This window comes from Streptomyces sp. NPDC001401, from assembly GCF_042895385.1.
GTDB lineage: Bacteria > Actinomycetota > Actinomycetes > Streptomycetales > Streptomycetaceae > Streptomyces.
In genome coordinates, this window is sequence record NZ_JBIAWI010000007.1 from 341618 (window position 1) to 397844 (window position 56227).

The 56227-nt window shown below is 69.7% G+C and carries 52 protein-coding genes and 2 pseudogenes (2 of these 54 cut by a window edge); 26 read left to right on the top strand and 28 right to left on the bottom strand.

Going from position 1 to position 56227, the window contains the following annotated elements; translation table 11 throughout:
* Positions 1–483 carry the 5' portion of an NADPH:quinone reductase gene (locus ACFY10_RS24975; RefSeq protein WP_390667409.1) on the bottom strand. 498 nt of this gene lie to the left of the window's left edge, so 483 of the gene's 981 nt are visible here — the first part of the coding sequence; the start codon lies at positions 481–483; its stop codon lies off the left edge, out of view.
* A gap of 19 nt (positions 484–502) precedes the next feature.
* Entirely contained in the window at positions 503–1045 is a 543-nt protein-coding gene (locus ACFY10_RS24980) for a PadR family transcriptional regulator (RefSeq protein ID WP_390667410.1), read from the bottom strand.
* Between the two features lie 920 nt (positions 1046–1965).
* Between ACFY10_RS24980 and ACFY10_RS24985 the strand changes: the two genes are divergently transcribed.
* The 6 genes from ACFY10_RS24985 to ACFY10_RS25010 all read left to right on the top strand — a co-directional run bounded on the left by ACFY10_RS24985 (position 1966) and on the right by ACFY10_RS25010 (position 7193).
* Positions 1966–3486 carry a carboxylesterase/lipase family protein gene (locus tag ACFY10_RS24985; RefSeq protein ID WP_390667411.1) on the top strand — a complete coding sequence of 507 codons (1521 nt, stop codon included), beginning with the start codon at positions 1966–1968 and terminating at the stop codon, positions 3484–3486.
* Positions 3487–3591: 105 nt separating this feature from the next.
* A complete protein-coding gene (locus ACFY10_RS24990) occupies positions 3592–3939 on the top strand; it encodes a hypothetical protein (RefSeq protein ID WP_390667412.1) in 348 nt (115 codons plus the stop codon).
* Positions 3940–4093: 154 nt separating this feature from the next.
* Positions 4094–4696, top strand: a complete 603-nt coding sequence (locus ACFY10_RS24995; RefSeq protein ID WP_390667413.1) for an exonuclease domain-containing protein — start codon at positions 4094–4096, stop codon at positions 4694–4696.
* A gap of 225 nt (positions 4697–4921) precedes the next feature.
* Complete coding sequence (locus tag ACFY10_RS25000; protein ID WP_390667414.1) at positions 4922–5797, top strand: heavy metal-binding domain-containing protein; 876 nt, start codon at positions 4922–4924, stop codon at positions 5795–5797.
* A 46-nt stretch (positions 5798–5843) separates the two neighbouring features.
* Entirely contained in the window at positions 5844–6704 is an 861-nt protein-coding gene (locus ACFY10_RS25005) for a heavy metal-binding domain-containing protein (RefSeq protein WP_390667415.1), read from the top strand.
* A 51-nt stretch (positions 6705–6755) separates the two neighbouring features.
* A complete protein-coding gene (locus ACFY10_RS25010; protein ID WP_390667416.1) occupies positions 6756–7193 on the top strand; it encodes a hypothetical protein in 438 nt (145 codons plus the stop codon).
* Between the two features lie 206 nt (positions 7194–7399).
* Here the strand turns inward: ACFY10_RS25010 and ACFY10_RS25015 are convergent, their stop codons facing one another.
* Both ACFY10_RS25015 and ACFY10_RS25020 read right to left on the bottom strand, forming a co-directional pair.
* The gene (locus tag ACFY10_RS25015; protein WP_390667417.1) at positions 7400–8026 is read right to left on the bottom strand and encodes a nucleotidyltransferase family protein; all 627 of its coding nucleotides are present in this window, start codon (positions 8024–8026) and stop codon (positions 7400–7402) included.
* 68 nt (positions 8027–8094) lie between these two features.
* A complete protein-coding gene (locus ACFY10_RS25020; protein ID WP_390667418.1) occupies positions 8095–9909 on the bottom strand; it encodes a M14 family zinc carboxypeptidase in 1815 nt (604 codons plus the stop codon).
* A 234-nt stretch (positions 9910–10143) separates the two neighbouring features.
* Between ACFY10_RS25020 and ACFY10_RS25025 the strand changes: the two are divergent.
* A pseudogene (locus tag ACFY10_RS25025) lies at positions 10144–10373 on the top strand (hypothetical protein); the annotation flags it as partial.
* 219 nt (positions 10374–10592) lie between these two features.
* Here the strand turns inward: ACFY10_RS25025 and ACFY10_RS25030 are convergent.
* Positions 10593–12086 (bottom strand): MFS transporter, encoded by a 1494-nt coding sequence (locus ACFY10_RS25030; RefSeq protein WP_390667419.1) that lies wholly within the window; start codon positions 12084–12086, stop codon positions 10593–10595.
* Positions 12083–12382, bottom strand: a complete 300-nt coding sequence (locus ACFY10_RS25035) for a hypothetical protein (RefSeq protein ID WP_390667420.1) — start codon at positions 12380–12382, stop codon at positions 12083–12085. The genes ACFY10_RS25030 and ACFY10_RS25035 overlap by 4 nt, the downstream gene beginning before the upstream one ends.
* Before the next feature lie 185 nt (positions 12383–12567).
* Between ACFY10_RS25035 and ACFY10_RS25040 the strand changes: the two genes are divergently transcribed.
* Positions 12568–13620, top strand: a complete 1053-nt coding sequence (locus ACFY10_RS25040) for an RNA polymerase subunit sigma-70 (RefSeq protein WP_390667421.1) — start codon at positions 12568–12570, stop codon at positions 13618–13620.
* Positions 13617–13766 (top strand): annotated as a pseudogene (locus ACFY10_RS25045) (IS5/IS1182 family transposase); the annotation flags it as partial. The gene ACFY10_RS25040 and the pseudogene ACFY10_RS25045, both read left to right, overlap by 4 nt.
* 261 nt (positions 13767–14027) lie before the next feature.
* Here ACFY10_RS25045 and ACFY10_RS25050 read toward each other — a convergent pair.
* On the bottom strand, positions 14028–14924 hold the full coding sequence (locus tag ACFY10_RS25050; protein WP_390667422.1) for an aminoglycoside phosphotransferase family protein: 897 nt from the start codon (positions 14922–14924) through the stop codon (positions 14028–14030).
* A 100-nt stretch (positions 14925–15024) separates the two neighbouring features.
* Between ACFY10_RS25050 and ACFY10_RS25055 the strand changes: the two genes are divergently transcribed.
* Positions 15025–15519: a hypothetical protein gene (locus tag ACFY10_RS25055; protein WP_390667423.1), complete on the top strand. Its 495-nt coding sequence runs from the start codon at positions 15025–15027 to the stop codon at positions 15517–15519.
* Positions 15520–15944: 425 nt separating this feature from the next.
* Here ACFY10_RS25055 and ACFY10_RS25060 read toward each other — a convergent pair whose 3' ends face one another.
* Complete coding sequence (locus ACFY10_RS25060; protein WP_390667424.1) at positions 15945–17546, bottom strand: glycoside hydrolase family 32 protein; 1602 nt, start codon at positions 17544–17546, stop codon at positions 15945–15947.
* Between the two features lie 151 nt (positions 17547–17697).
* On the opposite strand from ACFY10_RS25060, the gene ACFY10_RS25065 reads away from it, so the two are divergent.
* Genes ACFY10_RS25065 through ACFY10_RS25080 form a run of 4 tightly spaced genes read left to right on the top strand, consistent with a single transcriptional unit; the run spans position 17698 to position 22325 of the window.
* Complete coding sequence (locus ACFY10_RS25065) at positions 17698–19107, top strand: extracellular solute-binding protein (RefSeq protein WP_390667425.1); 1410 nt, start codon at positions 17698–17700, stop codon at positions 19105–19107.
* A complete protein-coding gene (locus ACFY10_RS25070) occupies positions 19104–20069 on the top strand; it encodes a carbohydrate ABC transporter permease (RefSeq protein WP_390667426.1) in 966 nt (321 codons plus the stop codon). Before ACFY10_RS25065 ends, ACFY10_RS25070 begins: the two co-directional genes overlap by 4 nt.
* A gap of 13 nt (positions 20070–20082) precedes the next feature.
* Positions 20083–20937 carry a carbohydrate ABC transporter permease gene (locus ACFY10_RS25075; protein WP_390667427.1) on the top strand — a complete coding sequence of 285 codons (855 nt, stop codon included), beginning with the start codon at positions 20083–20085 and terminating at the stop codon, positions 20935–20937.
* Positions 20934–22325, top strand: a complete 1392-nt coding sequence (locus tag ACFY10_RS25080; protein WP_390667428.1) for a glycoside hydrolase family 32 protein — start codon at positions 20934–20936, stop codon at positions 22323–22325. Before ACFY10_RS25075 ends, ACFY10_RS25080 begins: the two co-directional genes overlap by 4 nt.
* Here ACFY10_RS25080 and ACFY10_RS25085 read toward each other — a convergent pair.
* On the bottom strand, positions 22288–23352 hold the full coding sequence (locus ACFY10_RS25085; RefSeq protein WP_390667429.1) for a LacI family DNA-binding transcriptional regulator: 1065 nt from the start codon (positions 23350–23352) through the stop codon (positions 22288–22290). The genes ACFY10_RS25080 and ACFY10_RS25085 overlap by 38 nt on opposite strands.
* Positions 23353–23852: 500 nt before the next feature.
* Between ACFY10_RS25085 and ACFY10_RS25090 the strand changes: the two genes are divergently transcribed.
* The gene (locus ACFY10_RS25090; RefSeq protein ID WP_390667430.1) at positions 23853–24020 is read left to right on the top strand and encodes a hypothetical protein; all 168 of its coding nucleotides are present in this window, start codon (positions 23853–23855) and stop codon (positions 24018–24020) included.
* 561 nt (positions 24021–24581) lie between these two features.
* Here ACFY10_RS25090 and ACFY10_RS25095 read toward each other — a convergent pair.
* Positions 24582–24989, bottom strand: a complete 408-nt coding sequence (locus ACFY10_RS25095) for a hypothetical protein (protein WP_390667431.1) — start codon at positions 24987–24989, stop codon at positions 24582–24584.
* Between the two features lie 211 nt (positions 24990–25200).
* On the opposite strand from ACFY10_RS25095, the gene ACFY10_RS25100 reads away from it, so the two are divergent.
* The 3 genes from ACFY10_RS25100 (at position 25201) to ACFY10_RS25110 (ending at position 28206) form a co-directional block, all read left to right on the top strand.
* Complete coding sequence (locus ACFY10_RS25100) at positions 25201–25860, top strand: alcohol dehydrogenase catalytic domain-containing protein (protein WP_390667432.1); 660 nt, start codon at positions 25201–25203, stop codon at positions 25858–25860.
* A 7-nt stretch (positions 25861–25867) separates the two neighbouring features.
* Complete coding sequence (locus ACFY10_RS25105) at positions 25868–26239, top strand: hypothetical protein (protein ID WP_390667433.1); 372 nt, start codon at positions 25868–25870, stop codon at positions 26237–26239.
* 311 nt (positions 26240–26550) lie between these two features.
* Complete coding sequence (locus ACFY10_RS25110) at positions 26551–28206, top strand: sigma-70 family RNA polymerase sigma factor (protein ID WP_390667434.1); 1656 nt, start codon at positions 26551–26553, stop codon at positions 28204–28206.
* A gap of 29 nt (positions 28207–28235) precedes the next feature.
* Here ACFY10_RS25110 and ACFY10_RS25115 read toward each other — a convergent pair whose 3' ends face one another.
* Positions 28236–29021, bottom strand: a complete 786-nt coding sequence (locus ACFY10_RS25115) for a polysaccharide deacetylase family protein (RefSeq protein ID WP_390667435.1) — start codon at positions 29019–29021, stop codon at positions 28236–28238.
* 160 nt (positions 29022–29181) lie between these two features.
* On the opposite strand from ACFY10_RS25115, the gene ACFY10_RS25120 reads away from it, so the two are divergent.
* Positions 29182–29385, top strand: coding sequence for a hypothetical protein (locus ACFY10_RS25120; protein ID WP_390667436.1), 204 nt, complete (start codon positions 29182–29184; stop codon positions 29383–29385).
* Between the two features lie 29 nt (positions 29386–29414).
* Here the strand turns inward: ACFY10_RS25120 and ACFY10_RS25125 are convergent, their stop codons facing one another.
* From ACFY10_RS25125 to ACFY10_RS25180, 12 genes are all read right to left on the bottom strand, one after another.
* Positions 29415–30413, bottom strand: a complete 999-nt coding sequence (locus ACFY10_RS25125) for a sugar phosphate isomerase/epimerase family protein (protein ID WP_390667437.1) — start codon at positions 30411–30413, stop codon at positions 29415–29417.
* Between the two features lie 56 nt (positions 30414–30469).
* Positions 30470–31666: a Gfo/Idh/MocA family protein gene (locus ACFY10_RS25130; RefSeq protein WP_390667438.1), complete on the bottom strand. Its 1197-nt coding sequence runs from the start codon at positions 31664–31666 to the stop codon at positions 30470–30472.
* Between the two features lie 26 nt (positions 31667–31692).
* Positions 31693–33135, bottom strand: a complete 1443-nt coding sequence (locus tag ACFY10_RS25135; protein ID WP_390667439.1) for a sugar porter family MFS transporter — start codon at positions 33133–33135, stop codon at positions 31693–31695.
* A 37-nt stretch (positions 33136–33172) separates the two neighbouring features.
* Positions 33173–34675 carry a CoA-acylating methylmalonate-semialdehyde dehydrogenase gene (locus tag ACFY10_RS25140; RefSeq protein WP_390667440.1) on the bottom strand — a complete coding sequence of 501 codons (1503 nt, stop codon included), beginning with the start codon at positions 34673–34675 and terminating at the stop codon, positions 33173–33175.
* Positions 34676–34688: 13 nt separating this feature from the next.
* Positions 34689–36572, bottom strand: coding sequence for a 3D-(3,5/4)-trihydroxycyclohexane-1,2-dione acylhydrolase (decyclizing) (gene iolD / locus ACFY10_RS25145; protein WP_390667441.1), 1884 nt, complete (start codon positions 36570–36572; stop codon positions 34689–34691).
* Entirely contained in the window at positions 36569–37447 is an 879-nt protein-coding gene (iolB, locus tag ACFY10_RS25150) for a 5-deoxy-glucuronate isomerase (RefSeq protein WP_390667442.1), read from the bottom strand. Before iolB ends, iolD begins: the two co-directional genes overlap by 4 nt.
* On the bottom strand, positions 37444–38316 hold the full coding sequence (locus ACFY10_RS25155; protein ID WP_390667443.1) for an aldolase: 873 nt from the start codon (positions 38314–38316) through the stop codon (positions 37444–37446). Before ACFY10_RS25155 ends, iolB begins: the two co-directional genes overlap by 4 nt.
* Before the next feature lie 4 nt (positions 38317–38320).
* Positions 38321–39292, bottom strand: a complete 972-nt coding sequence (iolC, locus tag ACFY10_RS25160; protein ID WP_390667444.1) for a 5-dehydro-2-deoxygluconokinase — start codon at positions 39290–39292, stop codon at positions 38321–38323.
* A gap of 229 nt (positions 39293–39521) precedes the next feature.
* Positions 39522–40379 carry a sugar phosphate isomerase/epimerase family protein gene (locus tag ACFY10_RS25165; RefSeq protein ID WP_390667446.1) on the bottom strand — a complete coding sequence of 286 codons (858 nt, stop codon included), beginning with the start codon at positions 40377–40379 and terminating at the stop codon, positions 39522–39524.
* Positions 40380–40439: 60 nt separating this feature from the next.
* On the bottom strand, positions 40440–41354 hold the full coding sequence (locus ACFY10_RS25170; protein WP_390667447.1) for an ATP-binding cassette domain-containing protein: 915 nt from the start codon (positions 41352–41354) through the stop codon (positions 40440–40442).
* Between the two features lie 8 nt (positions 41355–41362).
* Entirely contained in the window at positions 41363–42439 is a 1077-nt protein-coding gene (locus tag ACFY10_RS25175) for an ABC transporter permease (protein WP_390667448.1), read from the bottom strand.
* Positions 42439–43458 (bottom strand): sugar ABC transporter substrate-binding protein, encoded by a 1020-nt coding sequence (locus ACFY10_RS25180; protein WP_390667449.1) that lies wholly within the window; start codon positions 43456–43458, stop codon positions 42439–42441. The genes ACFY10_RS25175 and ACFY10_RS25180 overlap by 1 nt, the downstream gene beginning before the upstream one ends.
* Positions 43459–43834: 376 nt before the next feature.
* Between ACFY10_RS25180 and ACFY10_RS25185 the strand changes: the two genes are divergently transcribed.
* Positions 43835–44866 carry a LacI family DNA-binding transcriptional regulator gene (locus tag ACFY10_RS25185; RefSeq protein WP_390667450.1) on the top strand — a complete coding sequence of 344 codons (1032 nt, stop codon included), beginning with the start codon at positions 43835–43837 and terminating at the stop codon, positions 44864–44866.
* A gap of 48 nt (positions 44867–44914) precedes the next feature.
* On the opposite strand, the gene ACFY10_RS25190 is transcribed toward ACFY10_RS25185, so the two are convergent.
* The 3 genes from ACFY10_RS25190 to ACFY10_RS25200 all read right to left on the bottom strand — a co-directional run bounded on the left by ACFY10_RS25190 (position 44915) and on the right by ACFY10_RS25200 (position 48769).
* Complete coding sequence (locus ACFY10_RS25190) at positions 44915–45622, bottom strand: LuxR C-terminal-related transcriptional regulator (RefSeq protein ID WP_390667451.1); 708 nt, start codon at positions 45620–45622, stop codon at positions 44915–44917.
* A gap of 147 nt (positions 45623–45769) precedes the next feature.
* Positions 45770–47221, bottom strand: coding sequence for a purine-cytosine permease family protein (locus tag ACFY10_RS25195; RefSeq protein ID WP_390667452.1), 1452 nt, complete (start codon positions 47219–47221; stop codon positions 45770–45772).
* A gap of 102 nt (positions 47222–47323) precedes the next feature.
* A complete protein-coding gene (locus tag ACFY10_RS25200; RefSeq protein WP_390667453.1) occupies positions 47324–48769 on the bottom strand; it encodes a glyceraldehyde-3-phosphate dehydrogenase in 1446 nt (481 codons plus the stop codon).
* Positions 48770–48952: 183 nt separating this feature from the next.
* On the opposite strand from ACFY10_RS25200, the gene gndA reads away from it, so the two are divergent.
* Positions 48953–50392 carry an NADP-dependent phosphogluconate dehydrogenase gene (gndA, locus tag ACFY10_RS25205; protein WP_390667454.1) on the top strand — a complete coding sequence of 480 codons (1440 nt, stop codon included), beginning with the start codon at positions 48953–48955 and terminating at the stop codon, positions 50390–50392.
* A gap of 17 nt (positions 50393–50409) precedes the next feature.
* On the opposite strand, the gene ACFY10_RS25210 is transcribed toward gndA, so the two are convergent.
* A complete protein-coding gene (locus tag ACFY10_RS25210; protein WP_390667455.1) occupies positions 50410–50604 on the bottom strand; it encodes a hypothetical protein in 195 nt (64 codons plus the stop codon).
* A 211-nt stretch (positions 50605–50815) separates the two neighbouring features.
* Here ACFY10_RS25210 and ACFY10_RS25215 point away from each other — a divergent pair, with 211 nt between their 5' ends.
* Together ACFY10_RS25215 and ACFY10_RS25220 are read left to right on the top strand one after the other, a co-directional pair.
* Positions 50816–52321 carry a purine-cytosine permease family protein gene (locus tag ACFY10_RS25215; protein ID WP_390667456.1) on the top strand — a complete coding sequence of 502 codons (1506 nt, stop codon included), beginning with the start codon at positions 50816–50818 and terminating at the stop codon, positions 52319–52321.
* Positions 52318–52881, top strand: coding sequence for a cysteine hydrolase family protein (locus ACFY10_RS25220; RefSeq protein ID WP_390667457.1), 564 nt, complete (start codon positions 52318–52320; stop codon positions 52879–52881). The genes ACFY10_RS25215 and ACFY10_RS25220 overlap by 4 nt, the downstream gene beginning before the upstream one ends.
* On the opposite strand, the gene ACFY10_RS25225 is transcribed toward ACFY10_RS25220, so the two are convergent.
* Entirely contained in the window at positions 52878–53600 is a 723-nt protein-coding gene (locus ACFY10_RS25225; RefSeq protein ID WP_390667458.1) for a TetR/AcrR family transcriptional regulator, read from the bottom strand. The genes ACFY10_RS25220 and ACFY10_RS25225 overlap by 4 nt on opposite strands.
* A gap of 50 nt (positions 53601–53650) precedes the next feature.
* On the opposite strand from ACFY10_RS25225, the gene ACFY10_RS25230 reads away from it, so the two are divergent.
* The 3 genes from ACFY10_RS25230 to ACFY10_RS25240 form a co-directional block, all read left to right on the top strand.
* Positions 53651–55243 (top strand): FAD-dependent oxidoreductase, encoded by a 1593-nt coding sequence (locus tag ACFY10_RS25230; protein WP_390667459.1) that lies wholly within the window; start codon positions 53651–53653, stop codon positions 55241–55243.
* A 95-nt stretch (positions 55244–55338) separates the two neighbouring features.
* On the top strand, positions 55339–56058 hold the full coding sequence (locus ACFY10_RS25235) for a Type 1 glutamine amidotransferase-like domain-containing protein (RefSeq protein WP_390667460.1): 720 nt from the start codon (positions 55339–55341) through the stop codon (positions 56056–56058).
* Positions 56059–56166: 108 nt separating this feature from the next.
* Positions 56167–56227, top strand: the 5' portion of a protein-coding gene (locus ACFY10_RS25240; RefSeq protein WP_390667461.1) for an acyl-CoA dehydrogenase family protein. It continues 1181 nt past the right edge of the window; only the first 61 of its 1242 coding nucleotides appear in the window; the start codon lies at positions 56167–56169; the stop codon falls past the right edge of the window.

A 56227-nucleotide genomic window follows, 5' to 3' on the forward strand; every position in this document is an offset into this window, starting at 1 on the left:
CAGGGAGCCGACACCGCCGAGCACGCCGTGCACCAGCACGAGCCTGCCGTCGACCGGCCCATCGGCGAACACGGCGCGGTGCGCGGTGATACCGGGGATGCCCAGACTCGCGCCCAGTTCGTCACTGAGGTGATCGGGAAGCGGGACGGCTTGGCGGTCGGGTACGAGGGTGTACTGGGCTGCTGTGCCGAAGGCTCGGTAGGACTGCGCACCGTACACCCACACCCGCTGCCCGATCCGGGATGCGTCGCCCCCGTCCCCGACGGCATCGACGACTCCCGCGGCGTCACTGTGCGGGATCACCCGGGGGTACGGCATCGACGAGCCGAGCCAGCCGCGCCGCTTCTTGGTGTCGCCGGGGTTGACGCCGGAGACGGTCACACGGACGCGGACCTCGCCGGGGCCGGGCCGGGGATCGGGCAGCTCACCGACGTGCAACACGTCGGCGGCCGGGCCCTGTCGGTCGTACCAGGACGCGAGCATGGACGTACCTCCGGTGTCTTCAGGGCTTCTGGGGTGCTTGCTCGGGAGGTCCCTCGCCCAGGACCTCGCGGAGCCAGGCGCGTTCGGCGCGGCTGGTGGCGCGGGCGGTGAGGAGCAGGCCGCGCCGGTAGGGGTCGGTGACCTCCTCGGCGCGCAGCGGCCGGTCACCGTCGTAGTAGAAGCTCGCCGGTGTCTCCAGGAACGTGAGACGCCGCCGTAGCACCGCCTGCTGTTCGGCGACCTCGGGGAGAAGGGAGAGGAACGACAGGACCGTGGCGAACCGCGTCTGGTCGGTGATCTCATGGTCGGCGGGCCTGCGCAGGCGCTCCAGCAGCTCGGCGCGTCCGGCCTCGGTGAGGCTGAGCACGTAGCGGGACGCGCCCGCGCTCGGATCGGCCTGCCGTTCCAGGAGGCCCGACTTGGAGAGGCGGTTGATGGCGGGGTAGAGGCTGCCGTCGCTGACCGGTCGGGTGTAGCCGGTCAGCTGGGAGACACGCCGACGCAGCTCGTGGCCCGGCAGGGGGCCTTCGGCGAGGAAGCCGAGGATTGCTATCTCCAGCATGCTCCCCATCGTCACATATCCGCATCGATTCGAGGTGCACATCGATTCGATGTCAGGGCGTCGCGACGGCCGCAGGCGCAGTACGCGTTGGAGTGGTGTTGCCTGGCTGGGCCGAGCTGCTTGGAATCGGGGGAGCGGGCGTCGGAGTGGCAGCCCGCCAGCCCGAATGCGTCGTTGAACGCCTGCAGTTGTCCGGCATGTGCGCGTCCATCTGCAGGAAGTCGGTCGGCGGGTAGAACGGCACGGCCGCCTGGACGGGCCGCGCACGCCGACGTCGCCCTCCAGCGCCGGGATGTTCCCTGCCGGCGGATGGCGCTCTTGATGTCGTACAACTGGGCCGGGAACTTCGCCTGGACGCTGCAACGGATGGCCACCCCGCGACCGCGAAGCCGTGGGGGTTGAGCTGGGCGGCCGCCTTGTCGGCGTCTGTGCGTCCGCTGTCCGCGAGCCGGCCGACACCGCCGGCGAAGATCACCAGCAGTGCCGGGTGCTGGGGCCGGGGGAGGCGGCTACGGCAGTCGTGATCAGAGCCACCGACGCGGCAGCCGGGCGCCAGTGGACCGGGAACACCGTACGGAACATGTGCGGGGGACGGGCTGCGGCAGCGGTAGACAGCAGCGGTCCGCTCGTCCAGTCTATTCGTGGAGTCTGTTCGTGTGGTGAAATGTGCTTCACTGGATGAGCTGATCGCGAGTCTTGGGTCGCGCCCGGCGGGTGTCACTGGCGCGCGGAGCGGGGTAATCCCCGGGTTCCTCGATCTCGCGGCAGCTAATTGATACTTCAAGGACATCGTTGCAGGATGGCCTCGCTGACGTGGTCCGCTTCGCTCGCCGAGCGGCCGTCCTGGCCGCTGCACGACAGGGACCTGTTCCCGCGTACGGACCGGAGGCCGTCGATGCGCGGTCGCCTGAGGAGCCAACATGAGCAGTGCCGAGTTTCCAGAGGTCACGACGGCGGCGGGCGCGGTGCGCGGCCGTCGTGAGGAGGGCCTGGCGGTCTTCCGCGGAATCCCGTACGCGCAGCCGCCGGTCGGCGAGGCGCGCTTCGCGGCGCCGCGGCCGGCGGAGCGCTGGGACGGTGTGCGGGAGGCGTTCGCGTTCGGTCCGCCGCCCCCGCAGGAGCCGCTCGGATCCGATGCCGTGCCCGTCGACGGCGTTCCGGCCGGTGACGACTGGCTGACGGTCAACGTCTGGACGCCGGATGCGGATCCGGTGGCGCGACGGCCGGTGATGGTGTGGATCTACGGCGGCGCCTACAAGTTCGGCTCCGCCGACGACCCCGCCTACGACGCCGGCCGCCTCGCCCGTGACGGCGAGCTGGTGGTGGTGACCCTCAACTACCGCGTCGGCATCGAGGGGTTCGCCCGGATCGAGGGCGCCCCCGCCAACCGCGGTCTGCTCGACCAGGTCGCGGCCCTGGAGTGGGTGCGGGAGAACATCACCGCGTTCGGTGGCGATCCCGACCAGGTCACCGTGTTCGGTGAATCGGCCGGTGCCGGATCCATCGCCTCGCTGATGGCCATGCCGAGCGCCCGGGGCCTGTTCCGGCGGGCCATCGCGCAGAGCGTGCCGGGCACGTTCTTCTCCGACGCACTGGCCGCGGACTTCGCCCAGGCCATCGCGGGCGAACTGGGACTGCGCCCGACCGTGGCCGACCTGTCCGGCGTGGACCCGCGCAAACTGACCGAGGCGGGGGCCGCGTTGAGCGCCCGGATGCGCCAGTACGTGCACCGCTGGGGCCCGGTCGCCCTCACCCCGACCCCGTACTCTCCGGTCGTCGACGGCGAGGTCCTGCCCACCACGCCGTGGGAGGCGCTGGCGGGCGGCGCCGCACGGGACATCGAGCTGATCGCCGGACACAACCGGGACGAGTACCGGCTCTTCCTGCTGCTCGGCGGGCTGCTCGGCCAAGTGGACGACGGCCTCGCGTCGACGGGGCTGGGGCTGTTCGGCCCGACGCCGGACGCCGAAAAGGCCTACCGGGCCGCGTTCCCGCAGGTCTCCGCGGAGTCCCTGTTCGAACTCGTCCAGTCCGACTGGCTGTTCCGCATGCCCTCGCTGCACCTCGCTCAGGCACACGTGGCGGGCGGCGGCCGGGCGCACGTGTACGAGCTCACCTGGTCCGCCCCGGCGAACGGCGGCGTCCTGGGCGCCTGCCACGGCCTGGACGTGCCTCTGACCTTCGGTGTGTACGGCGGCCTGGGCGCCATGCTGATCGGACCCACGCCCTCACCCGAGACCGAGGCACTCTCCGCCCGTTTCCGCTCGGCCTGGACCACCTTCGCCAAGACCGGCGACCCGGGCTGGCCCGCCTACGACACCGAACAGCGCCTCGTCCAACTCCTCGACGCCGAACCCACGGTGGCCGCCTACCCCGAGGAAGCCTCCCGCCGACTCTGGGAGCGGCACACGTTCGCTCCGCTGGGCCTCGCGACCCCATGAGGACATGGCCCGGGCCGTCCACGCTGAACTGCGCGGGCGGCCCGGACTAGCCGGGTGGTCCGTGCAGGGGCATGTGTGTGGTCGACCGTAGCGCCGATAAGCATCATGGCCGGCAAGGCAGCTGTGGCAGCCGCCGGTGTTGGCGATGCCCGAAGCGGCGCCGACCCGGCGGCGGGCTGCCGGCGTCGACTCGGAACGTGCTTCGGGCGATTCGCGGAAGTATCCGCAGAGCTGATCTCCCGCTGCTTCGCCGCCGATGTCTTTGTGCCGGCCGCGGGTGAACCCCCGATGGGCGCCGCTGCGACGGGTGAAGGTGATGGCCCGCGTGCCCAGTGCGGCCCGGGTGACTTCGACGATCTGAGCATGGGCGCAGAACCGGGCGAGACCGGCGACGAAGCCCGCGGCGGCCGTCTGATCGAGGGCCGACGGCAGTCTGGCTGTGCAGGCCAATGAGGTTTGCACGGCTCGTTAATAAATGGCGGGGGTTTGTAGTGACGGCACGGGGAAGTTGCTCTGTCGAAAAATCGCTTCTGACGGTGTTCTGATGGCGTAGGGGGTGCGGCTGGGGGGTAATCTGGCGGCGACTCGCACCAAAGGGAGACCTGCTGTGCCCACATTCATTGTGTTCGACCTTGAATTCACGACATGGCCGGGGGCGCTTGAGCAGGATTGGGGTGCACCGGGACAGCTTCGCGAAATCGTGCAGATTGGCGCACTGCGTCTGCGTGAGGACTGTTCCGTCGTAGAGGAGTACGAAGCACTGGTGCGCCCGGTGACCAATCCGCAGCTGTCCCCGTACTTCACCGAGCTGACCGGAATCGACCAGGAGGCGGTGGACAGGGAAGGGGTACCCGCGGCAGAAGCACTTGGCGACTTCCTGGGGTTCTGCCGGGGGCAGTCGGTGCTCTCCTACGGCAACGACATGGTTGTTCTCGGGGAGAACGTGGGCTGGGCGCGAGCCCGCGGAGAAGAAGTCAAGAACGGCTACCTTGGTGCCCATTTCCTGAATATCCGTCCTTGGTTGAACACCCTCGCGCCGGAAACGGCGACCGCCAACGTGGGTCGCCTGTGGCAGGTGCTCGGTCTCCCCAAACCCGCGGCCGGAAGAGAGCATTCGGCGCTTTTCGACTGCTATTCCTTTGCCGCGGCCATCAAGCACTTGCGCGGTACTGGGGCGGCCTTGCCCGAGGGGTGCATGCGGCGTCGTTGAAGGGCCTCGCGTGTCGACTGGCCCAACTCGCCTGGGACAACGGCCTGCTCGACGCCCTGAACACCCAGATCGCCATACAGGGAAGGCAGGGCACTGCCGAGTGTGCCCCGGGCGGCCGGGCATAGACTCGAACCGCTGTGCCCTCGGTCAGGGCGCGATGGGGGAGTGGGTGTCCATGGGCGGGGATGCATGAGCGGGGATTGGACGGGGTCCGGGCTGCCCCCGATGGCAGCCGCACGCATCGCTGAGGGGCGGAGCAGCGGGACGTGGTCCTCGGCGCTGTCCACCGGCGAATTCGCAGCACTGCGCGCCGTGGGATTCGAGCCGGTGGGCCAGGTCATGGGCTCGGCCGTCTACCACGTGGGCCGCAGCGGCCGGTATTGGGGCTATCACGACTGTCTTTACGACGGTTTCGCCCGCTACGCCTTCGGCAGTGCCTACGCGCCCATCGCCCTCTCCGGAGCCGGCGCCCCGTCCGCCGCGCTCGTCCAGGTGCTCGACCAGGCGCGTCGTTCGGCCCTCGACCGGATGACCGCGGAGTGCTCGGCCCTCGGCGGCGACGGCGTCGTCGCAGCGCAGTTGACGGTGGCGCCCTTCGCGGCGCAGCCCAACTGCCTGGAGTTCAAGGTGATCGGGACCGCGGTGCGTGCGGCCGGGACGGTACGGGCGCCGCAGCCGTTCACCTGCCACCTCGACGGCCAGGGGTTCGCGAAGCTGGTGACCGCGGGATGGGTCCCGGTCGAGCTGCTGTACGGGATGTCCATCGGCGTACGCCATGACGATTACGGCACCCGCGCCCAGACACGCTCGTGGAACAACACCGAGGTCAGCGGTTGGAGCGAGCTTGTTCACGCAGTGCGCTCCGACGCCCGCGCCCACCTGAGGGCGCAGAGCGGGCGGCGGGGCGGCGACGGCGTGATCCTCTCTGGGGGTGGCCTGCGCATCTGGGGCGAGTCCTGCATACGCAGCGGCAACAACGAGCAGGAGGACCATGTGGCCGAGGCGACGCTGCTGGGCACCACCGTCGCCCAGTTCACGGCACGCCAGGCGCCGTCCCGCACACTCACCGTGATGCCGCTCGACCCGCAACGACGCCGATGAACCATGCACCGAAGCACCACCGATATGCGATGAGGGGAACCCGTTCATGACCGTCTTCAACCCCGCCGACGGCACTCCTGACGGCGTATCCGCGCAGGGTGTGCCGGCCGATGCGATGCGGCGGCTGGCCGAGCTGCAGCCGGGCAAGCCGGGTTCGATCTTCACCAGCGACCTGTCGGTCAATGAGTTCCTGCTGGTGCGCGAGGCGGGATTCCGGCCCATCGGCCTCGTACTGGGCAGCTCGATCTACCACGTGGGCATCCAGCTGGGCCGCTGGGGCAAGAACCAGGAACTGACCACGCTCAGCCAGGCGATGTACCACGCACGCGAGCTGGCGATGACCCGCATGGAGGCTGAGGCGGCCCAGCTGGGCGCGGACGGTATCGTCGGCGTCAGGCTCAGCGTCGAGGCCCGTGAATTCGGCAGCGACATAGCGGAGTTCATCGCGATCGGCACCGCCGTCAAGGCCGACCACCCGGCGCCAGGCGGCAACGGCGGCAGCTGGCGCAACCTCAAGGGCCAGCCGTTCACCTCCGACCTCAACGGCCAGGACTTCTGGACGCTCATCCGCGCCGGTTACGCCCCGCTGGGCATGGTGATGGGCACCTGCGTCTACCACATCGCGCACCAGCGGATGGGGCAGATGTTCTCCAACATCGGCAAGAACGTGGAGATCGAGCAGTTCACACAGGCGCTCTACGACGCGCGGGAACTGGCCATGGCGCGGATGCAGCACGAGGCGGAGGAGCTGCAGGCAGAAGGCATCGTCGGCGTGCAGCTCAACGCGCACAACCACCGCTGGGGCGGTCACACCACCGAGTTCTTCGCGATCGGCACGGCCGTGCGGCCGCTGCGCGAGGACCACGTCATCGAGCGCCCCACGATCGTGCTCAGCCTGGACGGCTGAGCGCCCGGCCCAGCAGACTTGGAGCAACCACACACCACGAGAGGCCCCGCGATGAGCTCGCCAAACGACCCCGTTCCGTTCGAGCCCGGCGGGGAGACAGACTCCATCGACCTGCTGACGGCCGCGCTGCGCAGGGACGCCGCCGATCTGCAGGTCTACGCCCAGGTGCTCACCGGGACACTCGCCGATGCGCTGCCCGCGGATTCCGTCGCCGTCCAGCGAAAGCGGGGCATGGCCGACCGGCTCGCGGGGCGCGACGGCCGCGTGGAACGGGTCGAGGTCTTCCTCGGCGAGCAGCGTCTCGTGCTCAACCTGGCGGGTGGGCATCCCAAGGGCGAGGTGTGCAACGAGGTCCGCGGCGTGGTGCTCTCGCGGCGCCCCGTGGCGCTCGACGAGTGGGTGCGGGAGCTCGCGGGCGCGATCGCGGCCCGTGCCCAATCGGACGCGCGGGCGCGGGCGGCTCTGGAACGGTTGGTGATCGGGGAGTAAGGGTGCCGCGTTCCCGGCCAAGCGCGCGACCGCCGACAGCAAGAAATGACAGGCCGACGCCCGACGCCTCCTCAACGACGACACACTGCCGGCCCCGAACCGGGTCGCGGGCCTGCCACTGATCCTCTACGCACAGAAGATCGTCATCATCAGCCAACTCACCGTCCAGTCGCAGCAGGCATACGCTGGGGACTGGGCCGCCGACGTCAGTCGACGGACGAGGCCGGCGTGACACTCATGGAGGGCCAGTCCAGAACAGTCAGCTCCGGCCAATGCTCCCGCCACCGCGCCGCCTTGGTCTCATAAACCGCCCGCGGGGCAAGCACCGGGTTCGGCCGGACGACGAGGTTGAACACGTCCGACAGGCCGTGCGGAGCGTACACGCGCCACCGGCCGTTCACTTCCACTCGTACTCCGAGGCAGCAGGTCGTCGCGGCGAAACTGTCGATCGCCGCCTCAGTGGAGTCATACGGCGGGCACGAGACGCCGAACTTGCCCTGATACCAGAGGTGAACTCGCGCTTCGTTGCGGATCTCCACCTCCGCGGGCAGGCCGCCGAAGACCTCCCGTCCGGCCTTGATCACGGTGTCTTCGGCCTCCCAGGACAGGTCGCCGCTGTCGAAGTAGAAGATGTCGTAGTCCTTGATGCCGTTGGTCGGTGGCCTGCCCGTGATGACGTTCCACACGGTCTGGAACAGGCAGCCGGCCGTCACATACCACCCGGGCAGATCCAGCGTCGCGGCCCGCGCCAGCACCTCCGTCAACGTGTCGTTACGGGACAACACCGCACGCAGGGACTCAAGTTGCTGGTCGAGAGGGAGTCGGCTGATCATCAGCCCTGCCTACCACAGCTCGCCCGCCGGACGGGCCGGATCTGCCTCAAGGGCCCCTGCGGTGCAGCTCAACGCGCATCCTGTGGCAGCATCGCGCAGGCGTCAATGCGCAGGATGGGATACATCGCGAAGCGGGCGTCCCACGATGAATGCCGACGCCGGAAGAATTCGCGGCGCGCATCCGGATCGGCCTCGAACGTCGGATCCTCCGACAGCTTGCGCCGGAACTCCCCGGCCAGCGTCGGGTTCTGCTCCAGCATCTGCCCGGCGAAGATTTCGGTGACGTAGGGCTCGACGTATTCCTTGTGCTCGAAGCGGGCGTTGAAGAATCCCCACGCAGCCAGCGAGTCGGGGGCCTGCGGCTCCAGCAGTGCCATCAGGAGCCTCGCTCCCGGCTGGGCGATCGGCACGAACAGGCTGCCGGCAGGCAGTGACTGCGCCTCCAAGTGCCAGGCCCCTTGGAGTACGAGCTGCATGCGGCCCTCGAACGGGGCGGACGAGAACCGCATGCCGGTCGCGCGGAACACCTCGGTCTCCAGGCCGTCGACGCCGTGCTCCAGCGTCTGGTGGTCCACCCCGTGCAGGGCCAGCTTGTCGGCGATCAGCGGCGCATACGCCCTCGGCACCAGGTAGCCGCCGCGCGGTGCACGCACGGTGAGTGACGGGACCACACTGCCGCGATAGGGCACGCGCCAGATCTGCGGGGTTGCGGGGTCGTAGACGGTGACCGGCTCACCCGAGATCGGGGACAGTTCGCGGGTGTAGGCGTACCCGCGGAACTCGATGGTGGTTGCTGCCTCCCGTGTTGAGGGCGAGCTGCCCTCGGCGTCACAGGGCATGTTGCGCTGGTCGACCACGACGTCCAGAACGACGTTCTCGCCGCCCAGACGGCTCGCGCGCCGGTCGGCCTCGCGCACGGCTGCGCCCCATTCGGTGCTGTGCTCGGCCACGAGTTCGGCCAGGCCGACGATCGCGTTGCGGCTGACCCGCACGCGGGTGGCGTAGTCCTTCCAGGAGTGTGTCTCGACGAGCACCGTGTACCGGTTGCGGGTCGGGAAGTAGCCGGTCGAGTAGCGCGGCGAGTAAGCCGTGACCTGGAAGCCGGAGGCAGGATCGTCCTCCACCACCGGCAACGGGTAGAACGGCAACGGCAGCGAACCCTGCGCGGCCAGCTTGCCGAGCAGCGCATCGCGTAGTGCCACTCCGCCGGCGTGCAGGAGCGGGTCACCCAGGTGGACCGGCTCGACCTGGATCGACACGTCAGGTTCGAAGTCCGCGCCGTCGGTGACGTGCATGTCCGCGCAGACCAACGGATCCCAGTCGCGCAGCAGCGACACCATCGCCTGCATCTCCGGTGCGTCGGCCTTGGTGTAATCACGGTTGAGGTTGAGATTGTGCGCCGTCGCGCGCCAGCCGGTCTCTTCCGGACCGATCTGGTTCGGGCGATTCCAGCGGCCCACCCGCTCATGGCCATCGGTGTTGAAGGCGGGCACGAAGAGAATCGCGACGTGCGACAAGGGGTCGCCTTCGGGTGAGTGCACCGCGATGTGCGATCCGCTCGTCCCCCCGATCAGCGGCTCGCCGCCCAGCAGCTCGCGCAGTGCGGCGAAGCCGGCGTCCTTGCCGTCGCTCTCGCCCGGGTGGATGCCGGCCTGGATCATCAGCAGCGGGATGCCACGCTCACGCAGTGCCTCGGGAGTGAACGCACCGCTGCGCGAAACCAGCAAGGCCCGCATCGGACGTTCCTCAGCCGATTGCCCGTATACGAAGCTGCGCACCGCCGCAGGCCAGTGCTCAGCGAAAGCCGCGCACAGTGCCTCCACTTCGTCCAGACGCCCGGTCAGGCGGAATTGCGACTGTTCGGCAAGGGTATGCAAGGTCATTTTCAACTCTCTTCGGTACGCAAAGCTCAAGTGCCGGCCAATGGGATGAAGCATCTTGCGTGGCGTCAGCCTGGGCGGCGTGGAGGGGAACTCACTTCGCAATCTGACCAACTGGAGGTCACAGCATGCACGTTGGTGGGAGCCACCCGCCGCAGGGCGACCAGTTCCAGGGTGCAGGGGAGCGCGGAGGACAGGATCGCCACCACAGCCCCCGGGTCCAGCATCACCGGATTCAGCGAACGAGGACTGCTGTGGGGGTACTGGGTACTGTCCGGCTACGGCCTGCGCGGCACTCGGGCCCGGCTTGTCGCCACCGGAACCCTCCCGGCCCACGGCGGGCAGGTGACGCTGACTCCAATGGCCAGGACCTCACCAGATGGGGCACCTACACGGAAATGATCAGCCGCTTCACTGAGCCCGTCCTGCTCATGCTGGCTGTCCTCGCCATGCGCGGCTGCATCAAGCTGGGGATGGTCCTCAGGCGTCGGGGGGGGGAACAAGCCGGGTTCGGGTTCGACCGCAACCCGCAAAGGCCGACGCCTCTCTCAGCCTCGGAACGAGGAAGCGCAGTGGAGAAATTTGTGGAGCTCGGAAGCGCGAGCAGGATGGGCATAGTTGCGCACTCAACGGTAACGAGAATCCCGGGATGGCATTGCACGCCATCCCGGGATTTCGTTGTTGTGTTATGCGGGGTCGTAGGCGGCTTCCAGGTTTTGTTGGGTTTCTGGTGTGGCGGCGGGTTCGCCGCGGGTGTTGGAGGCTCGCAGCGCGATGGCTCCGGCTGCCACCAGGCAGAGGGCGCTGACGAGCAGGGCCCGCCGGAATCCGGCGGTGAGTGCCTCCGGGGGCGGGGTGTGGGCGGCCAGCAGGTGGCCGGTGCGACTGGTCGCGATCCCGCTGAACACCGCCAGGCCGAGCGCTGACCCGAGCTGGAAAGAGGTGGTGATCAGGGCCGCGGCCAATCCGGACTGATCCTCCGGCACCCCCGCGTTCGCCGCCGTTTGCACACCGGCATACAGCAGCCCCAGCCCGGCCGCCATGACCACCAGCGGGGCGAGCAGGTTGCCGAGATAGGTGCCGTCCACCGGGATGCGGGAGAGCCAGAAGATGCCACCGGCAGCGAGCAGCGCACCGGAGACGATGATCGGACGGGTACCGGTCCGCACGAACATCTTCGTCGCCAGGGTGGAGCCGAACCCGATGCCGACGGTCACCGGCAGATACGAGAGCCCGGTCCGCAGTTGGGAGTAGCCCAGGACGTTCTGCATGTACAGGGTGACGAAGAAGAACATCGAGTAGAACCCGGCCCAGGCGATCACCTGGGTGGCGTCGGCCGCGGCCAGGCCCTTGATCCGGAAGATCGACATCGGGACCAGCGGATGGGCGCGCCGCTGCTCATTGACCCCGAACGCGGCCATCAGCACCGCCGAGGCGGCCAGCCCGCCGATGGTGCGTCCCGCACCCCAGCTCTCGTCCGGCGCCTTCACCAACGTGAAGATCAGCAGCAGCATGCTCGCGGTTACCAGCACCGCGCCGACCGCGTCGAAACCGCCCGGCACGGACCGGCCGTGGTCGGCCTTCAGGATCCGGAACGCCCCGAGCAGCACCAGCGCGCACAGCGGGAGGTTCACGAAGAACACCCACCGCCAGCCGAAGTCCTGGGTGAGCAGCCCGCCGAAGAACACTCCGACCGCGGCGGCCAGCCCGCTGATCCCGGCCCACACGCCCAGCGCCTTGTGCCGGTCGGAGTCCCGGAAGGTGGTGGTCAGGATGGACAGCGCGGCCGGGGACATCATCGCCGCCCCGAAACCCTGGGCGAGCCGGGCGCCGACCAGCAGCCCCTGGCTGTCGGCCAGCCCGCAGGCCAGCGAGGAGGCCGCGAACAGCGCGGTCCCGGCGATCAGGAGCCGCCGCCGCCCCAGCAGGTCCCCGGCCCGACCGCCCAGCAGCAGGAACCCGCCATAGGTGATCAGATAGCCGCTGACCACCCACTGGAGGTTCTGCACCGAGAACCCCAGATGCGTACGGATGGTCGGCAGCGCAACGTTCACGATCGAGCCGTCCACGACGTCCAGGAACGTGACCGCGCACAGCAGCGCCAGCGTGACCCTGCCGCGCCCGGTCGCCAGGAACGACCTCACCGGCGGCGCCGTCGACCCGGTGATGGCGTCGCTCACGACCCGGCGGCTTCCATCACGGGGCCGACCTCGACCCCGCCGCCGACCCGCATCACCGGGCAGTCCTTGGCCAGCGCCAGCGCGGAGTCCATGTCCTCGGCGGACACCACCGAGTAGGCGACCATCCGGGAGCCGCTGCCGCCGACCTCGCCGAGCGAGGCGTAAGCGGTCACCGCGTTGCCGACGTCCACCAGGGCCGAGCCCAATGCGCCGAACCAGGCCTGCCACTCGGCCGCCGTCCCGGCGTCGGGTGCGTAGTCGGAGGGCACACGGAAGGAGAAAACGTACTTGGCCATGATCTGTGGTCCTGTTCTGTGTCCGGGGCGCGCCCCGGACCGGGACCGCCTCCAATCGGGTAGACGCCGGCACCGCCATGAATTGGGCGCGCAGACACCGCCCAATTCGCGGGCCCGGCGGCGTCTTTATCGTTGAGCGAGCCGAACGTGCCCCGCGGAAAGCAGAAAAGCGAGGATGCATGCCGATGGAGATGGACACGACGGATCTGATCGCCCGGGCTCGGGCCGGCGACCACAACGCGTTCCGCGACCTGGTCCAGGGCCACTCCCACGAGTTGCAGGTGCACTGCTACCGCATCCTGGGATCCCTGCAGGACGCCGAGGACGCACTCCAGGAGACCCTCGTGTCCGCCTGGCGTAACCTCGGCGACTTCGGCCAGCAGTCCTCGCTCCGGACCTGGCTCTACAAGATCGCGACGAATCGGTGCCTGAGCATGTTGCGCGCCGACAGCCGGCGCCCCCGGATCGCCCCGCCGCTACCCGAGGCCACTCTGCCCGAACCCACCGGCGCCAGTGACGCCCCGCCCTGGTTGGAGCCCTACCCCGACGTGCTGCTCGACCACCTCGTCGACCAGCGCCCCGGACCGGAGGCCCGCTACGAGACCACCGAGGCCATCTCCCTGGCCTTCATCACCGCCCTGCAGCTGCTGCCCCCACGCCAACGCGCCGCGCTCGTCCTCCGCGACGTCCTGGGCTACCACGCCGCCGAAGTCGCCCAAATGCTCGATGCCACCCAGGAATCGGTCCAAAGCGCCCTCAAACGCGCCCGCGCCACCGTCGACAGCCACCTCGCCGACTCCAGCAGCACCGGCAGCAGCGACACCGGCAACCGCAGGCCTGCACGCCAACTCGACACCGCCGCCGAACACCGGCTCGTCGCCCGGCTCACCGACGCCCTGGAACGCGCCGACCTGGACGCCCTGATCGGACTGCTCGTCAGCGACGTGAGACTCTCCATGCCCCCGGCCATGCTGGAATACCGCGGCATCGAAACAGCCCAGCGCTTCTTCGCCGCCTCCACCTTCCGCCCCGGCCGCACCTACCGCGTGGTGCCCACCCGCGCCAACGGCCAGCCAGCCGTCGGCTTGTACCTGGCAGACCCCCACGCCGGTGTCCACCGTGCCTACGCCCTCCTGGTCATCAGCACCGCCCGCGACCAGATCACCGCCATCACCGGCTTCAACGCCAACGTCATGACGCGCTTCGGCCTGCCCCGGACCCTCCCCGAAACAGATTGACGAAGCGGTGGGCGGTAGAGCGGACGCTGTCGTGGCTGACCGCCCACCGGCGTCTGGCGCGGGACTACGAGACCAGCCCCGCTCGCTCGGAGACCATGATCCGCTGGGCGATGATCGGCATCATGCTTCGGCGACTCACCCGCAAAGGACCAGCTGTCCGCCCAGGCCCCGACCGCTCACGCGGAGCTCTGCTGTATGACCGGACTGTCCGCTGCTGGAGGACTTCTTGCTCCTCCTCATCACCAAGGAGCATGGTCTCCAGCGCGAGCAGGTCCGCCCGACTGAGCCACTTGGCAGACCGGGATCGAGGGGGGCTCGGTCTGGACGGTTCCAATGGCCAGGACTGCATCCATTCCTGTCAGCGAGTGCATGGCCCGCCGGGGAGGCCCAGTCGATCCATGCCGACGTCAAAGGCCCTTCAGGACACGATCAAGTGCGGACCGGCCTGCGGGCCCCCAGTTCGGCTTGCCGCCGGGCAGGCCGCGGTCCCCGTTCTGGCCCATCAACATCAGGAAAAGGCTCTTCATCGCGGCCAGTCCGCGAGCCCGTCGCACCGCTGCCTCGTCCGCCTGTGCGTAACTGTTGAAAAACCGTGAGGCGCCGCCCGCGGGGAGCAGCAGCCAGGCGGCCGCGAGGTCCCACGCCGGGTCGCCGGCGACGAGTGCGCCGAAGTCGACGATGCCCGCCAGTGTCCCGTCCGCGACGACGACGTTCGCGGGATGCAGGTCGCCGTGTACCCACACCGGTGGGCCCTCCCACCCCGGGGCCGCCACGGCTTCGCCCCAGACTTCACGGATCTCGTCGGCGAGGTCGGTAGGGGCAACGGCCTGGAAGAAGTGCTCGAAGCCGTCCGTGCAGTCCTTGGGGTGGGCGCCGAAGTCCGAAGCGGTCGGTGCGTCGGCGGGCGCCTCCACGTGCAGCGCCCTGAGGAAGCCCGCCAGCGCCTCAGCCGCGTGGTCGCCGCGAGTGATCGAGCCGTGGTCCAGCGGCGTGCCCTCGACCCATGTCATGACGGTCCAGATCTTGGGGAAGCGCTCGGACGGCGCACCGTCCCGTAGGGGGACAGGAATCGGCAGCGGCAGGCGCGCGGCCAGAGTCGGCAGCCACCGGCGCTCCTTGAGCTGCAGATCGGAGCTCATGTCCATCCGCTGCATCCGGATCGCCAGCTCGTTACCGAGGCGCCACATTTGGTTGCCCCAGCCGCCCGCCACTTCGCGGATTGGCAGTTCGGCCAGGTCCGGATGCTGTTCCCGAAGCAGGTCGCGGACCAGATCCTCGCTGATCTCATTCTCGGATTCGATCATGCCGAGTCACCGTACTTGAGGTAGGCGGAGGCCACCTTGCACTTTGGGGGATCCAGCATGGGCGTGATTCGTCCGCTCGTTTGGCTCGTGGAGGTGGCTGGTGGCGTCGGTGCTCGGTCTGCTGGAGGCCAGGGAGAAGAGGTTCCGCGAGGAGATCGCGCGGTTACAGGAGGAGGCCCAGCGGGTGCAGGCCGTGCTCGGTGAGGCCGAACGCGAGCTTCAGCGGTTGGCGGATGCCCGGGTGACAGTGACCGAGGTGCCGGCCGGGCCGCCTTCGATGGTCACGGAGCCGACGGGAAGCGCGGTAACGGGTTCGACGGTGCCCCGGCGGGAGACGGGCATGGCGGCGACAGCCCTCGCGCCGGACTACCAGCGGATCTTGTCGGTGCTGGAATCTGAAGCGGGCCGGGAGGGCATGCGCTGTCGGCAACTGGCCGTCGCGCTGGGACTGGAGGCCATCCCGGCGAAGGTCGAGGGGCTGCGATCGAAGGCGAAACGACTGGTGGAGCGAGGGTGGGCACTCCCGGTGCGGCCGGGAGTGTTCATCGCGCTCGCGGTGCCGGCCGTCTGCAGCCGGCCGGGCGACCGCTCATGAGCATGGTCATCGACCACAGCACCACGGTTTGTTCCTGTCCTTGCCCGACGGCCAGATGCGGCCTCAACGCGGCCTCAATCAGGCCCCACGGAGCCAGGCAAGCCCCGCGCGGGAGGGTCTCGCCGGCTCACGAACGGGGCTCGTACTCGCCCGCGGCGGATTCCCCTTCCAACGCGCAGGGGCTCCGCCGGGGCAAGGTCCGGGGAGAGCCACGTTCGCCCGGTTTGATCTCGGAATGCGGTGGGAGGCCAGGACAGCCTCGCCGGCATGAGCCATACGACCCGGACGCGGAAGACGTTCGGCTTCGCCGCGTCAGCGGGGCGGAGCGCGGATCCTTCCAGGACCGGGCGGCCCGTTCCGGTGTTGCCGATCGGGTTCACGCGTATGGTGTGCACCCGCGCCCCTGGCCAGCCTTACACCGAGAATTACACTGCGAACTCGCGTATCACCGTGTTGCGGAACACCGCGCTGCCGCCGATCGTGAACAGTGCGAGCCGGGTGTCCAGCAGGTACGGGAACACCTGGCTGGTGTGCACATAGCGGCCGTCGTCGACGAACATCTCCACCGACGTGCGGTCCACCAGGATGCGCAGCTTCACCGTGCCGGCGGACGGGTCGAACGGGGTGTGGCTCTCCTGCCACTTGCCGGACGTGTCGGCGTTCACCGTGTTGCGTCGGTTCAGAAAGGCGTAGTTGGCGTAGATCCCGGCATCGATGTGCCGACCGCCGTCGGGTGAGCGCCTCAACTGGAGCCCGGCGCCGGTGAGTTGGGACCAGGTGATCTCGGTCGTCACCTCGTAGGAGATACCGGTGTAGTCGAGCACCTTCGTGCCGTTCACGGTCACGTCGCCCAGGTTCACGGTGCGGGAGACATGCGCGTCGAGGCCGGCGACGGGCTGGGAGGCGAGGTAGTAGGTGTTGTCGGATGCCTTCTTCAGGGTGATCTCGCGGACGATGGAGTCGGTGCCGTTGAAGCCGTCGCAGTCGATGGTGGGGGTGGTGTTGGCGTAGTCCCAGTTGTTCACCCATCCGATCGCGTACCGGGCAGCCGCGTCGACCGCGCCGCTCGCGTCCCGCTTCTCAAAGGTGACGGCGCCGTACCAGTCCCAGCCGTGGTCGAGCCACTGCGGGGCACTCGCCTCAGCGGTGAACGCGCTGCCGTCGAAGGAACCCGTCCAGTAGGCGTACGTGTTGGGCAGCCCCGAGCCCTTCCCGTTGGCGCTCGCGCCGAGCACCCATTTCACGGTGCCGTCGCCGGCGGTGATGCGGAACAGGTCGGGGCACTCCAGGACGCCGATGCCGTCGTGGACGAAACCGTTCACGTACGTCCAGGACTTGAGGTCGTCGGAGTGGTAGAAACCGATCTTGTCGTTCTCGGCGAGGGCCATCACCCAGCGGCCCCGGTCCTCGTCGCGGATCACCTTGGGGTCGCGGAAGTCGGCGACGCCGGGGTTGGGCAGGACGGGGTCGGTCCCGTAGTTGTCGAAGGTGAGACCGCCGTCGGTCGAGTAGTACAGGAACTGCTCCTGGTGGTCGGTACCGCCGCCGGGGGACATGGTGACGATGACGACGACCGCGCCCGCGCCGAATCCGGCCGTGTTGCCGGTGTCGACCACCGCCGAACCCGACCAGAGATCGCCGTTGGGCGTGGTGTCCTTGGGCACGGCGACCCCGCGGTCGGCGAAGGAGACCAGGTCCTTGGTGGTGGCCAGGCGCCACGCCGTGCCGACGGCACCGGTGAAGTAGTCGGCGTTGTAGAGGTAGTAGTAGTGGTACTCGCCGTCGATCCAGACGGGCCGCTGCGGGTCGTTCTTCCACTGGTCGGGGACCGTGAAGTGGTACGCGGCGCGGTAACTCGCCCCGCTCGCCGCGGACTTGGTCCTGCTCTTGGCCGTGGCCCCGGGCTTGGGCTCCGGGGCGGCCGTGGCCGCTGCGGTGGGCAGCAGCGCGGCGGCGGTGCCCGCCGCCGATCCCGCGAACAGTGATCTCCTGGAAATCCCCGACGAAATCCCCGATGTTCCGGGCATGACACATCGTTCCTCTCATGCGGCTCGTGTGAACGAGGACTGTAGACCTAACTCGTTAAAGGTCAAGCGTTCCCGACCCTTGACATGCCCGCTGCCCGGTTCACATCATCTGGGGCATCACCCCTGATCTAACACGAGTTAGGCCCGTTTGATGACTGACTCGCACCTCCCCCGCCGCACGCTGCTGCGGTACGGCGCATACGGGGCCGGAGCAGCCGCGCTGGCCGCGACCGCCGCGAGCTGGGACCGGCTCACGGGAGCCGACATCCCCGGCCGTGACGACGGCTCCCTCGTCGTGGCCACTCTCGGCTCCGCCTTCGACCCGGCCACCGTCGACGCCCTCACCAAGGGCTTCCACCGGCTCCACCCCGACATCCCGCTGCGGGTGAACGCGGTGCAGGCCGTCGACTGGTCGGATTTCTTCGCGAAGATCCTCACCCAGATCGCCGCCGGCACCGCCCCCGACCTGGTGTATGTGGCCACCGAGGGCGTGCAGTTGTTCGCCCGGCGGCTCGGCGTGCCCCTGGACCGCTGGGTGCGGCGGGACGCGGCACAGCTGCGTGAGTACTTCGCCGACGTCCACCCCTCGCTGGTGGAGTCGATGATGTACGAGGGGAACCTCTACCAACTGCCGATGGAGTTCAACGCCGCCGACATCTACCTCAACAAGCAGGTGCTGAAACGGGCAGGCGCGGGTTTCCCGGCGGCCGACTGGAGCCGCGACGACTTCACCGCGCTGCTGCGGGAGATGAAACGTGCCGGCGATGCGCACTTCACGCCGTACTTCTGGACCAACCGGCTGTGGGGCGGCGTGGTGCCCTGGCTCTTCGCGAACGGCACGAACCTGCTGAAGGAGTCGAAGGCGCCCGGCGGCTCCTGGCTGTGGGACACCTTCTACCCGGCCGCCGACCGGCAGGGGCGCGGCGGGGGCTTCCGCTGGACGACCCCGCAGGCCACCGCCGACCGGGTCGAGGAGGCGTACGACTATCTCGCTTCCCTCGTCCAGGAGAACCTGTGCACCCGGCCCGAGGGCGGCAACGGCAGCAATCTGGTCGGCGTGTTCTCCACCGGCCGCGTCGGCGTCACACCGGCGGGCGGATTCTGGGCGGGCGGCCTGCATCTGGCCGGCATGCGGGCCGCCGACTACGACGTGCAGTACTTCCCGCGCTGGCGTACCCAGCGCCACCAGTTCGGCGCGGCGGGCTACGCGCTGCTGCGCACCTCGAAGAAGCAGGAAGCCGCCTGGGAGTTCATCAAGTACGCGGCCCGCAAGGACACCATGACCCGGCTGTTCCAGAGCAACCAGACCACCCCGGCCCGGCGTTCGATGCTGAACGCCGCACGCTACGCCGCGAGCGGCCCGGCGCACTGGCAGGTCTTCTACGACACCCTCGACCGGTTTCCCGACACCGGCCCGATCCCCGCGCCGCCGCAGGTCGCCGAGGTGACCGACGTCCTGCTCAAGTACACCGGCACCGCGCTGGCCTCGCCGCGTGCGGTGGGTCCCGCGCTGCGCCGGATGCAGGGCGACCTGGAGCAGGCCATGGAGCGTGAGGTATGACGAACACCCAGGTCCCGAACTCCCAGGTCCCGGCCGTACGTCCGCGGCCCGCCACGCCGCCCGCCGTCGCCGTGCGGCGCTCTGTCCGCGACCGCGGCGCCCGGCTGCTGGCCGCGCTGTTCCTGGCGCCCACGGTCGTCGGCATCGTCGTCTTCACGGTCGTGCCGATCATCGGGTCCATCGTGCTGAGCCTGTTCCACTGGAACGTGATCGACCCGCCCCGTTTCGCCGGCGGCGCCAACTACCGCACGACCTTCACGGACTCGACCGTCCTGGTCTCCTTCCGCAACACGCTCCTCTTCATGGTCCTCGCGGTCGCGCTGCAACTGCTGATCGCGCTGGCGCTGGCGCTCGCGCTGAACGGGCGGATGCCGGTGTGGCTGCGATCGGTGTTCCGTTCGGCGTTCTTCTTCCCGCTGGTGCTGTCCGCCGCTTCGATCTCGGTGGTGATGAAGTACCTGTTCAACCAGGACTTCGGGGTGGTGAACTGGCTGATCGGCCTGGTCGGCGTCGCGCCCGTGCCCTGGCTGACCTCGGAGCACGCGGCGATGGCCACGGTGATCCTGGTCTACGTCTGGCAGCAGTTCGGTTTCTCGTTCCTGCTGTTCGTCGGCGGTCTGAACAACATCCCCAAGGAGATCCACGAGGCCGCCGCTCTCGACGGCGCGACCGGCCTGCGCAAGCACCTCGGCATCACGCTGCCGCTGCTGTCGCCGACGCTGCTCGTCGCGTCGGTGGTCGGCATCATCAATGCCCTGCAGGTCTTCGAACAGCCCTACGTCCTCACCGACGGCGGACCCGGCGACGCCACCCGCACCGTGGTGATGGTGATCTACGAGAGGGCCTTCGAGCAGCTCGACTTCGGCGAGGCATCCGCGGTGGGCGTGCTGCTCTTCGTGCTGATCATGGCGGTCACCGCCCTCCAGTTCCGGCTCAGCCGGCGTTTCGTCCACTACCAGTGAGCCGGTGAGCCGCATGAGCCAAGCAACCTTGACCCTGAGCCGCGTACGTCACTCACTCACCCCCTGGGCCCGAATCGCCGGACTGACCGTGTGCGCCCTGCTGACGCTGGGCCCGGTCATCTGGACCGTCGCCACCTCACTGCGCACTCCGGCCCAGTCCTTCGACCTGCCCCCGCAGATCATCCCGGCGCACCCGACGACCGCGGCCTACCGCGGGGTCTTCCAGCAGATCGACGTGTGGCTGCTTGCCCTGAACTCCACCCTGGTGACGGCACTGATCGCCGTCGGCCAGATGATCACGGCGGGCCTGGCCGGATACGCCTTCGCGCGCCTGGAGTTCCGTCTCAAGAAGCCCCTCTTCGGCCTGGTCCTGGCGACCATGATGGTGCCGTTGCAGGTCACCATCGTGCCGGTATTCCTGGTGCTGAAGTCGATGGGCCTCACCGACACGCTCCTCGGCCTGATCATCCCGGCCTTCCCGACGGCCTTCGGCACCTTCCTGATGCGCCAGTACTTCCTCGGTATGCCGAAGGACCTGGGCGAGGCGGCCATGCTGGACGGCGCGGGGCCCTGGCGGATCTTCCGCTCGGTGTACGCGCCGCTGGCCACACCCGGCCTGGCGATCGTCGGCGTGCTGGCCTTCAACTACCACTGGAACGAGTTCTTCCGCCCGCTGATCCTGGAGACCTCCAGCCAGAACTACACGCTTCCGCTGGGTCTGGTCTCCCTGCAGGGCAACCTCGGCACCGGGTCGATCTCGGTGGTCCTGGCCGGGGTCGTGCTCTCGATGCTCCCCGCCGTCGCCGTGTTCGTCGTCGGCCAGCGCCCTCTGCGCGAGGGCATCACGTCCGCAGGAGTCAACCGTTGAGCAATGACCCCAACGCGCCGCGTTTCAGGGTCCGTCCGCCCGTCGGCTGGATCAACGACCCCAATGGGCCGTTCCGTTGGCAGGACCGCTACCACCTCTTCTACCAGCACAACCCCGACGCACCGGTGCACGCGAACGTCCACTGGGGTCATGCCTCCAGCGCCGACCTCGCGTACTGGGAGCACCACCCGATCGCGCTCACCCCGACGCCCGGCGGCCCCGACGAGGCCGGCTGCTGGTCGGGCTGCGTGATCGACGACGCCGGCACACCGACCGCCGTATACACGGGAGTCGACCGTGCCCACGCCGGACTCGGCACCATCTGCCTGGCGCGGGCGGCGGACCCGGACGACGAGCGGCTGACCGAGTGGAAGCCGCTGCCGACGCCGGTGGTGGCAGGGCCGCCGCCGGGACTGGACGTGGTGATGTTCCGCGACCCGTTCGTCTTCCGCTGCGCGGACAGGCGCTGGGCCCTCGTCGGTGCCGGGCACGCCGACGGCACGCCGTCGGTCCTGCTCTACGACTGCGACGACCTGACCGACTGGCGGTTCGCCGGTGTGCTGCTGGACGGCAAGGACCCGGTGGCCGTGGGTGTGTTCGGCGACAAGTCGGTGGGCTGGGAGTGCCCGCACCTGTACCGGACAGCAGGCGGCGAGTACGTGCTTCTGGTGTCGTTGTGGGACGGAGATCCCTGCTCCACCGGATACCTGACCGGCCGTCTGCAAGCCGATGGCCAGGGCGCGTTGAGGTATGTTCCGCGCGCCGGTGGCCGGCTCGACCAGGGGCGGGACTTCTACGCTCCCGCCGTGCTCCAGGAGCCGGACCGCGCACTGCTGTGGGGCTGGTCGTGGGAGGCCCGCCCGCAGGAGGAGACGCACCGGGCGGGATGGGCAGGCGTACTCACCGCGCCACGGGTCGTCGACATCCACCCCGACGGTTCACTGCGTGTGAGTCCGGCCCCGGAACTCGACCTGCTGCGCCCGGCCGAGCCGTTCGTCACCGCGCCGGGTCGGGTTCCGCTTCCACATACGTACGACCTGACGGTCACCGCATGTGAACCGACCACGGTAAGCCTGCTCCGGGGCGCGGCGGGCCGGGAGCTGACCGTCCGGGCGGACCCTGGCTCGGGGACCGTCGTCCTCGACCGCAGCGCCTGGCCCCGGACCGGCAGGGAAGGCTCCGCCCCGATCACCGTGCACGTGCCGAAGGGGCCGGAACTCGCGCTCCGGCTGCTCGTCGACGGCTCGCTCCTCGAACTCTTCGTCGCGGAACGGGCCATGGTCACCGAGCGCGTCTACCGGCGCCCCGGCGACATCGCCGAGCTGGTCGTCGACGGGCCGGGTGCCCGGGTCACCGGGTGGGCGCCGGACCCACGGAGGCGCGGCTGACCACAGGGCAGGCCAGGCGCCGGACGGTCGCGGGCGGCGTACGGCCGGCTTCGATGGCGTCCAGGAGCAGCCGGGCCGCCACCTCGCCCATCGCCCGGTGCGGCAGCGCGACCGAGGTGAGCGGCGGTGTGAGGAACGCGGCCATGTGCTCCTGGTCGTCGTAACCGACCACGGACAGATCGGCGGGCACGTCGATCCCGAGCCGGGTCGCGGCGTGCAGGACACCCGCCGCGACCCGGTCGTTGTAGCACAGGACGCCAGTGGGGCGACGGCCCGGCTCGACCCCGTCGAGCAGGCGCAGCGCCCCCGCGTATCCCGCGGAGATCTCCCCGCCGCCGCGCACGATCCACTCCGCGGGCACGGTGACGCCCTCGGCGCGCAGCGCGTCCCGGAAGCCGCGGGTACGTTCCACCGAGGCGATGTCGTCCAGACCGCCGATCACGGCGAGCCGGCGGTGGCCCGCACCGAGCAGCAGCCGGGCCGCGGTACGGCCACCGGCGCGCTCGGCGGGGACCACGGCGGGCAGGGAGTCGTCCTCGGGCAGGCAGTTGGCCAGCACGGAGTGGGTGCGGTGCAGGCCCTCAGGGACGCGGACCCGGCGCAGTGACATGGCCGCGTAGATGATGCCGTCCACGCGCCGGTCGAGCAGTTCCGCGACGGCCGCGTCCTCCTTGGCCGGGTCACCGCCGGAGTCGACGGTGAGGACGAGATGGTCGCTGCCCCAGGCGGTCTCCATGGCGCCGCGCAGCAGCCGACCGGCGAACGGCGAGGACGCGATCTCATCGGTGACCAGCCCGATCACGGCCGTACGGCGACGGCGCAGACCGCGGGCCACCGGGTCGGGGCGGTAGCCCAGCCGGGCCGCGGCCTGCCGGATGCGTTCCTGGGTGGCGGGCGAGAGGTTGCCCTCGGCTCGGCCGTTGAACACGAAGGACACCGCGGTGTGCGACACGCCGGCGAGCCGGGCGACGTCCCGTGACGTCGGGCGCCCGGTGCCCGTGCTCCTGCTCTCCTCGGCACCGCCCACGCCGTCCGCCGCCCTCGCCCAGCCCGTCCCTGTCGATCACTGTCCACCCTATCCGCGGGGAGCGCCACGGCACACGGGAGATCCTCAGGGCGCCGCGGCGTGGGCGTCCGATTCGATCACCGGATTCCCCGGAGTGCGGGGACCGCTTCGGACTGGACGTAAGCACGTCATCCGCCGGCGATGCCGACCCACCGGCCCGGTGGAGGGTAGCGCGGGCCGGACCGCGCAAGCCGCTCACGACGACCGGGCTGCGGTGGCGGACCTGACTGGCGCCTTCGCTGAAGGTGACGTCCTTGGTCCGGTGGACGGTGTTCTCGATGACCCGGTGCGCGCGTGCCCGAGCCGCGATCTTCTTCGCGGTGGCCTGCTCGGCGCGCAGACCGGTGACAGCGTAGGCCGTCTCGGCCTGCCGCTCCTTCTCGCCGATGCGGCGGCGCTTGCGGCGGATGCGCACCACCTGGCGGGCATGCGGGAAGCGCAGTCCGCTGACGGTGACGATCTTGACTTCGCGGATCTCTTCCCAGCCCTCCCGCGTTCGCGGGAACAGTCCAGGCACGCCCGGCGAGGCGCTGCGGACGGCGCAGCTGGAGGTCAAAGCCGGGCAACCGGAGCCCCGCTACTGGGCGGGCTGGATCCTGGAGGGCGACGACTCCCCGGTGCCGCTCTGACCCGCCGCGCTTCAATCGCTTCTGTGCCCGAAGCCCTGACCGTTGTCGATCAATCGGAGCCAGCTGGGGCGGAGTTCCCGGTGGTCGGCCCTGGCCGGCGCCTCGGCGAGCAGGTCAGCGCTGGCGACGAAGAGGTAGCGGGCGGCGTAAGCGGCGTGTGGCCTGCGAGAATTCGCCGGGTACAAACGTGACTCCGCCCGGACCGTCGCCGAGGCCAGGACTGTGTTGGACCGCGCCTGCCAGATCACGTCTTGATTCGCGCCGGCGTCCAGCGCCGGTCGGCGAAACCGCGGGTCAACGGCCCGCGTGCCAACTCCCACTCCAGCTGCTCGAACGTAACCCTTGCGCTGTAAGGAAGCTGGCCACATGTCGACGCGGATGGCTGCCGCTCGTTGCCGCGGCGTCGGCGCCGCCCTGATCACTCGATGCGGGGGCCTGTACATGACGCTTGAAGGATGACGTCGAGGGCGGAGAGGGGGTAGCCGACTCCGCCCTTCGGCCCGGCGGTTTCGGTCCGGCGGTCCGCGGTCCGCAAGTCATGCCGAAATGATCAGTTGCGAACTACGCATGCCCGAACCAGCTGCCGCCCCACACCGCTCGTGTTCCCGCAGGGCACGTCAGGCGGAAGTCCCACCGGCCGGAGTAGGAGCGCCGGAACTCGTGGCGGCCGTCGGTGCAGTCCACATACACCGGGTACGTGTGGCTGTCGCAGGTCAGGTAGACGTTTCGGCCGCCGTCGGTGCGCCCGTTGAAGCAGGCCAGCCCCATCTCGCTCTCATCGGGGGACGAGGCGCGCTGGACGAAGTCGAGCAGCGAATGCTCGAGCGGGGCGCTCTCCTGGATGGTTCGCCCGTCAACGTTGGTGGCCTGGGCCTGGGCGTCGTTGGATGTGCCTGTTGCGCCGGCTGTCACGGACGCGCCGGCCAGCGCGACAACAGCGATCGCCGCGGTGGCTGCAGCGTTCCTCATGGACGTCAAGTTCTCCTCCACACAAGGAACAATTGGCTACAGATGCAACGGAAGGTAGCGAATTACGCCCGGCACCTCCAGCGAGACATTCACTCGAGCGTCACTCCTCAAGATTGGAGCGACGCTGGGCACACCCGTGTTCGTCGCCAAGAGGGTCGCATCGCCCGGCCGCGGTCAGCACCCTCTTCTCAGAGCACCAAGGAGTCACATCGTGAGCCGAGCCGTCCGCTTCCATGAGGTCGGCGGACCTGAGGTCCTGCGCCGGGAGGAGATACCCGACCCGGCGCCCGCACCGGGCGAACTCCTCATCCGTACCCGGGCGTTGGGGCTGAACCGGGCGGAGTCGATGCCTCGCCGGGGCGAGTACGGCATCGACCCGGTCTTCCCCTCGGGCGTCGGATACGAGGCGGCCAGGGTGATCGAGTCCGTCGGAGCCGGTGTCACCGGCTTCGGCGTGGGCGATGCGGTCAGTGTGGTGCCGTCCTTCACCATGACGGACTACCCCATGCACGGCGAAGCGGTCCTCGCCCCCGCCCACGCCGTCGTCGCCCACTCCGAGCACCTGTCCTTCGAGGAGGCCGCCTCGGCGTGGATGAAGTTCATAACCGCCTACGGCGGCACGTCCTGGGGACGCGCCGATCTCACCGCGCTCACCGGCGCGGCGCTCTCGGCGAGCACGCCGACCGCGTACGTGACCGAGGTCGCCGGTCAGGACCCGTGCGCGCGGGTGGTCTATCGGGGTACCGATGGTCACGTGCACGAGCTCTACTACCTCGGCGGCACCACCAGTTGGGGCCACGGCGACCTTACGGCGATCTCCGGGGCACCCGTGCTGGCGCAGTCGGCCGAGCCGGCCAAGAAAGAGGGCTGACCCTCGTATGAGCACAGGAGAACGGCCGCCTGCGGGGGACGGGGCGGGAGCGCTCAGCGCGCTCGTCGTCCTGCGCCCCGCAGGCGGGGCCAGTGCGGGGCCCGCGACCGCGGAGAGTGTTGCCGCGATGCTCCCTGAGCAGGCGGCCGTGGCCGCCGTCCGCGACTGGTTTGTCGACCACGGCTTCGACGTCACGGCCATGCACGGCAACAGCATGGCGATCCAGGGGCCGGCACCGCTGTTCGCGAGGACGTTCAAAGAGGCGGGGCCGCCCGAGCCGGGGCGACCGCTGCCGCTGGAGCTGCTGCCCGATGAGGTCTCGCGTCACATCGAGGCGATCGCCACGACGCCACCCCCGGACTTCGGGCCGCCGCCGTGAGGCATCGGGCCGGACAGCCGTGCCGTACCTGACGCGCCGCCCGGGCCGTCAACAGCTGTTGAACGATCAGCCGGCCCGGCGGGTTCCGCCCAGCCCCGGACCCGGGGCTTCAGGAGTTCGGCCATCGGGCGGCCATTGCCGCCGGTTCCGATGGGTTGCCCACGCCCCCGTGCCGTAGAAAGCGAAGGTCCCGTCCCGGCGCTGTGAACGTCTCGTGGAGCATGTGTCCGAAGAACTGTTATCCGAGACTCACCCACCGGTCTCCCAGGTATCGGGCAGGATCGTTCGGCGTCGAGGACGGGAAGCTTTTCATGAGTACAGAGCGCACGGTGGAGCCGGTGGCACTGGTGACCGCTGCCCGAGGGGGCGACCCGGGGGCTCAGGACGCCCTGGTCAGTGCGTATCTCCCGCTGGTCTACAACATCGTGGGGCGGGCGCTGAACGGCTCGGTCGATGTCGACGACGTGGTGCAGGAAACCATGCTCCGTGCCCTGGACGGGCTGGGCGGTCTGCGTACTCCCGAGAGTTTCCGTTCCTGGCTCGTGGCGATCGCGATGAACGAGATCCGCAAGCACTGGCAGGATCGGCAGTTCGCGCCGGGCGCAGTGGAGGAGGCCGAGGAACTCGCGGATCCGGGGGCCGACTTCGTGGATCTGACCCTTGTGCAGCTTCAGCTCTCCGGCCAGCGTCAGGAGACCGCGCGGGCCACTCGCTGGCTGGAGCCGGACGATCGGGGACTGCTGTCGCTGTGGTGGCTGGAGTGCGCCGGCGAGCTGACCCGGGCCGAGGTGGCTGCCGCCCTGGAGTTGTCGGCGCAGCACACCGCGGTACGGGTGCAGCGGATGAAGGCGCAGCTGGAGGCGGCCCGGGTGGTGGTGCGGGCGCTCGACGCCCAGCCGCCGTGCTTCGAACTGCGCGGCATGCTGGGCACTTGGGACGGCCGGCCCTCGGCGTTGTGGCGTAAACGAATAGCCCGGCACGCCCGTGGCTGCGGGCGCTGCTCCGGCCTGTGGAGCGGGCTGATGCCGGTGGAGGGGCTACTGGCCGGGCTGGCGCTGGTTGCTGTGGCGCCCTCGCTGCTGGCGAGTGTGCGTGCCGCCTGCGGAGGCATGGCTGAGGCCGGGATGACTGTGGCCGACGCGGGGACGCGGTCGTCCGGCATCTCCGGAAGCCGTACCGGATCGGGTCCGGGCGCCGGACACCGTGCCGCGCGCGGCCGGGCGACATCGCGGAGCGAGGTGCGCCGACGTCGGCGCAACCGGCGCCGGGCCGTCGGGGGTGCGGTCGTGGCGGCGTGTGTGGCGGGCGGCGGCCTCTGGTACTTCGGTACGGACCCCGGGACCGGCACCGAAGGGGCGAGCGCCGAGCGCACCGCGGGCGCCCCCGTCGCGGACCTGTCGGAATCCAGTGCCGTCGAGACCCCTCCGTCGGCTTCCAGGTCTGCCTCGCCGTCCGCGTCACCTACGAAGAAGGCGAGCCCTTCCAAGACCCCGCGTCCCACGAAGAAGGACGCGCCGGCTCCCCGCCCATCCGCCCGCCCGTCCCGGACGCCGAGCAGCACGCCCGAGGCGTCGTCGACGCCGTCGGACGCCGTCACACAGGTGGTCGCGCTGGTCAACAAGGAGCGAGCGGCGGCCGGTTGCGGTGCGCTCACCGAGGACCCGCAACTGGAGAAGGCCGCGCAGGGCCACTCCGACGACATGGCCGCCCGTCACTTCTTCGACCACACCAATCCGGACGGCGCCGACCCCGGGCAGCGCATCACCGCCGCCGGCTACCGCTGGTCGACGTACGGGGAGAACATCGCCCAGGGGCAGCAGACGCCGGAGGCGGTGATGGAGTCCTGGATGAACAGCCCCGGCCACCGCGCCAACATCCTCAACTGCTCGTTCAAGGACATCGGCGTGGGTATCCACAACGGGTCGGGCGGGCCCTGGTGGACGCAGGACTTCGGGGCCAAGCTCTGACCTGCGAGAGGTTGCTGCCTTGCCGGAGCTCAGCGCACCGGGAAGCCGAAGGAGTACCCCTGCTGCTTCAGCCACGGCAGGATTTCGCGCAGGGCCGCCACGGTCTGGGAACGGTCGCCGCCGGCATCGTGGAAGAGGATCGTCGGACCGTTGGACACCTCGTTCTTGACGGTGGCGATGATGGCGGCGGTGCCCGGACGCTCGAAGTCCTTGGAGTCCACGTTCCAGCCCAGCGGCCGCATCCCCTGCGAGGCGGCGAGGTGCCTGCTGTACGGCGTGAAGGCACCGCCCGGGGCCCGGTAGTACAGCGGCCGGACGCCCCCCGAAGCCTTGGTGATCATGCCGGCGGCGTCCAGGATCTCCTTGGACTGATAGGAGTTGGGCTTCTTGTCCATGGTGGTGTCGTGCGACACCGTGTGGTCACAGAGCCGGTGCCCGGCTGCCACCACCGCCTTGACCAGGTCCGGGTGCGCCTGGGCCTGAGTGCCGACCATGCAGAAGGTGGCCTTCACACCGTTGTCCTTGAGCACCTGAAGGACCTGCGGTGTCCAGACCGGGTCCGGCCCGTCGTCGATGGTGATGTTGACGCCCCGGGCGCCCTTGTCAGAGGCATGGACGATGCTCACGGCCACCGGGGCCCGGCCGGGACCGGCAGCCGGTGAGGAGGAGTGCGCCGAGGCGCCCGCTCCCGCGTGCTGCCCGCTGAAGGGGCCGGCCTGCGCGGTCCATGCCGTGGTGGCTGCCGCCACCGCCGTCACCCCGACCGCTGCCGCGAATACCCGGCCGTGCCATCCCCGCCCGCCATGCCGCGCCATGTCTGCCCTGCCCTTGTCATCCTGGTGGTTCCTGTGCACCTGTCAGGACGGAGAAGAGGTGCTGCGGGATCCGCCTGTTACTGATCACGGACAATTCCGCGGGGGTTCCGGGACGCACGAGCGTCATATAGGGGTTGAAAAGGTGCGGAACAGGGGTGACGTGCGACGTCGTACCTCGGATGCCGAGCTCGAGGTGCGGATGCCGAAGGGCGGCTCGGTGAGCATGAAGGTGGCGTACTCGCCGTGGCTGCACGCCGAGGGCGGCTGCCTGCGCAGGCAGGGCGAGTTCACGGCTCACCTCGCCTCGCCCCCGCTGCTGACGGCCGGTATGGCCCACAGGCAGTGGCCCCGGGCCCGGCAGTAGACGGGAACGGGGCCACTTACGGGGAACGGTCAGAGGGCGGAGGCGGCGCTGTGCAGGTTCTTGGCGGCCAGGGCGAGGCCTTCGGTCTGGGAGTAGGCGGCGTCCTCGTGCTCGATGTTCACGGCCATGTCCGGGTTGATCTCGTGGAGGGCGCGCAGGAACTCGGTCCAGAAGGGGACGTCGTTGCCGAGGCCGACGGCGACGAACTTCCAGGCCGGGTTCTCCGGCCAGGCGTTGCACCAGAAGCCGTAGCCGGTGGGCACCTTGCCCGGCGCGTCGGCGGGGACGCGGGTGAACGAGGTGTCCAGTACGCCGCGGATGTCGGCGCCCGGGCAGAGCGTCGCGTCCTTGGCGGCGGCGTGGAAGACCAGCGGGCCCAGCCACTTGATGGAGGCGATGACGTCCATGCCCTGCCACATCAGGTGGGAGGGGTCCATCTCGGCGCCGACGTTCGTCAGGCCGCCCGCCTCGACCAGCCGCTTCAGGGTGACCGGGGAGAAGACCAGGTTGTGCGGGTGCATCTCGATGGCGACCCGGACGTCGTTCTCCCGGGCCAGCACGTCGATCTCCTTCCAGAACTCGACGGCCACGCCCCACTGGTAGTCCAGAACGTCCATGTAGACGCCGTCCCACGGATTGACCACCCAGGAGGGGTACTTGGCGTCCGGGTCCGAGCCCGGCGTACCGGACATGGTGACCACGTGCTTGATGCCGAGCAGGCCCGCGAGGCGGATGGTGCGGCGCAGGTCGTCGGCGTGCTTCGGACCGACACCGGGCAGCGGGTTGAGCGGGTTGCCGTTGCAGTTGAGGCCGGTCAGCTCCATCCCGCGGTCCGCGAAGGCCGCCAGGTACTCCTCGCGCGCGGTGGCCGAGGACAGCAGCAGGTCGACCGGGCAGTGCGGGGAGGGGATGAAGCCACCGGTGTTGACCTCGACGGAGGTCAGACCGTTCTCCTTGAGGATGTCGAGGGCCTCGGGCAGAGGCCGGTCGTGCAGACAGGCGGTGTAGGCGCCGAGCTTGAGAGCCATGTGTCTTTTTCCTTGCCTATGGTCGATACGTCTATGGGGCTTCGTCTACGGCGAGGTCAGGCGACGGGCGGAACCGCGGTGACCGCGCCGCCGTTGCGGGAGGAGTCGACGACCGCCTGGATGATCTCCATGGTCCGCAGCGCGTCGCCGAAGGTGGCGCAGGCCGGCAGCGGCTCGGCGACCCCCGCGACCTGGTCCAGGAAGGCCCGCGCCTGGTAGGTGAAGTTGTCGGCGTTGCTGGCACCCACACCCGGCGCCTCCATCGGGACCCCGCCCGCGAAGTACGGCAGCTGCGGACCCACGATGATCTGCCGGGCGCCCCGGGTACGGGCGTTGGGCTGGGCGTCGTCGAAGAGGTACTCGGCCGGCCGGTGCTGGTCGAACGCGGCCCGGCCGCCGACGCCCAGGACGTCGAAGGAGAGCCCGTTGGGCAGGCCGAAGCCGGTGCGCGTCACCGAGAACGTACCGACGAGACCGGACTCGAAACGAGCGGTGAAGGACGCGGTGTCCTCGTTCTCGACCTCGCCGAACTCGTCCGAGACCGGGGCCGCGTTGTGCCCGACCACCGCGCCCAGCGGCAGCGGCCGCTTGGAGATCTGCGTCGACAGCGAGGCACCGGAGACCGAGGCGATCGGCCCGGCGACGTACTCGGCGGCGTCGATGACGTGCGAGCCGATGTCCCCGAGCGCGCCCGAACCGAGGCCGCCCTTGAACCGCCAGCTCAGCGGGCCCTTCGGGTCGGTCGCGTAGTCGCACCAGTAACGCCCGCTGAACAGCGTCAGATCACCCAGCTCGCCCCGCTGGACATGCTCGCGGATCGCGGAGATACCGGGGGAGCGGCGGAAGGTGTAGCCGACGGCGGTCACGACCTCGGCGCCACGCTCCAACTCGGCCATCGCACGGGCGTCTTCGAGCGAACCCGCAAGCGGCTTCTCGCACAGCACGTGCTTGCCCGCGGCGACCAGGGCCTCCGCGATCGGGCGGTGCAGCGCATTGCCCACGACGATGCTGACGGCGTCGATCGTCGGGTCCTCGACAACGGCCTCCCAGCTCGGAAGCGCCTTCTCGAAGCCGTAACGGCGGGCGGCGTCCTCGCCGAGCTCGACATTGGCGTCGGCGATCGCGGCCAGCCGGACGGGCGGCAGACCGGCCCCGAAGACCGTGTTGACATTGCGGTATCCGGCAGCGTGGCTGCGGCCGGCCATACCGGCTCCGATCACCGCGACGGAGAGGGGTTTGGCGGACGTGGTCATGGCGGTGCCTTTCAGAACGAAGGGGATCAGGCGGCGAACTGCCGGCGGAAATGGGACTCGATGTCTTCCATCGAGCGGCCCCGGGTCTCGGGAACGGTGCGGACGTAGAACACGAAGGTGACGACGTTGACCGCGGCGAACAGCAGGAACGTGGTCCCGCCGACGGCGCCGATCAGCGGCGGGAAAGCCAGCGTGACCAGGAAGTTGGCCATCCAGGTGCCGAAGACGGCCGTACCCATGGCGAATCCGCGCAGACGGAGCGGGAAGATCTCCGAGAGCATCAGCCAGAACACGGTCGCAATGCAGCCCTGCATGAACAGCAGGAAGGTCAGCATGGACGCGAGTACGAGGTAGCTGCGGGCAGCCGACTCGGGCAGGACCAGGAAGCAGAACCCGATCAGCACGAGCGAGACGGTGACGCCGATCTGCCCCGTCAGCAGCATCGGGCGCCGGCCGAACCGGCCAAGGAGCCACATGCCGGTCGAGACGGCGAGCACGGCCACGACACCGTTGGCGATGGTGGCCGTCAGGGCCGCCTGCGTGCCCAGCCCGGTGTCCAGCAGGATCGTCGGAGCAAAGTACATGATCGAGTTGACGCCGGTGAGCTGGGTCAGAGCGGCCAGCCCGAACCCGAAGACCACAATGTTGCGTATCCACGGCGTGCCCAGATCCCGCCAACCCGCCCGCGGCTCACCCGCATCCGCGGTGACACGCTGCTTGCTCTCGGCGAACTCGGCGTCGACGTCCTGCGCGTCGCGGATCCTGCCCAGGGTGCCGAGAGCGTCGTCGAACCGGCCCCGAGAGGCCAGCCAGCGGGGCGACTCGGGCACGAACAGCATCCCGAACCACAGCAGCACGGCGGGGACCGTGGCGATCGCGAGCATCCAGCGCCACACACCCCCCTCGCCCACGGTGCGGGCGATCACCGCGTTCGAGGTGTAGGCCAGCAACTGGCCCGTCACGATCATGAGTTCGTTCTGGGTCACCAACCGGCCACGGCGCTCGGCCGGAGCCAACTCGGCGATGAAGACCGGCACCGTCGCGGAAGCACCGCCCACGGCGAGCCCCAGCAACACACGGAACAGCACCATCACCCAGAGATCCGGGGCGAGCGCAGTACCCAGCGCGCCGACGAAGAACAGCACGGCGAGCCCCAGGATCGTCTTCCTGCGCCCATGCCGGTCGGACAGACGTCCGCCATACAGTGCGCCGAACGCCGCGCCGAGCACCAGCGACGACGCGACCATTCCCTCGGTGAGTGGGGTCAGCCCCAGCCCGCCCTTTTCGGGCGCGAGGGACATGAACGGCAGTGCACCGGAGATGACGCCTGTGTCATAGCCGAACAGGAGCCCGCCGAAGGTCGCGATGATGGTGATCAGCCGCAGTCTGCGGTAGACCTCCGGCGAGGCGCTGTCCTTGACGGTACTGCTGGGTGCGAGGGCCTGGGGCGTGTCATCCCTGACGTCCATGGCCACCTCCTACCGGTCGATGTGGAAGACGGGCGGCTCAGCTGGAGGTCGGGAAGTTGAACCCGGCGTTGAACTGCTGGGTGGGCTGGGGCCAGCGGGTGGTGACGACCTTGGGGCGGGTGTAGAAGCGGATGCCTTCGGGGCCGTGGATGGGGTTGTCGCCGATGAGGGAGTCCTTCCAGCCGCCGAAGGAGTAGTACGACATCGGGACCGGGACGGGGACGTTGATGCCGATCATGCCGACGTGGATGTTGCGCTGGAAGCGGCGGGCGGCTTCGCCGGAGGCGGTGAACAGGGCGGTGCCGTTGCCGTAGGGGTTGGCGTTGATCACGTTGATCGCTTCGTCGAGGGTGTCGACACGGAGGATCGCCAGGACCGGGCCGAACAGTTCCTCCTTGTAGGCGTCCATCTCGGTGGTGACGTGGTCGAGGAGGGAGGGGCCGGTGAAGAAGCCGTCTGCGTAGGCGGGGTTGTCGAGCTTGAGTCCACGCCCGTCGACGACGACGGTGGCACCCTGCACGGCCGCTGTGCCGACGGCGTTTTCGACGCGTTCCTGGGCGGCCTTGGTGACCAGGGGGCCCATTTCCGTGCCGGGCTGGTCGCCGGGGCCGACCTTGACCTCGTGGGCCTTGCGTTCCAGCACCTCGACGAGGGCGTCGGCGGCGTCGCCGACCGCGACTGCCACCGATACGGCCATGCAGCGCTCACCGGCGGAGCCGTAGGCGCCGGCGGTGATGTGGTTGGCGGCGAATTCGAGGTCGGCGTCGGGCAGGACGACGGCGTGGTTCTTGGCGCCGCCCAGGGCCTGGACCCGCTTGCCGTGCGAAGTGGCCTGCTCGTGGACGTACTTGGCGATGGGGGTGGAGCCGACGAAGGAGACGGCCTGGATGCCGGGGTGGGTGAGGATCGCGTCGACGGCCGGCTTGCCGCCGTGGACCACGTTGAATACGCCGTCCGGCAGGCCCGCCTGCCGGTACAGCTCCGCCACGAAGTTCGCGGCGGAGGGGTCGCGTTCGGACGGCTTGAGGATGAAGGTGTTGCCGGTGGCGATGGCGATGGGGTGCATCCACAGGGGCACCATGGCCGGGAAGTTGAAGGGGGTGATGCCGGCGACCACGCCGAGGGGCTGGCGGAAGTTGTGTACGTCCACGCCGCGGGAGACCTGGTCGGAGAAGGACCCCTTCAGCACGTCACCGAGACCGCAGGCGAACTCGACGACCTCGCGGCCGCGGGTGATTTCGCCGCGGGCGTCGTCGACGGTCTTGCCGTGTTCGGCGGAGATGATCCGGCCGAGCTCTTCCTCGTGCTCCACCAGGAGTTGGCGGAAGTTGAACATGACCTGGGTGCGCTGGGTGAGGGAGGACTCCGACCAGGTCTCGAAGGCCTTCGCGGCGGCGGTGACGGCAGTGTCCACATCGGCGGCGCCGCCCAGGACCACCTGGGCCTGCTCGGCACCGGTGGCCGGGTTGAACACCGGCTGGGTGTCGGTGGCGGAGCCCGGGGTGGGGCTGCCGTTGATCCAGTGCTGGATGGTCTTCACGGTGCGGGTTTCCTTACAGGTAGTGGCGCTGGGTCTGCTTGTGGGCGGCGTAGGTCTGGTAGGCGGCCTGGGTGGTGTCGAGGGCTGAGACCTCGCTGACGGGGACGTCCCACCAGCCGTGGCCGGGTGGGTTGGGTCCGCAGAGGTCGGTCTCGACGTGCACGACCGTGGTGCGGGACGCGGCTTTGGCCTTCTCCATCGTGGAGCGGAACTCGTCGACGGAGGTGGCGTGCAGGACGTCGGCGCCCAGGCTGGAGGCGTTGGCGGCGAGGTCGACCGGGAGGATCTCGCCGTCCAGCTGGCCCGAATCGCCGTTGCGGTAGCGGTATTTGGTGCCGAAGCGCTGGCTGCCGAGGGATTCGGAGAGGGCGCCGATGGAGGCGAAGCCGTGGTTTTGGACCAGGACGATGATGACCTTGAGGCCCTCGGAGACCATGGTCACGATCTCCTGCGCCATCATCAGGTACGAGCCGTCGCCGACCAGGACCACGACCTCGCGGGTGGGGTCGGCCATCTTGGCGCCGACGCCGGCGGCGACCTCGTAGCCCATGCAGGAGTAGGCGTACTCGACGTGGTAGGCCTTCGGATCCCTCGCCCGCCACAGCTGCTGCAGGTCGCCCGGCATGGACCCGGCCGCGTTGATGACGACCGCGCGGTCGTCGAGGACGTCGTTGAGCGCGCCGAGAATCTGGGTCTGGGCCGGGAGGTCACCGGTGTTGCGGTCCGGGGCGAAGCACTCCTCCTCGATCTCCCGGGTCCGGGCGATGAGTTCGCGGGTACGAGCCCGGTACTCCGGCTCGACCTCCCAATCCGTCAGCGCCCCCGCGAGGGCCTGGACGCCGAGCCGGGCGTCGGCCACCAGCGGCTCCGCCGAGTGCTTGACGGCGTCCAGGCGGGCCACGTTGAGGTTGACGAAGGTGACGTCCGGATTGTCGAAGACGGTGTGGCTGGCGGTGGTGAAGTCGGAGTACCGGGTGCCGATGCCCAGCACCACGTCCGCCTCACGCGCCAGCTCGTTCGCCGCGTACGACCCTGTCGAGCCGATGCCGCCCACCGCGTACGGGTGGTCCCAGGGGACGGCGCCCTTGCCGGCGTGCGTGTCGGCGACCGGGATGCCGGTCGCCTCGGCGAAGGCGCGCAGCACGGTCTCCGCACCCGAGTACACCGCCCCGCCACCCGCGACGATCAGGGGCTTGCGCGCCCCTCTCAGCAGTCGGGCCGCGCGCTCGATGGCGGCGGGTTCGGGCACGGGGCGGCCGATGTGCCACACCCGGCGGCGGAAGAAGGAGACCGGCCAGTCGTGCGCCTCGGCCTGCACGTCCTGGGGCAGGGCGAGGGTGACGGCGCCCGTCTCGACCGGGTCGGTGAGCACTCGCATCGCTGCGAGTGCGGCCGGGATCAACTGCTCCGGGCGGGAGATACGGTCAAAGTACTTCGACACGGCGCGGAAGGCGTCGTTGACGGTGACGTCTCCGCCTCGGGTGTCCTCCAGTTGTTGCAGGACCGGGTCGGCGGCGCGGGTCGCGAACATGTCCGAGGGCAGCAACAGCACCGGGATGCGGTTCGTCGTAGCCAGCGCCGCACCCGTGATCATGTTGGTGGAGCCCGGCCCGGTCGACGCGGTGCAGGCGAAGGTGGCCAGCCGGTCGCGCATCTTCGCGTACGCCACGGACGCGTGGACCATGCCCTGCTCGTTGCGGGCGAGGTAGTAGGGCAGGTCGGCCTCGCGGGTGACAGCAGCCTGGAGCAGGGCCTGGCCGATGCCGGCCACATTGCCGTGCCCGAAGATGCCCCACACACCGGGGATGAGGCGCTGTTCCTGGCCGTCGCGGTCGCTGTACTGGGCGGCCAGGAAACGCACCAGGGCCTGAGCGGTGGTCAGTCGTACGGTGGTCATCGCTCGTTGAGTCCTTCGAAGGGAAGCCGGTCGTCGACGTCCTGGGACTGCCAGGTCTCCCGCACCCATCCATGGGCGGGGTCGTCGCAGATGAGCCAGGCGCGGTCCTGGCCCGGGCCGGCCATGACGTTGAGGTAGTACAGGTCGTAGCCGGGGGCGGCGATGGACGGGCCGTGCCAGCCGTGCGGGATCAGCACCGTGTCGCCGGAATGGACCTCGGCGAGCACGTCGATCGGGCGATCCTTTGTGCCGTAGACCCGCTGGTAGCCGAAGCCGTTCTCCCCGGAGACCTCGAAGTAGTAGATCTCCTCCAGCTCCGACTCCTGGCCGGGGCGGGCCTCGTCGTGCTTGTGCGGCGGGTACGACGACCAGTTGCCGCCGGGCGTGAGCACCTCGCACACCAACAGCTGTTCTGCCTCGAACGTGCCGGGCAGGCAGTAGTTGTTGACCTGCCGCGAGCAGGCTCCCGCGCCCCGCAGCTCGACGGGCACGTTCTCCTTGGACCCGTACCGGGCGGAGAGTGAGCTCCGCCCGGTACGGGCGCTGGGCAGTGCGAACCGGCCACCGGCCGCACTGCTGATCAGGGCCTCCGACTCGCGGGGGAGGTAGGCGAAGTCGGTGGCCGAGGCGAACACGCCTGTCCGGCCGGAGAGTTCGAAGGCCGTGCCGTCCGTGGTGACGGTGCAGGAGCCCGTCAGCGGCAGGACCAGGAACTCGGACTCCCCGGTGGACAGGGCGTGTGCCTCGCCCGGCTTCAGGGTCAGGATCCTGAGGCCGGAGTATCCCCAGCCCGCCGACTCCGGCGTGACCAGGACGTCGTAGGGGCCGTCGGCCGAACTGCCCTTTGGCAGGTAGTACTTGCTCGTCTCGGTCACAGCAGGCTCACCGCCCGGTCCACCGCGCCGGCGACGTCGCCATCCGTCGGGTAGAGCAGGGAGCGGCCCACGACCAGGCCCTGCGCGGTGGGCTGCTTCAGCGCCTTGCCCCAGGAGGCGAAGGCCGCGTCGGCATCCTTGACCTCGCCGCCCAGCAGCAGCGCGGGCAGGGTGGACGAGGCCAGGACGCGTTCCATGTCGGGGACGACCGGCAGCTTCAGCCAGGTGTAGGCGGTGCGGCGGCCCAGACCCGAGGCGATGGTGACCGACTTGATCACGGCGTCCGTGGACAGGTCGTTACGGATCTTGCCGTCTTGCCACGTGGAGAGGAACGGCTCGACCATGGCAACGAGTTGACGGTCGTTGAGTTCGTTCACCGCCTCGGCCGTGTTCTCCAGGATGGAGGGCGTGGCGGGGTCGTCCAGGGCGATGCGGGTGAGCATCTTGCCGCCGTCGAAGCCCATCGCGGCGATGGTCGCGGCGTCGTAGCCGGTGAACCGGTCGTCGATCTCGAACACCGAACCCGCAAGCCCAGCCCGGTTCATGGAGCCGAAGACGGACTTGCCGTCCAGGACACCCAGCAGGAGCAGGTCGTCGAGGATGTCGGCGGTGGCCAGCACGCCGGTCACGCCGGGACGCTCCAGGGCGGTGCACAGGCGGTCCAGAAGCCGGGCGCGGTCGGCCATCGCGTTCGGGTCGCCGCCCACGCCGTTGGCTCCGCGCGCCGGGTGGTCCGCGGCGATGATCATTGCTTTGCCGTGCTCGCCCAGCAGCGAGGTCGCCTTCACACGGCGCGCCGCGGCGGCGGCGATCGCGCCGGGGTCGCCCACCCGGGCGGCCACGATCCGGTTCACGTTGTCGGACAGCACGGCGTCACGCCTTTCGTACGGTGGGGGCGAGGGAGGCCTCGCGCAGCTTGTTCTCGACCTCGGCCTCGGTGGGCATGGCGTCGGAGCAGGACAGCCGGCCCGCGACGATCGCCCCGGCGGCGTTGGCGAAGGACACCGTGCGGCGGGCGTCCCAGCCGGACAGCAGCCCATGGCACAGCGCCCCGCCGAACGCGTCCCCGGCGCCGAGCCCGTTGACCACATCCACCGGAACCGGTGGGATCTCGGCCACCGACCCGTCCCGGTCCATCGCCAGCACACCCTTGGGGCCCTGCTTGACCACGGCCAGCTCCACCCCGGCCGCCAGCAGCGCCTTCGCGGCGGCGTGCGGCTCGCGCTCGCCGGTGGCCACCTCGCACTCGTCGAGGTTGCCGACCGCGACCGTCGTGTGCCGCAGCGCCTCGGCATAAAATCCCCGCGCCAATTCCGGACCCTCGCTCCAGAACATCGGCCGCCAGTCCAGGTCGAACACCGTGATGCCCGCCCGGGCCCGGTGCTCCAGCGCCGCCAGCGTGGCCGACCGGCTCGGCTCCTCGCTCAGCCCGGTGCCCGTGAACCAGAAGATCCCGGCCTCGCGCACCGCGCCCAACTCCAGCTCGCCCGCGCTGATGTCCAGGTCGGGGGCCTTGGGCAGCCGGTAGAAGTACAGCGGGAAGTCGTCCGGCGGGAAGATCTCGCAGAACGTCACCGGCGTCGGCGCGATCTCCGACGTACCCACGAACCGGGCATCCACGCCGTAACCCGCCAGCGCCTGCCGGACGAAGTCCCCGAACGGATCCCGGCCCGTCTTGGTGATCACAGCCGACGACCGGCCGTACCGGGCCGCGGCCACCGCCACGTTCGTCGGGCTGCCGCCCAGGTACTTGCCGAACGACGTGACCCCCGCCAGCCCCACCCCCGTCTGGAGCGGATACACATCCACTCCCACCCGGCCCATGGTCAGCACTTCGAACGGCATAACGCTGGTTTCCCTTCGCTCCGGAGACTCCGGGGAGTGGTGGAGAGTCGCTTTAAAGCGCTTTAAAAACGCGCTGAAAGTACGATGCCTTGCGGTTAAATGTCATGTCAATAGGTTGTTAGTGCAATGTTTCGCAAGCTGGTCAGGACTGCCGCTCAAGAGGCGGGAAGAGGGCTGTCCGGAGGGCGGGGCCCCGCCGGGAGAGTGCGCGCCGACGGGGCCCGGCCCGTCAGGACCAGGTGGCCAGGTATTCGGCGATCTTCTCGCGCATGAACACCGAGGACTCCTTGGCCCGTTCCTCCCAGGCGAAGACGCAGGCGGTCAGCGTGCCGTCGAAGCCGTTCGCGCGCAGTTCGCGGAAGAGCTCGTCGAAGTCGACCTCGCCCTGGCCGATGTCCAGATGCTGGTGGATGCGGGCCGGGGTGCCGGGCGGGTTGAGGATGTAGCGGTTGCCGGACGAGGCGGTGTGGTCGAGGGCGTCGGCCAGGTGGACGTGGGTGAGCAGGTCGCCCGCGTACTTGATGATGCCAGGGGCGTCGTTGCCGATGTGGAAGGTGTGCGGGGCGCAGTACAGGAACGTGACGTTGGGGTGGTTGATGCCCCGGATCAGGTTGACCGCGTCGTAGCCGTTCTCGATGAAGTCGTCCGGGTGCGGCTCCAGCGCGAGCTTGATGCCCTCCCGCTCGAACACCGGCAGCAGTTCGTCCAGCGACTTCCAGAACTGCGCCTCGCTGCGGTCGGATTCCTCCGGCCGGCCGTTGAACTCGGAGATCATGCTGTCCACGCCGAGGTCCGAGGCGATCTGGATCGACCGCTTCCAATACCGTACGGCGGCCTGCCGGGCGTCCTCGTCCGGGCCGGACCAGCGGAACAGCGGCAACAGCGAGGAGATTCCGACACCGGCCGCATCCAGCGCCTTGCGGAACTTGCGGACCGTCGAGTCGTCGACGCGCGGGTGGCGGAAGAAGGGGATGAAGTCCTCCCGGGGGGACAGCTCGATCCACTCGTATCCCAACTCGGCCACCACGGCGGGGAGTTCGAGCAACGGGACGTTGCGGATCATGTACGGGTCGAGGGCGATCTTCATGAGGGAGTGCCTTCTGATCGGTGTGGGTCGGCGGAGCGTGGGATCAGGACGTCGCTGTTGTCAGGGGGTTCCCTCCGGGGCCGCCGCGACGGGTGCGGTGAGGTCCTCCTGCTCGGGGAGTTCCTCGACGTCGACGCCGCTGACCTGTGCCAACTCGTGCTTGAGCGCGGCGAGTTCGGCGCCGCCCGCCATGTGATTGGTCAGCTCTTCCAGGCTGACCTCACTGCGCGAAGCGGTCAGCTCCATGGTGCCCAGGCGCAGCACGCTGAAGTGGTCGCCGACCATGTAGGCGTGGTGCGGGTTGTGGGTGATGAAGATGACCCCGAGGCCGCGGTCGCGGGCCGCGGCGATGTACTTCAGCACGACGCCGGACTGCTTGACGCCGAGTGCGGCGGTGGGCTCGTCCAGGATGAGGACGCGGGCGCCGAAGTAGACGGCGCGGGCGATGGCCACGCACTGGCGCTGGCCGCCGGAGAGGGTGCCGATGGGCTGTTCCAGGTTGTCCAGGACGATGCCCATCTGGCGCAGCTCGTGGTCGGCGGTCTTCTTCATCTTCTCGATGTCGAGGCGGCGGACCGGCCAGGGGCCCTTGGTCATCTCGGAGCCGAGGAAGAAGTTGCGCCACACCGGCATCAGCGGGACGGTCGCCAGGTCCTGGTAGACCGTGGCGATGCCCTTGTCCAGGGCGTCACGCGGGGTGGAGAACCGCACCGGAGCACCGTCGATGAGGAACTCGCCCTCGGTGTGCTGGTGCAGCCCGGAGATGATTTTGATCAGGGTGGACTTGCCGGCGCCGTTGTCGCCCAGCACGCAGGTGACCTTGCCGGGATGTACCTCAAGGCTCACCCCGTGCAGGGCGCGGACGTTGCCGTACGACTTGCCGGTGTTGTTCAACTCGACGACCGGCCTGCCGTCCTGGGGTGCGGTCTCCTCGGACGAGGCCCCGCTGGGCTTGGTTGCGTTGGTGGTTGTCATGGGTGTCGTCACCTCCGGGTCATGGTGCGCTGGACCCACAGATTGATCAGGACGGCGCCGAGGAGCATCACGCCCAGGAAGGCCTTGAACCAGTCGGGGTTCCAGCCGGCGTAGACGATGCCCTGCTGCACCATGCCGAACATGAACGCGCCGAAGACCGGGCCGATCGCCGAGCCGTAGCCGCCGGTCAGCAGGCAGCCGCCGATCACCGCTCCGGAGATGTAGATCAGCTCGATGCCGACGCCCTCGCCGGACTGCACGGTGTTGAAGGAGAACAGCTGGTGCATGCCGACGAACCAGGCACCGAAGCCGACCAGCATGAACAGCGAGATCTTGGTGAAGGCGACGGGCACACCGACGGCCCGGGCGCTGTCCTTGTTGCCGCCCACCGCGAAGGTCCAGTTGCCGTACTTGGTGCGCAGCAGCACCCAGGTGGCGATCGCCGCGAACAGCAGCCACCAGAACACGGTGATCTTCACCTGCACGCCGCCGATGTCGAAGGACGACGCGAAGACCTTCCTGGCCTGGTCGAAGCCGTCCATGTTGCTGATGTCGTCGGTGGCGACGTTGCCGGTGACCAGCTTGGTCACCGCGAGGTTGACACCCTGCAGGATCAGGAAGGTGCCCAGGGTGACCAGGAAGCTGGGCAGTCCGGTCTTGACGACCATCCAGCCGTTGAAGAAGCCGATCGCCAGCGAGACGACCAGGGCGGCGATGACACCGACCCAGACGTTCATCGTGAGCTGGTAGCTGATCATGCTCGCGGTGAGCGCCGAGGTGATCACTCCGACGCCGGCCGACAGGTCGAACTCGCCGCCGATCATCAGCAGGGCGACCGGGATGGTCACGATGCCGAGGGTGGAGGACTGGTAGAGGATGTTCGCCATCGAGCTCGCGTCGCGCACCGGCGGCGCCGAGATCAGGAAGAACACGTAGACGGCGACGGCGCCGAGGAAGACGCCGACCTCCGGACGGGCCAACAGCCTGACCACCAGCGGCCGTTCGGCTGTGCGCCCGTCGGTCTGCTTGGGGCCGGAGGCCGGCGGTGAGGTCACCGCCGGCTCAGCATGCTGGGTCACGCTCATCACCGAGTGCCCTTCGCGGCGAACTTGGCGACGGTGTCGACGTTCGACTTGTCGACGAAGGCCGGGCCGGTCAGCACCGGCTGCTCACCGCCACCGCTGAAGTTGCCGTTGGTCTTGTAGAGCCAGAGGGAGTCGACCGCCAGGTAGCCCTGGAGGTACGGCTGCTGGTCGACGGCGAACTGGATGGACCCCTTCTGGATGGCGGAGACGAGGTCCTTGTTGAGGTCGAAGGTGGCGATCTTCGCCTTGCTGCCGCCCTCGGACACGGCCTGCACGGCGGTCAGCGCGATCGGGGCGCCGAGGGTGACCACCTCGTCGATGGAGGAGTCCTGCTTGAGCTTGGCGGTGATCGTCGACTTCACGGACGGCATGTCGGTGCCGTTGACGTAGAGGATGTCCGTCTTGCCGCTGAAGGTCTTCTTCACGCCGGCGCAGCGCTCTTCGAGGTTGACGTCGCCCTGGGCCTGGATGACGCAGAGGGCGTGCTTGACGCCGGTGCCGTTGAGCTTGCTGCCCAGGGCCTGGCCGGAGACGGCCTCGTCCTGCCCGAAGAACGACAGCAGGCCCTGTTGCTTCCAGACGCTCAGGCCCGCGTTGAGGCCGACGACCGGGATGCCGGCCTTCTCGGCCTTGGCGACCACCGACTTGAGGGCGTCCGGCTTGGCCAGGGTGACGGCGATGCCGTCGACCTTCTGGTCGATCGCGTTCTGCACCAGGTTGGCCTGGTCGCCGGCGTTCTCGTCGTTGGAGTAGATGAGCTTGATGTTGTCCTTGGCCGCGGCGGCCTCGGCGCCCTTGCGGATGGTGTCCCAGAAGGTGTCGCCGGAGGGCGCGTGGGTGACCATCGCGATCGTCATGCGGGGCGTGTTGGCCTTGCCGGCGGAGACGTCGCCGGTGTCCTCTTCGGCCTTCTTTCCGCCGGAGCTGCTGGAACAGCCCGCCAGGGTCAGGGCGGCTGCGGCCGCGACGGCGACGACGGGGGTGATTCTGCGGAGGCCGGGTGTGGATGTGCGGTTCATGGGGCGTGCACCTCGCTGTGCGACTCGGAGGAGGAAGAGGAGGAAGAGGAGGAAAGGGATCGGCGGCTGCTGGGTGGGCCGGTGCGGTCGCGAGGTCGAGTGGGTGGTCTCTCGAGTGCGACCCGTACGGCCGTGTCGCGGGCGAGCGCCTTGTGGGCGTCGTCGACGGCGACCGGACAGATTTCGGGCAGCCGGGGGCATGCGCGGTCGGGGCCGCTCGGGGGAGTGCGTGATGTACTGCGAGCTGACGCACTGCCGAGCCGACTTCGTTGGAACATCAGGACAATTTAAAGCGCTTTAAGTTCTGGTACTATCGGCCTTGTTTCGCGAGCGTGTCAAGGGTGTTGCACGAGGAGATTTGCCCCGGGAGGCACAGGTGGAGGATGTCGGTTCCGCAGGTCACCGGAACGGCACGCACAAGCGCCCCCGACTGGAGGACGTGGCCGCACGGGTGGGCCTGTCCATGGCGTCGGTGTCCTTGGTGCTGCGTGGTGCGCCGGGCCCCAGCGAGCGGACCCGGCAGCGTGTCCTGAAGGCGGCGGCCGACCTCGGCTACCAGGTGGACCGCACCGCCAGCAGCCTCGCCAGCAGACGCAGCCGGCTGCTCGGCGTCCTGGTCGACATCCACAGCCCCTTCCACGCCGAGCTGGTCGAGCACCTGCACACGGCGGCCGAGGAGGTCGGCTACGACCTGGTCCTCAGCACCCTGACCCGCACCCGCGACGAGAGCACCGCCGTGGACACACTGCTCGCCTTCCGCAGCGAGGCGCTGATCCTGCTCGGCCCCACGGCCCCCGCGGACACGCTCGCCGCCCTCGACAACAAGGCCCCCGTCATCGCGGTCGGCCGCCGGATCACCGACGCCGGCCTGGACGTCGTACGTACCGCGGACGACGACGGCGTCGGCCAGATCATCGACCACCTGGTCGGGCTCGGCCACCGTGAGATCGTCTACGTCGACGGCGGGAAAGGTGTCATCGCCACCGACCGGCGTCGCGGCTACCGCACGGCCATGCGCCGCCACGGCCTGGGCGACCACATCCGGGTCCTGACCGGCGACCACACCGAGGCGGCCGGCGAACGAGCCGCGCGCCACCTCCTGGACGGCGGCGCACTGCCCACCGCGGTCGTCACCTACAACGACCAGTCGGCCATCGGTGTCCTAGCCGCCCTGGCCCGGGCCGGCGTCTCCGTGCCGGGCCGGGTCTCCGTGGCCGGCTACGACGACGACACGCTCTCCCGCCTGAGCTGCTTCAACCTGACCACCGTCAGTCAGAACGCCGAGGAGCAGGCCCGGTTCGCGGTGAGTGCCGCCGTCGAGCGCCTCGACCAGGGCCGCACCGAACCCCGGGAGGTCGTCCTCACCCCGCACCTGGTCGTGCGCGGCACCACCGGCGAACCCGCCTGAGATGCGCGGTGTGCGGGCCGTGTCGGCTGCCGGCGCGGTCTCCGGGCGTCAGGCTGCCGGCCGTATCAGCCCGGACTCGTAGGCGAAGGCCACCGCCTGGACGCGGGCGCGGGCGCCGATCTTGGCGAGGATGTGGCTGACGTGGGACTTGACGGTGGTCGGGGCTATGGACAGCCGGACGGCGATCTCGGTGTTGGACCAGCCGGAGGCGACGGCCGTGAGGACGTCGCGTTCGCGTTCGGTGAGGGTGTCCAGGCCGACCTCCCGCCCGGCGGGGCGGATGGCCGGCTGTTCGCGGACGGCGTCGATGAGCGCGCGGGTCAGGGCGGGGGTGATCGCGGCGTCCCCGGCGGCCACGACGCGGATGGCCGCGGTCAGTTCTTCCGGGGCGGCGTCGGTGAGGAGGAACCCGGCTGCTCCGGCGCGCAGGGCGGCGTAGGCGTGGCGCTCGTGGGTGGTCGAGGTCAGGACCAGTACGCGGGGAGGAGAACCGCCCGCCGTGGTGGCCTCGGGAGCCGGCAGGAACCGGGGGAGGTGCGCGGGGCGTGCGATGCGTCGGATGGCTTCGATGTCGTCCGTACCGGCGAGACGGCTGTCCATCAGGACGACGTCCGGACGGAGCGCGGAGCACATGCCGACAGCCTCGGCTCCGCTCGCCGCTTCGCCGGCCACGGTCAGGTCGGGCTCGGCAGCCAGGAGCATGCGCAGGCCGACGCGTTGCAGGGACTGGTCGTTGACGATGAGTACGGAGACCATGCCTGTCCTTCCCGCCTCTAAACGAAACGGTTTCGTTCACTTGAGCCTCAGAATAGTCCCCTCCGCTAGCGAAACGGCACCGTTTCCCTTGTGGTCTGGGTCACATCTCTCGACGGGCTTGGACGGGCGGCGCTTTCCCGGGAACGGTCAGGGTTCGCGGTGCTCGTGTGCCGCCTGCTCCAGCGCCTCCGCCTCGGCCTCCGCGATCCGCTGCTCGGCGTCCACGTCGATGGAACGGGTCAGCAGCCAATACAGCACCGCGGCGACCGGCAGCCCGATGAACAGGGAGATGTCGGCTCCGTCGAGTGCGTGGGCGACGGGGCCGGTGTAGAGGGTGCCGACGGAGAAGAAGGGGATCATGACGGCGAAGCCCACGAGGTAGGCGATGATGCCGTGCCAGCCCCAACGGCCGTAGATTCCACGGGGGTTGAAGATCTCGGCGATGGCGTAGTGGCCGCGGCGCACGACGTAGTAGTCCATGAGGTTGACTGCGGTCCACGGGATGAACAGGTAGAGCACCAGCAGCAGGAAGTTGTTGAAGTTCTCCAGGAAGTTGGAGGTCGCCGCCAGTGCGCCGATGAGGGAGAGCACCGCGGTCAGCCCGATGGTCACCAGCCGTACGCCGAGCGTCGGCGTCACCCGCCTGATCGAGTCGATGGCGCTGATGAGCGTGAGCGAACCGCCGTACATGTTCAGCGCGGTGACGGAGACCAGGCCCAGCACGGCGAAGAGCAGCACGATCGCGCCGAACCCGCTGAACACCTTGTCGCCGGCCGCGTTGATCGACTTGATCGTCTCGAAGTCCTTGCCTGCCCACGCCGCCAGCAGCGCCCCGAGGACCATCAGCCAGATGCCGCCGAGCGCCGAGCCGAAGTAGGTCCAGTAGAAGGTCTTGCGGACGGTCACGCCCGGCGGGAGATAGCGCGAGTAGTCGGAGACATAGATGGCCCAGCTGATCTGGTAGCCGGCGACCACCCCGAACTGGGCCAGGAATGGTGTGGCCTTGAAGGCGCCGAGGTCGAAGGAGCCCGCCGGGTAGTGCAGCGTGACCAGGACGCCCACGGTGAAGATCCCGAAGACGACCAGGAAGGAGTACGTCAGGAACTGCTCGGCCTTGTGGATGACGTCGTAGCCCACCAGCGCGATGAGCAGGGCGACCGCGGTGACCACGACCACCCACAGCTTGACGCCCCCGTGCACCGTGGTGTGCATCGCCTCACCGGCGAGGATGGTGTTGAAGACGTTGAAGCCCGCGTACTGGACGTAGGCGAACAGCCACACCAGCAGGGCGCCGACGTAGCCGAACTGGGGCCGGGACTGGATCATCTGGGGCAGTCCGAGCTGCGGGCCCTGGGCCGAGTGGAAGGCCATGAAGAAGGTGCCGAGGACCGTGCCCGCCACGATCGCGATCAGCGACCAGATGAGGTTGCCGCCCTCGGTGATGCTGATCAGGCCCACCGCGAGGGTCGCGATCTGGGCGTTCGACATGAACCACAGGGGGCCCAGGTGCCACAGTTTGCCGTGGCGCTCGTCCAGCGGGACGTAGTCGATGGAGCGGATCTCCAGGCCCGACACTCGTGGCTCTGATGACGTGGTCATGGCACCTCCGGAGTGATGATCCGCCCCTGTGGCCGGATTCATTCCCTCCAGGCGCCCGGTCAAGCGGCCATTGCCGACCCTTGACCGGGCGATGCGCCGCCGTCAGACCGCCGGGCTGGGGAAGGTCGGGTACTCCACCCCGGAGACGTGCTGGACGACGCGGATGACCTGGCAGGAGTAGCCGAACTCGTTGTCGTACCAGAGGTAGAGGATGGCGTTGTCGCCGTCCACCTTGGTGGCGCCCGCATCGACGATCGAGGAGTGGCGCGAGCCGATGAAGTCGCTGGAGACCGCGTCGGGGGCCGTGGTGAAGTCGATCTGGCGCTTGAGCGGCGAGGTCAGCGACACGTTGCGGAGGTAGTCGAGGACCTCCTCGCGGTCGGTCTCGCGGCCGAGCCGCAGGCTCAGGATCGCGATCGAGACGTCCGGCACCGGGACACGGATCGAGCTGCCCGTGATGGGCGCCTTGAGGTCCGGCAGCGCCTTCGCGACGGCGGAGGCGGCGCCGGTCTCGGTGATGACCATGTTGAGCGGCGCGGAACGGCCCCGACGGTCGGCCTTGTGGTAATTGTCCAGCAGGTTCTGGTCGTTGGTGAAGGAGTGGACGGTCTCCACGTGGCCGCGCAGCACGCCGTACTCGTCGTCCATCGCCTTCAGCGGCGGCACGATCGCGTTGGTGGTGCAGGAGGCGCAGGACAGGATCTGCTCGTCCGGCTTGATGGTGTCGTGGTTGACGCCGTGCACGATGTTCGGGACGTCGCCCTTGCCCGGCGCGGTCAGCACCACCTTGTCGATGCCGGGGCGCAGATGCTGCGAAAGACCCTCGCGGTCGCGCCACTTGCCGGTGTTGTCGATCAGGATGGCGTTGCTGATGCCGTACGCGGTGTAGTCGACCTCAGAGGGGTCGTTCGCGTAGATCACCTTGATGGCGTTGCCGTTGGCGAAGATCGTGCTGCTCGCCTCGTCCACCGTGATCGTGCCCTGGAACTGGCCGTGGATGGAGTCCCGGCGCAGCAGCGAGGCCCGCTTGACGATGTCCTGCTCGCCACCGCCGCGCACCACGATCGCGCGCAGTCGCAGACCGTTGCCGGAGCCGGCCTTCTCGATCAGCAGGCGGGCCACCAGGCGGCCGATGCGGCCGAAACCGTACAGGACGACGTCGCGGCCCTCGCCGCGCTCGATCTTGTTCGCGCCGGTGGCGCCCGCGACGGCCTCCGCGGTGAACGCCTCCACCGACAGACCGCGGTCGTCGCTCCTGTACGTCGCCGCGAGCATGCCGATGTCGATCTGCGAGGGACCGAGGTCGAGCGCGGTGAGCGCCTGCAGGAACGGCAGGGTCTCGGTCACCGAGAGCTCCTCGCCGGCGATCTGCCGGGCGAAACGGTGCGTCTTGAGGATGCTGACCACCGACTTGTTCACCAGGGAGCGGCTGTGCAGCAGGACCGTCACGTCCCGCTCGCGGTGCAGCTTCCCGATGATCGGGATCATCGACTCCGCGATCTCCTCGCGGGTCTTCCAGTTGGTGAACGAGTCGTCGTTGACAGTCACAGATCCATCTTTCGAGCTAGGCGGCGCTCATATGTTAAACCCTGGTTGATCGATCGTTTGAGCGGGGTTCGTCACACACGCCCCGGCCCGGAATCGAGACGATCCGGCTGCCCGTCCGTACCTGACGGGCATGGGGCACGCCCGCCCCGCGACCGCCACCGGATCGACCGAGGGACGTACACCATGAACGCAACCGCAGCCATCGGCGTGACCGGCCTGGGCGTGATGGGCCGCAATCTGGCGCGGAACCTCGCCCGCAACGGCTACACCGTCGCCGTCCACAACCGCACGGCGGGCCGCACGCGCGCGCTCATGGAGGTGTACGGCGACGAGGGCACGTTCGTCCCGGCCGAGACGCCCGAGGACTTCGTGGCCGCCCTCGAACGCCCCCGCCGCCTGATGATCATGGTGCAGGCGGGGGAGGCCACCGACGCCGTCATCGACGAGTTCGCCCCGCTCCTCGCGCCCGGCGACATGATCATCGACGGCGGCAACGCCCACTTCGCCGACACCCGACGCCGCGAGGCCGCCCTGCGCGAGCGCGGCATCCACTTCGTCGGCACCGGCGTCTCGGGCGGCGAGGAGGGCGCCCTCGAAGGTCCGTCGATCATGGTCGGCGGCTCGGCGGAGGCGTACGACGTCCTCGGCCCCATGTTCGAGACCATCAGCGCCAAGGTCGACAGCGAACCGTGCGCCGCCCACATCGGCAGCGACGGCGCCGGGCACTTCGTCAAGATGGTCCACAACGGCATCGAGTACGCCGACATGCAGCTCATCGCCGAGGCCTACGACCTGCTGCGCCAGGTCGCCGGCTACAGCCCGGCCGAGATCGCCGACGTCTTCCGCCGCTGGAACGAGGGCCGGCTCGGCTCCTACCTGATCGAGATCACCGCCGACGTGCTCGCCCACACCGACCCGGTCACCGGCGCCCCGTTCGTCGACGTCGTCGCGGACGCGGCCGGGCAGAAGGGCACCGGCCGCTGGACCGTGCAGACCGCGCTCGACCTGGGCTCCCCGGTCACCGCCATCGCCCAGGCCACCTTCGCCCGCGCCGCCTCCGGCCAGCGCGACCTGCGCGCCGCCTACGCGGGCCTGCCCGGCGGCACCCGGCCCCCGCTCAGCCGCACCGAGGCCGAGCGCTTCACCTCACAGGTCGAGCACGCCCTGTACGCGTCGAAGGTCATCGCCTACGACCAGGGCTGGAAGATGATCCAGGACGCGGCCGCCGAGTACGGCTGGAAGATCGACCTCGGCACCGTCGCCCGGATCTGGCGCGGCGGCTGCATCATCCGCGCCTCCTTCCTCGACCGCATCCGCGCCGCCTACGCCTTCGACCGCGACCTGGTCAGCCTGCTCGGCGAGATGGAGTTCGCCATGGAGATCACCGACGCGCAGGTCCCCTGGCGGGAGATCATCGCCTCCGCGGCCCGCCGCGGCATCCCCGTCCCCGCCTTCTCCGCCGCCCTCGCCCACTACGACACCCTGCGCGCCGACCGCCTGCCCGCGGCCCTCCTGCAGGGCCAGCGCGACTACTTCGGCGCCCACACCTACCGCCGCACCGACCGCCCCGGCACCTTCCACACCCACTGGACGGCACCGGCGCGTCCCGAGACGACGGCCTGACCAGCGCGGTCCGTTCCCTACCGGGCGGGCCCCTTGCCCAGGTTGCGCCAGGCGATGCCGCCCAGCACCGGCGCCATCCACATCAGCAGCAGCCAGACCGGCTTGGGCAGATGGCGGACCCGTGAGGCCGGCGTCCTGATGCAGTCCACGAAGGCGTGCAGGCACAGCACGACCACCAGGGCGTACAAGGCGATGGCGAGATAGGCGGTCATGGATCCGGTTCCTTCCTGAGGGTCCCGGTGCCCGAACGGGTACCGGGATCTTGCCTGTTCGCCCCTTCATCGGATGAGGCCGCCCCTGCGGTTCACGCAAATCGCGCCTTCTGCGCGCTCGCGTCCGGCGCGCCCGCCCTGTGCAGCCTTGACGCCCCGACCTGCGCCGACAAGGCTTCGGGCAACACCCGCCCGGACAGGTAGGACGACGATGGCAGACTCCCCGGACACTCCCGACAACAGAGCCGCGGGCCGGCAGCTCCAGGTGGAGGCGCACGGCCTCGACGTCATCGCCGACGCCGAGCGCAAGGGCACCCCCCAGACCCTGTTCTGGCCCTGGTTCGGCGCCAACGTGTCCATCCTCGGGCTGAGTTACGGCGCCTTCGCGCTCGGTTTCCGGATCTCCTTCTGGCAGGCGCTGATCTCCGGCGTGATCGGCATCGTCTTCTCGTTCCTGCTGTGCGGCTTCATCGCGGTCGCCGGCAAGCGCGGCTCCGCGCCGACGATGGTCCTCAGCCGGGCCGCCTACGGCGTGCGCGGCAACCGCCTCCCCTCGGTCATCTCCTGGGTGCTCACCGTCGGCTGGGAGACCGTGCTGTGCGCGCTCGCCACCATGGCCACCGCCACCGTCTTCGGACGGCTCGGCTGGGGCGGCGGCACGGAGACCAAGGCGGTCGCGCTCGTCCTGGTCGGCGCGCTGGTCGTCGTCGGCGGTGTGATGGGCTTCGACCTGATCATGCGGCTGCAGACCGTGATCACCGTCGTCACGGGCGTCCTGACCGTCGTCTACATCGCTCTCGTCGCCGACCGCATCCACTGGAGTACCGTCAGCGCGATCCGGGCGGGCTCCGCCCAGGAGTTCATCGGCGCGCTGGTGTTCATGATGACCGGCTTCGGCCTCGGCTGGGTCAACGCCGCCGCCGACTACTCCCGCTATCTGCCCCGCAGTTCGTCCAGTCGCGGGGTGATCGGCTGGACCACCTTCGGCGCCTCCGTGGCCCCGCTGCTCCTTCTGGTCTTCGGCCTGCTGCTGGCCGGCTCCTCCACCGACCTCGCCGTGGGCGTGGCCGCCGACCCCATCGGCGCCCTCGCCGTCGTCCTGCCCACCTGGTTCCTGGTCCCGTTCGCCGTCGTCGCCGTGCTGGGCCTGGTGGGCGGCGCGGTGCTCGACATCTACTCCTCCGGCCTGGCCCTGCTGTCGGCGGGCCTCAGGATCCCCCGCTTCGTGGCCGCGTTCGTCGACGGCGTCCTGATGATCGCGGGCTCGATCTACATCGTCTTCTTCGCCGACGACTTCCTCGGCCAGTTCATGGGCTTCCTGACCACGCTCGGCGTCCCCATCGCCGCCTGGTGCGGCATCATGCTCGCCGACCTGGCCCTGCGCCGCCGCGACTACGACGAGGGCGACCTCTACCGCCCGGCCGGCCGCTACGGCGACGTACCGCCCACGCCGCTGCTGCTCACCCTCGCCGCCACCGCCCTCGGCTGGGGCCTGGTCACCAACTCCGCGGCCGGCTGGCTGAGGTGGCAGGGCTACCTCCTCGAACCGTTCGGCCTCGGCGGCAAGTCCGGCGCCTGGGCCTACGCCAACCTCGGCGTCCTGGCCGCCCTCGCCCTCGCCTTCCTCGCCACCCTGGCCCTGGGCCGCGCCCGCGTCCGCGCACAGGAGGCGCAAGCGCCGAGCCCGGCCACGGGGGAGGAGGTGCCCATCGCATGACCTCGTCCGCCCCTGGCCTGCTTGCCGTCATCGACATGCAGCGCGTCTTCGCCGACCCCGACAGCCCCTGGGCCACCCCCCGCTTCACCGAGGCCGCGGCAGGAGTACGACGCCTGCTGCCCGCCTACGGCGACCGGGTGGCCTTCACCCGCTTCCTGGCCCCCGCCAAACCCGACGGTGCCTGGAGCACGTACTACGAACACTGGCCCTTCGCCCTGCAGCCGCCGCAAGCCCGACTCTGGGAACTGAGCGAGGAGTTCGCTCACTACGCGGGGCCCGTACTGGACGCCACCACCTTCGGCAAGTGGACACCGGAACTCGCCCGCCTGCTCGGCCCCGAGGGCCGCCTGGTCCTGGCCGGTGTCAGCACTGACTGCTGCGTCCTGTCCACCGCGCTCGCCGCCGCCGACGCCGGTGTGGAGGTGCTGGTCGCCGCCGACGCCTGTGCGGGCGTGGACGACGACTCGCACGCCAAGGCGCTGCAGGTCATGGACCTGTACCGCCCGCTGATCCGCGTGACGACCGTCGCGGAGCTGCTGGGGGTTGCCGGCAGGGCCTAGCGGTGTGCGATGCCGTCGATCATCAGGGCGAGAGTGAAGTCGAACCGGTCGTGGCCCTCGCCGGCGGTGAGCTCGGCGGCGTGGCGGGTGGTGTGCGGGAAGGTCTCGGCGGGCAGGGCGGTGAACCGGCGTAGCAGTTCGTCGCGGTCGAGGACCCACACGGCGTCATCGTGTGCCGAGCGTTGGCGCGCGATCGATGTCTCGAGACAGTAGGCGGCCACGTACAGCAAGAGCGCGTCGATGGCCCAGGCGGCGGCCTGCGGGGCGACGCCGCCGGCGAGCAGGATCGCCAGCAGTCCCTCGGTGACGCGCACGGTCTCGAGGTCGGTGGGGGCCATGGCGAGCGCGGCGCGGGAGATTCCGGGGTACTTCAGGTACTGGTCGCGGATCTGGGTGCACACGCCGCGGATCTGCTCCCGCCAGGCCGCGGGGTCGGGCTCGGGCAGTACGAGTTCGGCGCACAGCCGCCCGATGAGCAGCTCGTCGAGGTCGGCCTTGTTGACCACGTGGGCGTAGAGCGAGGCGGGCCCGGTGTCGAGCGCCCCGGCCAGCCGGCGCATGGTCAGTGCCTCGTACCCCTCTGTGGCGATGACGCCCAGCGCGGTGTCGATGACCTGCTCGACGGTGATCGGGACCTTGCGGCGCCGCGGCCTGGGGTCGGCTCCGGCCTCGGGGTTCGGCGGCTGGTGGCGCGCCGCGCGTCGCTCTCTCGGGTTCACCCGACCATCATAGCTTGACACGAACACTGTTCGTTTGTAGAACACTGTTCGTGACAGTGAATGTGAACCAGGACGTGAACCAGGACGTGGACGTGACCGTGGTCGGAGCCGGGCCGGTGGGCCTCGTGCTCGCCGCTGAGCTGGCGCTCTCCGGGGTGACCGTGCAGGTGCTCGAGCGCCGCGCCGAGCCGGACGAGGGGATGAAGGCGGGTTCGATCAACGTGCCGACGGCCGAGGCGCTGGACCGCCGCGGCCTGCTGCCGGCCGCCGAACGGGTACAGCGAGAACTGCTGGAGCGGATGGGGTCGTTCGCCCGCATGGCCGACAATCGGCAGCCCGGTGGCGGCCGGCGAGCGCCCGAGACGCGGTTCACCGGGCATTTCGCGGGAATCGTCCTCGACGCCGACCTCGTGGACTGGTCCGATCCCGACCTCTCCGCGCACGCCGCGGTCGACGGAGCGCGGATGGTGCCGCAGCGCGAGCTGGAGGCGCTGCTGACCGGCCATGCCGCGCGGCTCGGCGTACGGGTGCGGCGCGGGGTGGAGGTCACCGCGCTCGAGGACACCGGCGACGGCGTGCTCGTCGGCACCACCGCCGGCACCGTGCGCACCGGCTGGCTGGTGGGATGCGACGGCGGGCGCAGCACCGTACGCCGCCTCGCCGGCATCGACTTCCCCGGCACCGACCCCGAACTCACCGGGCATCTGGCCCTCGCAGACATCGCCGACCCGGAGAAGCTCGCGAACGGATGGGCGTGGTCGACTCAGGGGGCCTACCGCCACGGACCGCAGCCCGGCCGGGTGGTCACCGTGGAGTTCCGCAGCCCTCCCGCCGCCCGCTCGGCACCGGTCACCCTCGAGGAGTTGCAGACCAGCCTGCGCCGGGTCTCGGGCACCGACGTCACGCTGACCGCGCTGCGCGGCGCCGCGACCCGCTGGAGCGACAACGCCCGCCAAGCTGCTGCCTACCGGTCGGGCCGGGTGCTGCTGGCCGGCGACGCCGCGCACGTGCACTCGCCGTTCGGCGGGCAGGGGCTCAATCTCGGCGTCGGCGACGCGATGAACCTGGGCTGGAAGCTCGGTGCCGTGGTCGCCGGGTGGGCACCCGAAGGGCTGCTCGACACCTACGACGCCGAGCGCCGACCCCTCGGCGCCTGGGTACTGGACTGGACGCGGGCCCAGATCGCCGTATTGCGCGGGGACGCCAAGTCGGCCGCGCTGCGGGAGGTGCTCGGCGATCTGCTGAGCACCCGCGACGGCACGACCTACGCGGTCAAGAAGATCTCCGGTGTCACACAGCGCATCGACCTGCCCGGCGACCATCCGCTGGTCGGGCGATACATCCCCGACGTGTGGCTGAAGGACGGCTCCCGGCTGGCCGACCGCGCTCACGGCGGCGGGTTCCTCCTGCTCGACCGCACTGCGGACGGCGCGTTCACCCGCCTCGCCGCGGACTGGGCCGGGCGGCTGAGCAGCGTGACCGACGACCATGCGACGCCGACCGGGGTCTTGGTGCGCCCGGACGGGGTGGTCGCCTGGGCCTCCGACACCACCGACATCGCCGCCGTCACCGGCCTCGAAGCCGCCCTGCACCGATGGGCCGGCGCGCCGTCGCCCTCACCCGAGCACGAGCCGGTGGGCTGAGGCGGATTCAGTCGCTCGGCGGCGATATCCCATTGCGAGCACCAGTCGGGCCACGGCAGGGTTCCCGGACACCCCAACCCTCAGGAGGCGCTTCCGTGGCCGGTCTTCCCGTGCGACAAGGCCGTCTGGCTCTCCTCGGCGGTGGCTTCAGCCTCGACGACGGACTGCTGGACGACTGGCTGCTCAGCCACGCGCGCACCCCACGCCCGCGCCTCTGCTTCCTGCCCACCGCCAGCGGAGACGCCGTCGCATATGTCGAGAGATTCTCCGCCGCGTTCCGGTCGCACGATGGCTGCGAGACATCTGTACTGCCCTTGTTCCAAAGGGAGTTGGACGACGAAGGCCTGCGCTCGTTCCTGCTGGCGCAGGACGTCGTGTACGTGGGCGGCGGCAACACCGCGAACATGCTGGCCGTATGGCGCGTGCACGGCGTGGACCGACTGCTGCACGAGGCCTACGACCGCGGCACCCTGCTGTGCGGCATCAGCGCCGGCGCGAACTGCTGGGCCGAGGGCTCGCACACCGACTCCTTCGGCCCCCTCACCTTCCTCCCGGACGGACTGGGCCTGCTGCCCGGCTCGGTCTGCCCGCACTACGACAGCGAACCGGGCCGCCGTCCCTCGTATCAGGCAGCTGTGGCTGACGGATCGCTGCCCGCTGGTTGGGCGTTGGACGACGGGGTGGGGGCCCTGTTCACGGAGGGCCGACTGGAGGAGACGGTGAGCAGGCTGCCGGGTGCCCAGGTGTACCGGGTGGAGCCGGACGGGAGGGGCGGGGCCGACGAGCGGGCGCTGCCGTGCCGGCTGCTCACATGAGTGTCGGGCGACCTTGGCCTTATCCGGTCGGTACCCGCAAGGCACTTGCCGTGTTCAATCACCCCTATCGCGTCACGTAACCGACGGCCCCACCCGTCAGGAGGCACCGTGCTCGCCGCTCCCGAACCCGACCTCACCGAACACGACATCATCGAGCGCGCCGCCGCGC

What these genes read in the sequence shown, in the direction of transcription:
- ACFY10_RS24980 (WP_390667410.1), bottom strand. Translation starts at nt 1,045, where the DNA reads ATGCTGGAGATAGCAATCCTCGGCTTCCTCGCCGAAGGCCCCCTGCCG.
- ACFY10_RS24985 (WP_390667411.1), top strand. Translation starts at nt 1,966, where the DNA reads ATGAGCAGTGCCGAGTTTCCAGAGGTCACGACGGCGGCGGGCGCGGTG.
- ACFY10_RS24990 (WP_390667412.1), top strand. Translation starts at nt 3,592, where the DNA reads ATGGCCGGCAAGGCAGCTGTGGCAGCCGCCGGTGTTGGCGATGCCCGA.
- ACFY10_RS25000 (WP_390667414.1), top strand. Translation starts at nt 4,922, where the DNA reads ATGGCAGCCGCACGCATCGCTGAGGGGCGGAGCAGCGGGACGTGGTCC.
- ACFY10_RS25005 (WP_390667415.1), top strand. Translation starts at nt 5,844, where the DNA reads ATGACCGTCTTCAACCCCGCCGACGGCACTCCTGACGGCGTATCCGCG.
- ACFY10_RS25010 (WP_390667416.1), top strand. Translation starts at nt 6,756, where the DNA reads ATGAGCTCGCCAAACGACCCCGTTCCGTTCGAGCCCGGCGGGGAGACA.
- ACFY10_RS25015 (WP_390667417.1), bottom strand. Translation starts at nt 8,026, where the DNA reads ATGATCAGCCGACTCCCTCTCGACCAGCAACTTGAGTCCCTGCGTGCG.
- ACFY10_RS25020 (WP_390667418.1), bottom strand. Translation starts at nt 9,909, where the DNA reads ATGACCTTGCATACCCTTGCCGAACAGTCGCAATTCCGCCTGACCGGG.
- ACFY10_RS25035 (WP_390667420.1), bottom strand. Translation starts at nt 12,382, where the DNA reads ATGGCCAAGTACGTTTTCTCCTTCCGTGTGCCCTCCGACTACGCACCC.
- ACFY10_RS25040 (WP_390667421.1), top strand. Translation starts at nt 12,568, where the DNA reads ATGGAGATGGACACGACGGATCTGATCGCCCGGGCTCGGGCCGGCGAC.
- ACFY10_RS25050 (WP_390667422.1), bottom strand. Translation starts at nt 14,924, where the DNA reads ATGATCGAATCCGAGAATGAGATCAGCGAGGATCTGGTCCGCGACCTG.
- ACFY10_RS25060 (WP_390667424.1), bottom strand. Translation starts at nt 17,546, where the DNA reads ATGCCCGGAACATCGGGGATTTCGTCGGGGATTTCCAGGAGATCACTG.
- ACFY10_RS25065 (WP_390667425.1), top strand. Translation starts at nt 17,698, where the DNA reads ATGACTGACTCGCACCTCCCCCGCCGCACGCTGCTGCGGTACGGCGCA.
- ACFY10_RS25070 (WP_390667426.1), top strand. Translation starts at nt 19,104, where the DNA reads ATGACGAACACCCAGGTCCCGAACTCCCAGGTCCCGGCCGTACGTCCG.
- ACFY10_RS25075 (WP_390667427.1), top strand. Translation starts at nt 20,083, where the DNA reads ATGAGCCAAGCAACCTTGACCCTGAGCCGCGTACGTCACTCACTCACC.
- ACFY10_RS25095 (WP_390667431.1), bottom strand. Translation starts at nt 24,989, where the DNA reads ATGAGGAACGCTGCAGCCACCGCGGCGATCGCTGTTGTCGCGCTGGCC.
- ACFY10_RS25105 (WP_390667433.1), top strand. Translation starts at nt 25,868, where the DNA reads ATGAGCACAGGAGAACGGCCGCCTGCGGGGGACGGGGCGGGAGCGCTC.
- ACFY10_RS25110 (WP_390667434.1), top strand. Translation starts at nt 26,551, where the DNA reads ATGAGTACAGAGCGCACGGTGGAGCCGGTGGCACTGGTGACCGCTGCC.
- ACFY10_RS25115 (WP_390667435.1), bottom strand. Translation starts at nt 29,021, where the DNA reads ATGGCGCGGCATGGCGGGCGGGGATGGCACGGCCGGGTATTCGCGGCA.
- ACFY10_RS25125 (WP_390667437.1), bottom strand. Translation starts at nt 30,413, where the DNA reads ATGGCTCTCAAGCTCGGCGCCTACACCGCCTGTCTGCACGACCGGCCT.
- ACFY10_RS25130 (WP_390667438.1), bottom strand. Translation starts at nt 31,666, where the DNA reads ATGACCACGTCCGCCAAACCCCTCTCCGTCGCGGTGATCGGAGCCGGT.
- ACFY10_RS25135 (WP_390667439.1), bottom strand. Translation starts at nt 33,135, where the DNA reads ATGGACGTCAGGGATGACACGCCCCAGGCCCTCGCACCCAGCAGTACC.
- iolD (WP_390667441.1), bottom strand. Translation starts at nt 36,572, where the DNA reads ATGACCACCGTACGACTGACCACCGCTCAGGCCCTGGTGCGTTTCCTG.
- iolC (WP_390667444.1), bottom strand. Translation starts at nt 39,292, where the DNA reads ATGCCGTTCGAAGTGCTGACCATGGGCCGGGTGGGAGTGGATGTGTAT.
- ACFY10_RS25165 (WP_390667446.1), bottom strand. Translation starts at nt 40,379, where the DNA reads ATGAAGATCGCCCTCGACCCGTACATGATCCGCAACGTCCCGTTGCTC.
- ACFY10_RS25170 (WP_390667447.1), bottom strand. Translation starts at nt 41,354, where the DNA reads ATGACAACCACCAACGCAACCAAGCCCAGCGGGGCCTCGTCCGAGGAG.
- ACFY10_RS25175 (WP_390667448.1), bottom strand. Translation starts at nt 42,439, where the DNA reads ATGAGCGTGACCCAGCATGCTGAGCCGGCGGTGACCTCACCGCCGGCC.
- ACFY10_RS25180 (WP_390667449.1), bottom strand. Translation starts at nt 43,458, where the DNA reads ATGAACCGCACATCCACACCCGGCCTCCGCAGAATCACCCCCGTCGTC.
- ACFY10_RS25190 (WP_390667451.1), bottom strand. Translation starts at nt 45,622, where the DNA reads ATGGTCTCCGTACTCATCGTCAACGACCAGTCCCTGCAACGCGTCGGC.
- ACFY10_RS25195 (WP_390667452.1), bottom strand. Translation starts at nt 47,221, where the DNA reads ATGACCACGTCATCAGAGCCACGAGTGTCGGGCCTGGAGATCCGCTCC.
- gndA (WP_390667454.1), top strand. Translation starts at nt 48,953, where the DNA reads ATGAACGCAACCGCAGCCATCGGCGTGACCGGCCTGGGCGTGATGGGC.
- ACFY10_RS25210 (WP_390667455.1), bottom strand. Translation starts at nt 50,604, where the DNA reads ATGACCGCCTATCTCGCCATCGCCTTGTACGCCCTGGTGGTCGTGCTG.
- ACFY10_RS25215 (WP_390667456.1), top strand. Translation starts at nt 50,816, where the DNA reads ATGGCAGACTCCCCGGACACTCCCGACAACAGAGCCGCGGGCCGGCAG.
- ACFY10_RS25220 (WP_390667457.1), top strand. Translation starts at nt 52,318, where the DNA reads ATGACCTCGTCCGCCCCTGGCCTGCTTGCCGTCATCGACATGCAGCGC.